Source organism: Inquilinus limosus (assembly GCF_051487185.1).
Classification (GTDB): domain Bacteria; phylum Pseudomonadota; class Alphaproteobacteria; order DSM-16000; family Inquilinaceae; genus Inquilinus; species Inquilinus limosus_F.
In genome coordinates this window covers 55,051-112,554 of record NZ_JAHVDK010000027.1, presented here as the reverse complement: position 1 = coordinate 112,554, position 57,504 = coordinate 55,051, and the positions used below count along the sequence as shown (strand labels likewise).

At 69.9% G+C, this 57,504-nt stretch carries 48 protein-coding genes (2 of these 48 cut by a window edge); 19 read left to right on the top strand and 29 right to left on the bottom strand.

Annotated features, from left to right (window positions below):
* Positions 1–534 carry the 3' portion of a GlxA family transcriptional regulator gene (locus tag KXR53_RS26895; protein WP_437378382.1) on the top strand. The gene continues 540 nt to the left of window position 1, outside the view, so the window shows 534 of its 1,074 coding nt (coding positions 541–1,074); the start codon falls outside the window, past its left edge; it ends in the stop codon at positions 532–534.
* 79 nt (positions 535–613) lie between these two features.
* Positions 614–2,620 carry a hypothetical protein gene (locus tag KXR53_RS26890; RefSeq protein WP_437378381.1) on the top strand — a complete coding sequence of 669 codons (2,007 nt, stop codon included), beginning with the start codon at positions 614–616 and terminating at the stop codon, positions 2,618–2,620.
* Here KXR53_RS26890 and KXR53_RS26885 read toward each other — a convergent pair whose 3' ends face one another.
* The gene (locus KXR53_RS26885) at positions 2,621–3,973 is read right to left on the bottom strand and encodes an SLC13 family permease (RefSeq protein WP_437378380.1); all 1,353 of its coding nucleotides are present in this window, start codon (positions 3,971–3,973) and stop codon (positions 2,621–2,623) included.
* Positions 3,974–4,029: 56 nt separating this feature from the next.
* Positions 4,030–4,713: a GntR family transcriptional regulator gene (locus KXR53_RS26880; RefSeq protein ID WP_437378379.1), complete on the bottom strand. Its 684-nt coding sequence runs from the start codon at positions 4,711–4,713 to the stop codon at positions 4,030–4,032.
* A gap of 150 nt (positions 4,714–4,863) precedes the next feature.
* Here KXR53_RS26880 and mdcA point away from each other — a divergent pair, with 150 nt between their 5' ends.
* From mdcA to mdcH, 7 genes are read left to right on the top strand one after another with little or no spacing between them, the layout of a single operon-like run.
* Positions 4,864–6,498, top strand: coding sequence for a malonate decarboxylase subunit alpha (gene mdcA, locus KXR53_RS26875; protein WP_437378378.1), 1,635 nt, complete (start codon positions 4,864–4,866; stop codon positions 6,496–6,498).
* A gap of 6 nt (positions 6,499–6,504) precedes the next feature.
* The gene (locus KXR53_RS26870; RefSeq protein WP_437378377.1) at positions 6,505–7,377 is read left to right on the top strand and encodes a triphosphoribosyl-dephospho-CoA synthase; all 873 of its coding nucleotides are present in this window, start codon (positions 6,505–6,507) and stop codon (positions 7,375–7,377) included.
* Complete coding sequence (locus tag KXR53_RS26865; protein ID WP_437365075.1) at positions 7,365–7,658, top strand: malonate decarboxylase subunit delta; 294 nt, start codon at positions 7,365–7,367, stop codon at positions 7,656–7,658. The genes KXR53_RS26870 and KXR53_RS26865 overlap by 13 nt, the downstream gene beginning before the upstream one ends.
* Positions 7,655–8,500: a biotin-independent malonate decarboxylase subunit beta gene (locus KXR53_RS26860; RefSeq protein WP_437378376.1), complete on the top strand. Its 846-nt coding sequence runs from the start codon at positions 7,655–7,657 to the stop codon at positions 8,498–8,500. The genes KXR53_RS26865 and KXR53_RS26860 overlap by 4 nt, the downstream gene beginning before the upstream one ends.
* A complete protein-coding gene (gene mdcE / locus KXR53_RS26855; RefSeq protein ID WP_437378375.1) occupies positions 8,497–9,318 on the top strand; it encodes a biotin-independent malonate decarboxylase subunit gamma in 822 nt (273 codons plus the stop codon). Before KXR53_RS26860 ends, mdcE begins: the two co-directional genes overlap by 4 nt.
* A gap of 1 nt (position 9,319) precedes the next feature.
* Entirely contained in the window at positions 9,320–10,105 is a 786-nt protein-coding gene (locus KXR53_RS26850; RefSeq protein WP_437378374.1) for a malonate decarboxylase holo-ACP synthase, read from the top strand.
* A complete protein-coding gene (gene mdcH / locus KXR53_RS26845) occupies positions 10,102–11,031 on the top strand; it encodes a malonate decarboxylase subunit epsilon (RefSeq protein ID WP_437378373.1) in 930 nt (309 codons plus the stop codon). Before KXR53_RS26850 ends, mdcH begins: the two co-directional genes overlap by 4 nt.
* A 3-nt stretch (positions 11,032–11,034) precedes the next feature.
* Here mdcH and KXR53_RS26840 read toward each other — a convergent pair whose 3' ends face one another.
* Positions 11,035–11,175: a hypothetical protein gene (locus tag KXR53_RS26840; RefSeq protein ID WP_437378372.1), complete on the bottom strand. Its 141-nt coding sequence runs from the start codon at positions 11,173–11,175 to the stop codon at positions 11,035–11,037.
* On the opposite strand from KXR53_RS26840, the gene KXR53_RS26835 reads away from it, so the two are divergent.
* A complete protein-coding gene (locus KXR53_RS26835; protein ID WP_437378371.1) occupies positions 11,174–11,572 on the top strand; it encodes a LysR substrate-binding domain-containing protein in 399 nt (132 codons plus the stop codon). The genes KXR53_RS26840 and KXR53_RS26835 overlap by 2 nt on opposite strands.
* Before the next feature lie 113 nt (positions 11,573–11,685).
* Positions 11,686–12,540: a (R)-mandelonitrile lyase gene (locus KXR53_RS26830; RefSeq protein ID WP_437378370.1), complete on the top strand. Its 855-nt coding sequence runs from the start codon at positions 11,686–11,688 to the stop codon at positions 12,538–12,540.
* A gap of 147 nt (positions 12,541–12,687) precedes the next feature.
* On the opposite strand, the gene KXR53_RS26825 is transcribed toward KXR53_RS26830, so the two are convergent.
* The 20 genes from KXR53_RS26825 to KXR53_RS26730 all read right to left on the bottom strand — a co-directional run bounded on the left by KXR53_RS26825 (position 12,688) and on the right by KXR53_RS26730 (position 36,241).
* Positions 12,688–13,545 (bottom strand): alpha/beta hydrolase, encoded by an 858-nt coding sequence (locus KXR53_RS26825; RefSeq protein WP_437378369.1) that lies wholly within the window; start codon positions 13,543–13,545, stop codon positions 12,688–12,690.
* On the bottom strand, positions 13,542–15,653 hold the full coding sequence (locus tag KXR53_RS26820) for a substrate-binding domain-containing protein (RefSeq protein ID WP_437378368.1): 2,112 nt from the start codon (positions 15,651–15,653) through the stop codon (positions 13,542–13,544). The genes KXR53_RS26825 and KXR53_RS26820 overlap by 4 nt, the downstream gene beginning before the upstream one ends.
* Positions 15,650–16,927, bottom strand: coding sequence for an amidohydrolase family protein (locus KXR53_RS26815; RefSeq protein WP_437378367.1), 1,278 nt, complete (start codon positions 16,925–16,927; stop codon positions 15,650–15,652). The genes KXR53_RS26820 and KXR53_RS26815 overlap by 4 nt, the downstream gene beginning before the upstream one ends.
* Before the next feature lie 54 nt (positions 16,928–16,981).
* Complete coding sequence (locus tag KXR53_RS26810) at positions 16,982–18,112, bottom strand: ABC transporter substrate-binding protein (protein ID WP_437378366.1); 1,131 nt, start codon at positions 18,110–18,112, stop codon at positions 16,982–16,984.
* Positions 18,113–18,157: 45 nt separating this feature from the next.
* Positions 18,158–19,165, bottom strand: coding sequence for an ABC transporter permease (locus tag KXR53_RS26805; protein WP_437378365.1), 1,008 nt, complete (start codon positions 19,163–19,165; stop codon positions 18,158–18,160).
* On the bottom strand, positions 19,162–20,142 hold the full coding sequence (locus KXR53_RS26800; RefSeq protein WP_437378364.1) for an ABC transporter permease: 981 nt from the start codon (positions 20,140–20,142) through the stop codon (positions 19,162–19,164). Before KXR53_RS26800 ends, KXR53_RS26805 begins: the two co-directional genes overlap by 4 nt.
* On the bottom strand, positions 20,139–21,668 hold the full coding sequence (locus tag KXR53_RS26795; protein WP_437378363.1) for a sugar ABC transporter ATP-binding protein: 1,530 nt from the start codon (positions 21,666–21,668) through the stop codon (positions 20,139–20,141). The genes KXR53_RS26800 and KXR53_RS26795 overlap by 4 nt, the downstream gene beginning before the upstream one ends.
* On the bottom strand, positions 21,665–22,516 hold the full coding sequence (locus tag KXR53_RS26790) for a sugar phosphate isomerase/epimerase family protein (RefSeq protein WP_437378362.1): 852 nt from the start codon (positions 22,514–22,516) through the stop codon (positions 21,665–21,667). Before KXR53_RS26790 ends, KXR53_RS26795 begins: the two co-directional genes overlap by 4 nt.
* A 151-nt stretch (positions 22,517–22,667) precedes the next feature.
* Positions 22,668–23,825: an iron-containing alcohol dehydrogenase gene (locus tag KXR53_RS26785; RefSeq protein WP_437378361.1), complete on the bottom strand. Its 1,158-nt coding sequence runs from the start codon at positions 23,823–23,825 to the stop codon at positions 22,668–22,670.
* A 43-nt stretch (positions 23,826–23,868) separates the two neighbouring features.
* Positions 23,869–24,204: a helix-turn-helix domain-containing protein gene (locus KXR53_RS26780; protein ID WP_437378360.1), complete on the bottom strand. Its 336-nt coding sequence runs from the start codon at positions 24,202–24,204 to the stop codon at positions 23,869–23,871.
* Positions 24,205–24,213: 9 nt separating this feature from the next.
* Positions 24,214–25,716, bottom strand: a complete 1,503-nt coding sequence (locus KXR53_RS26775) for an FGGY-family carbohydrate kinase (RefSeq protein ID WP_437378359.1) — start codon at positions 25,714–25,716, stop codon at positions 24,214–24,216.
* Positions 25,713–26,561: a class I fructose-bisphosphate aldolase gene (locus KXR53_RS26770; protein WP_437378358.1), complete on the bottom strand. Its 849-nt coding sequence runs from the start codon at positions 26,559–26,561 to the stop codon at positions 25,713–25,715. Before KXR53_RS26770 ends, KXR53_RS26775 begins: the two co-directional genes overlap by 4 nt.
* 11 nt (positions 26,562–26,572) lie before the next feature.
* Positions 26,573–28,255 (bottom strand): FAD-dependent oxidoreductase, encoded by a 1,683-nt coding sequence (locus KXR53_RS26765; RefSeq protein ID WP_437378357.1) that lies wholly within the window; start codon positions 28,253–28,255, stop codon positions 26,573–26,575.
* Between the two features lie 3 nt (positions 28,256–28,258).
* Positions 28,259–29,251 (bottom strand): aldo/keto reductase, encoded by a 993-nt coding sequence (locus KXR53_RS26760; RefSeq protein WP_437378356.1) that lies wholly within the window; start codon positions 29,249–29,251, stop codon positions 28,259–28,261.
* Positions 29,235–30,215, bottom strand: a complete 981-nt coding sequence (locus KXR53_RS26755; protein ID WP_437378355.1) for a sugar-binding transcriptional regulator — start codon at positions 30,213–30,215, stop codon at positions 29,235–29,237. The genes KXR53_RS26760 and KXR53_RS26755 overlap by 17 nt, the downstream gene beginning before the upstream one ends.
* A gap of 7 nt (positions 30,216–30,222) precedes the next feature.
* The gene (locus tag KXR53_RS26750; protein ID WP_437378354.1) at positions 30,223–31,200 is read right to left on the bottom strand and encodes an ABC transporter permease; all 978 of its coding nucleotides are present in this window, start codon (positions 31,198–31,200) and stop codon (positions 30,223–30,225) included.
* Positions 31,197–32,741: a sugar ABC transporter ATP-binding protein gene (locus KXR53_RS26745; protein WP_437378353.1), complete on the bottom strand. Its 1,545-nt coding sequence runs from the start codon at positions 32,739–32,741 to the stop codon at positions 31,197–31,199. Before KXR53_RS26745 ends, KXR53_RS26750 begins: the two co-directional genes overlap by 4 nt.
* Positions 32,742–32,818: 77 nt before the next feature.
* Positions 32,819–33,853 (bottom strand): substrate-binding domain-containing protein, encoded by a 1,035-nt coding sequence (locus KXR53_RS26740; RefSeq protein WP_437378352.1) that lies wholly within the window; start codon positions 33,851–33,853, stop codon positions 32,819–32,821.
* A 191-nt stretch (positions 33,854–34,044) separates the two neighbouring features.
* The gene (locus tag KXR53_RS26735; protein WP_437378351.1) at positions 34,045–34,443 is read right to left on the bottom strand and encodes a RidA family protein; all 399 of its coding nucleotides are present in this window, start codon (positions 34,441–34,443) and stop codon (positions 34,045–34,047) included.
* 298 nt (positions 34,444–34,741) lie between these two features.
* Positions 34,742–36,241, bottom strand: a complete 1,500-nt coding sequence (locus KXR53_RS26730; protein ID WP_437378350.1) for a CoA-acylating methylmalonate-semialdehyde dehydrogenase — start codon at positions 36,239–36,241, stop codon at positions 34,742–34,744.
* Positions 36,242–36,335: 94 nt separating this feature from the next.
* Between KXR53_RS26730 and KXR53_RS26725 the strand changes: the two genes are divergently transcribed.
* Complete coding sequence (locus KXR53_RS26725; protein WP_437378349.1) at positions 36,336–37,223, top strand: LysR family transcriptional regulator; 888 nt, start codon at positions 36,336–36,338, stop codon at positions 37,221–37,223.
* A 57-nt stretch (positions 37,224–37,280) separates the two neighbouring features.
* Here the strand turns inward: KXR53_RS26725 and KXR53_RS26720 are convergent, their stop codons facing one another.
* The 6 genes from KXR53_RS26720 to KXR53_RS26695 all read right to left on the bottom strand — a co-directional run bounded on the left by KXR53_RS26720 (position 37,281) and on the right by KXR53_RS26695 (position 49,622).
* Entirely contained in the window at positions 37,281–41,633 is a 4,353-nt protein-coding gene (locus tag KXR53_RS26720) for an Ig-like domain-containing protein (RefSeq protein ID WP_437378348.1), read from the bottom strand.
* Positions 41,634–41,890: 257 nt separating this feature from the next.
* Positions 41,891–42,658, bottom strand: a complete 768-nt coding sequence (locus KXR53_RS26715) for an SDR family NAD(P)-dependent oxidoreductase (protein ID WP_437378347.1) — start codon at positions 42,656–42,658, stop codon at positions 41,891–41,893.
* An 87-nt stretch (positions 42,659–42,745) separates the two neighbouring features.
* Positions 42,746–43,927, bottom strand: a complete 1,182-nt coding sequence (locus tag KXR53_RS26710; protein WP_437378346.1) for a Wadjet anti-phage system protein JetD domain-containing protein — start codon at positions 43,925–43,927, stop codon at positions 42,746–42,748.
* Entirely contained in the window at positions 43,920–47,444 is a 3,525-nt protein-coding gene (locus tag KXR53_RS26705) for an SbcC/MukB-like Walker B domain-containing protein (RefSeq protein ID WP_437378345.1), read from the bottom strand. Before KXR53_RS26705 ends, KXR53_RS26710 begins: the two co-directional genes overlap by 8 nt.
* On the bottom strand, positions 47,444–48,181 hold the full coding sequence (locus KXR53_RS26700; RefSeq protein ID WP_437378344.1) for a DUF4194 domain-containing protein: 738 nt from the start codon (positions 48,179–48,181) through the stop codon (positions 47,444–47,446). The genes KXR53_RS26705 and KXR53_RS26700 overlap by 1 nt, the downstream gene beginning before the upstream one ends.
* Positions 48,171–49,622, bottom strand: a complete 1,452-nt coding sequence (locus tag KXR53_RS26695; RefSeq protein WP_437378395.1) for a Wadjet anti-phage system protein JetA family protein — start codon at positions 49,620–49,622, stop codon at positions 48,171–48,173. Before KXR53_RS26695 ends, KXR53_RS26700 begins: the two co-directional genes overlap by 11 nt.
* Before the next feature lie 321 nt (positions 49,623–49,943).
* Between KXR53_RS26695 and KXR53_RS26690 the strand changes: the two genes are divergently transcribed.
* From KXR53_RS26690 to KXR53_RS26660, 7 genes are all read left to right on the top strand, one after another.
* On the top strand, positions 49,944–50,924 hold the full coding sequence (locus KXR53_RS26690; protein ID WP_437378343.1) for a sugar-binding transcriptional regulator: 981 nt from the start codon (positions 49,944–49,946) through the stop codon (positions 50,922–50,924).
* Between the two features lie 28 nt (positions 50,925–50,952).
* Entirely contained in the window at positions 50,953–52,392 is a 1,440-nt protein-coding gene (locus tag KXR53_RS26685) for an extracellular solute-binding protein (protein WP_437378342.1), read from the top strand.
* A gap of 119 nt (positions 52,393–52,511) precedes the next feature.
* Positions 52,512–53,435: a carbohydrate ABC transporter permease gene (locus KXR53_RS26680; protein WP_437378341.1), complete on the top strand. Its 924-nt coding sequence runs from the start codon at positions 52,512–52,514 to the stop codon at positions 53,433–53,435.
* A gap of 12 nt (positions 53,436–53,447) precedes the next feature.
* Entirely contained in the window at positions 53,448–54,293 is an 846-nt protein-coding gene (locus tag KXR53_RS26675; protein ID WP_437378340.1) for a carbohydrate ABC transporter permease, read from the top strand.
* Positions 54,294–54,298: 5 nt separating this feature from the next.
* Entirely contained in the window at positions 54,299–55,381 is a 1,083-nt protein-coding gene (locus KXR53_RS26670) for an ABC transporter ATP-binding protein (protein ID WP_437378339.1), read from the top strand.
* Positions 55,382–55,390: 9 nt separating this feature from the next.
* The gene (locus tag KXR53_RS26665; RefSeq protein WP_437378338.1) at positions 55,391–56,548 is read left to right on the top strand and encodes an ABC transporter ATP-binding protein; all 1,158 of its coding nucleotides are present in this window, start codon (positions 55,391–55,393) and stop codon (positions 56,546–56,548) included.
* A gap of 8 nt (positions 56,549–56,556) precedes the next feature.
* A protein-coding gene (locus KXR53_RS26660) for an FGGY-family carbohydrate kinase (protein WP_437378337.1) crosses the window boundary here: on the top strand, positions 56,557–57,504 show its 5' portion. 612 nt of this gene lie beyond the right edge of the window; 948 of the gene's 1,560 nt are visible here — the first part of the coding sequence; it begins with the start codon at positions 56,557–56,559; the stop codon falls past the right edge of the window.

Here is a 57,504-nt window from a genome sequence, read left to right as displayed (position 1 = left end):
GATCTGGTGCTCTACATCGTCGGCCGGTTCGCCGGCGCCGAAGAGGCCCGCCGCCTGGCCAAGATGTCGCTGTTCGACTGGCATCACGACGGCCAGAACCCCTATTCCCGGCTGACCACGCGGCTGCAGTCGAGCGACCGGCTGGTCCAGGATTGCCAGGAATGGCTGGCGTCCCACTATGCCGATGCGGACCCGGTCGCGGCGATGATCCGGCGGTCCGGCCTGTCCCGGCGCGGCTTCAACCGACGGTTCAAGCAGGCGACGGGCCATGCGCCGCTGGACTATGTGCAGCGGGTCCGGATCGAGGAGGCCAAGCAGATCCTGGAGACCACGGACCAGCCGGTGGATGCGGTCGCGGTCGAGGTCGGCTACGGCGATCCGGTCTCGTTCCGGCGTCTCTTCAAGCGCCTGGTCCACGACACCCCGGCGGCCTATCGGCGCCGCCAGCGCGTGCCGGAGGCGGTGCGCAGGCTCGGGCTGGACACGCCGTCCTGGACCTCCGAGGGACCGGCGCCCGGTCGGCCGCCGGTGTGACCCAGGTAACATCCGCTGGCCGGGCCGGTATGCCGTAAATTCGACACGCCAAGACCGCATGGTCCTGGAGGTCGTGCCGATGGCTGCATCCATGGATCTCCCCCGCCCGGCTGGGCCGGGCCTGCATATCCGGCTGCTCGGCCCTCTCGCCGTGCGCCGCGACGGTGCGGCCGTGGCGCTGCCCGCGTCGCGCAAGGCGCGGGCGCTGATCGCCTATCTGGCGCTGGCGCCGCGGGCGGTGTCGCGCAGCCACCTCTGCGGGCTGATGTGGGACGTCCCGAACGATCCGCGCGCCGAGCTGCGCTGGTGCCTGAGCAAGCTCAGAGGCGTCGTCGACGATCCCGACCACCGGCGGCTCGAGACCGACGGCAATGCCGTCGCGCTCGATCTCACGGACTGCTTCGTCGATGCGATCGAGGTCGCGCGGGCGACCCGGCAGGGCCTGGAGACGCTGCCGCCCGACCGGCTGCGCGTCCTGCACGCGCTGTTCCAGGGCGAGTTCCTCGACGGGCTGGAGATCGACCGCAATCCGGAGTTCAACGGCTGGCTCACGGCGCAGCGCCAGAGGTTCCGGAGCTGCCACATCGCCCTGCTGGAGCAGCTGGCCCGGACCGCAGGCGGCGACGAGGCGTTCGGCTATCTGGAGGCGTGGCTGGGCCTCGCTCCGTTCGACCTGCGCGCCCATGAGGGCTTCCTGCGCCACGTCTCCCACCGCGGCCTGATCCGCGAGGGCGAGAGGCATCTGGCGGCGGCGGCCCGGCTGTTCGAGGCCGAGGGCCTCGATTGCGGGCCGATCCGCGACATCTGGCGGGCGGTTCGCACGGAGGCCGCCCCCTCGCCCAGGCCGCAGGCCGCAGCCGCCCCCGCTGAACGCGATCCGGCCGGTGCCGCGGCCGCGACCCGCCGCGCCTCGGTCGCGGTGATACCGTTCGCCGACCGGTCGCCGGCGGCGGCGCCGCGCGGCGGGATCGCCGACGCCCTCGCCCATGACATCACCGGCCGCCTGGCCAGGCTGCGCAGCCTGTTCGTCATCGCCCAGGGCTCGGTCCTCGCCCTGCACGACCGGCAGATCGCCCCGGAGCAGGCCGGCCGGATACTGAATGTCGACTATGTCGTCAGCGGATCGCTGCAGCGCCGGGGAAAGCGCCTCGCGGTGGCGATCGAGCTGGTCGAGACGCGCACCGCCCGGCTGGTCTGGGCCGAGGTCTATACCCGGGCGCTGGACGACGCCTTCCTGGTGCTGGAGGAGATCGGCGACCGGATCGTCGCCTCAGTGGCCACCGAGATCGAGACGGTCGAGTGCAACCGCGCGGCGCTGAAGCCGCCCGGCTCGCTCGACGCCTGGGAGGCGCATCACCGCGGCGTGCTGCACATGTACCGCTTCACCCGGGCCGACAACAGGCGGGCCCGGCACTTCTTCGAGATGGCGGCGCAGCTGGACCGCAGCTTCGCGCCGGCCTATGCCGGCCTGTCCTTCACCCATTTCCAGAACGCCTTCCAGGGCTGGGGGCCGCGCGAGGCGGAGATCGGCCTGGCCTTCGACGCCGCCGGGCAGGGCCTGGCCGCTGACGACCGCGATCCCACCGCACATTGGGCGATGGGCCGGGCGCTGTGGCTGCGCGGCCGCCAGGACCAGTCGCTGGCCGAACTCGAGCAGGCGGTGGAGCTGAGCCCGAGCTTCGCGCTGGGCCACTATGCCCTGGGCTGCATGCATGCCCAGGGCGGCGATCCGGAGACCGCCATCTCGGCCTCCGACCACTCGCGCCGGCTGAGCCCGTTCGACCCGATGCTCGTCGGCATCCTGAGCTCCCGGGCCGTGGCGCTGGCACGGCTGGAACGCCTCGACGAGGCCGCCGACTGGAGCATCCGGGCCGCCGCCCTTCCGAACGCCCATGTCCACATCCAGGCGATCGCCGCCTGCTGCCTGGCGCTGGCCGGACGGCCGGACGAGGCGCGCCGACATGCGGCGATGGCGCATCGGACGCGGCCGGGCTATCGCTTCGCCGACTTCCTCGCCGCGCACCGCTTCGCCCCGGATGCCGTCCCGCTGTTCCGGGCCGGGGCGCAGCGGATCGGGCTCGACTGACTACAGGAGACCCGGCACCACCAGCGCCAGCCACGCCAGCAGCGGCCCGATCAGGACGATGATCGCGCTGTAGATCAGCATCTGCCGGAAGAAGGCGTCGCGGTCGACGTCATGGGCGTTGGCCACCACCAGCGCGCCATTGGTCGAGAACGGGCTGACATCGACGATGGTGGTCGAGATCGCGATCGCCGCCACCATGCCGGGCACGCCGAGATGGCCCTGCATCAGCAGCGGCACGGCGAGCGGGATGGTGGCGCCCAGCACCGCGACCGAGGAGGCGAAGGCCGAGACCACGCCGGCCACGTAGCACAGAAGCAGCGCGCCCAGCAGCGGCACCGCCATGGTCGAGACGCCGCCGCCGACATAGTCGACCGCGCCGGCCTTCTGCAGCACGCCGATATAGGTGATGACGCCGCCGATCAGCAGCACGGTCGACCAGCTGATCTTGTCGACCGCGCCCTTCTGCCCGCGCGGGCACAGCAGCGCCAGGACCACGGCGACGCTCATCGCCACCAGCCCGACATTCAGGTTGAAGGCCAGCGAGGCGACAGCCAGCACCACCAGGCCGGTCAGGGTCAGCGCCTGCTCGCGGTCGAGCGCGACGTGATCGTCCTCGCCCTCGCGATGCACCGCACCGGGCCGCGGCCCGGCCGGCCGCGCCGGGGTGCCGCCATGGCCGCGCACCGGGACCGAGGCGCCGGCGGGCACGGCGTCGACCAGCCCCTCGAAATCCTCGGCCGGGCGCCGTACCGGCAGGCGATGGCCGCCGAACAGGAAGAAGATCACCAGCGCCACCGCGGCGTTGAAGGCCAGGCTGGACAGGAACAGCACGATCTCGTCGCCCGGCAGCCCGGCGCGCTGCACCACCTGGTTGGTGATGCCGCCATAGATGCTGATCGGCGAGAAGCCGCCACCCTGGGCGCCGTGCACCACCATCAGGCCCATCAGCATCGGATGGATCTTGTACCGCGCGGCGAAGCGCAGCGCGATCGGCGCAATGATCGCGACCGCCCCCGGGCTGACCGCGCCGATGGCGGTCAGCACGGCGGAGACCGCGAACATCACCCAGGGGATGACGGAGATGCGGCCGCCGACAAGGCGCACCGCATAGTGCACCAGCCAGTCGACGGTGCCGTTGTTCTGGGCGATGGCGAAGAGATAGGTGATGCCGACCAGGGTGACGAACAGGTCGCCCGGGAAGCCGGCCAGGATGGACGTCGCGGACATGCCCATGACGGCGCCGCCGACCAGGAAGGCCATGGCGAAGCCGAGGGCGCCCATGTTGATCGGCAGGACGGTGGCGACGACGAACATCACCACCAGCCCGATGATGGATGCGATCTGCGCAGACACGCGTTTCCTCTCCTGTCGTTCTCGTTGTCCGGTGGCAGCGTCTCGTCGCCGCGGCGTCAGCCCGTCTGGTCGGGCTCCAATGTCAGGAAGCGCGCCAGGGCGCTGCCGGCGTTCAGCATGTGCTCGCGCATGGCGAAAGCGGCCTCGTCCGGGTCGCCGCGGGTCATCGCGCGCAGGATCCGGCCGTGCTCCTCGCGCGACTGGACCAGGCGGCCGGCATAGCGCAGCTGGGTGCGCCGGAACGGCAGCAGCCGGGCGCGCAGCTGCAGCGCGTGCTCGACCAGGAAGCCATTGTGGGTGGCGCGGTAGATGCCTTCGTGGAAGGCCAGATTGAAGGCGTCGTAGCCGGCAATGTCGCCGGACTGCAGCAGCGCCTGCGACTGCTCGTGCAGCTCGATCAGCCGGCCGCGCTCCAGCGCCGTCATCCGGTTGGTCGCCATGCGCGCGCACATCGCCTCGATCTCGGCCGTGACCTCGAACATCTCGGACAGGGTCTCGATCGTCATCGGCAGCACGACGATGCCGCGGCGCGGCCGGATCTCGACCAGACCCGCCGCCGCCAGCTGGCGCACCGCGTCGCGCACCGGCGTGCGGGAGGCGCCGTAGGTCTCGGCCAGCTGCGCCTCATCCAGCACCGTGCCGGGCGGGAGACGGCCGGTCGAGATCTCGTCGGTCAGCGCCAGGCGGATCCGCTCCGACAGCGAGGCGCGGTCATCGGCGGGCGTATCCAGAGGGGCCAAGGCGCGAGCTCCCTGTGCACGTTAATTGGTTTTAACGACGATAATGTATCCCAATGTCTTGCCAAGCGCAATCTCTGTATTCATATTCGGTGACACGAACGGCGTTCGTATACGCCGGCCTGTCGATCCGACACGCTGCGGAGACACACCATGGATCAGCCCTGGTCGACGCTGCCCGCCCGCAAGCGGAGGCGCCTGGAGCGGGCCGCTTCCTTTGCCGACGGCCCGGTGCTGAAGCCGGAGCGGATCGGCGACGCGCTGGCGGCGCTGATCGAGCCGGGCGACCGCGTAGCGTTGGAGGGCGACAACCAGAAGCAGGCGGATTTCCTGTCCCGTACCCTGGCCGGGCTGGATCCCGGCAAGGTCCACGACCTGCATCTGCTGATCTCGACGCTGAGCCGGCGCGAGCATCTCGACCTGTTCGAGCGCGGCATCGCCCGCAAGGTCGACTTCTCCTTCGCCGGGCCGCAGAGCCTGCGCGTGGCGCAGCTGCTGGAGGACGGCAGGCTCGAGATCGGCGCGATCTACACCTATGTCGAGCTCTATGCCCGGATGTTCGTCGACCTGACGCCGCAGGTGGCGCTGGTCTGCGCCGAGCAGGCGGACCGGCACGGCAACCTCTACACCGGCGCGAACACCGAGGACACGCCGACGATCGTCGAGGCCACGGCCTTCCGCCACGGCGTGGTGGTGGCCCAGGTCAACGAGATCGTGGACGAGCTGCCGCGGGTCGACATTCCCGCCTCCTGGGTCGATTTCGTGGTCGAGGCCGACCGCCCCTTCGCGGTGGAGCCGCTGTTCACCCGCGATCCGCGCCATGTCGGCGAGCTGCAGATCCTGATGGGGATGATGATCATCCGCGGGATCTATGAGCGGCACGGCGTCACCGCGCTGAACCACGGCATCGGCTTCGACACCGCGGCGGTGGAGCTGCTGCTGCCGACCTATGGCGAGCAGCTGGGGCTGAAGGGGAAGATCTGCCGCAACTGGACGCTGAACCCGCATCCGACGCTGATCCCGGCGATCGAGAGCGGCTGGGTCGAGAGCATCCACTGCTTCGGCAGCGAGGTCGGGATGGAGGAGTATATCCGCGCCCGGCCGGACATCTTCTTCGTCGGCCGCGACGGCAGCCTGCGGTCGAACCGCGTCTTCTGTCAGCTGGCCGGGCAGTACGGCGTCGACCTGTTCATCGGCTCCACCCTGCAGATGGATGCCGACGGCAACTCCTCCACCGTCACGCTGGGCCGGCTGGCCGGCTTCGGCGGCGCGCCGAACATGGGCCATGACCCGCGTGGCCGCCGCCACGCCAGCGACGCCTGGCTCAGCCTGATGACCTCGCGGGCGCCGGTCGCACGCGGCCGCAAGCTGGTGGTGCAAACGGTCGAGACCTTCAAGTCGGGCGGCGTTCCGGCCTTCGTCGAGACGCTCGACGCGGTCGAGGTCGGCCGCAAGAGCGGCATGCCGACGGCGCCGGTGATGATCTATGGCGACGACGTCTCCCATGTCGTGACCGAGGAGGGTATCGCCTATCTCTACAAGGCCGAGGGCGGCGAGGAGCGGCGCGCCGCCATCGCGGCGGTGGCCGGCGCCACCGAGATCGGCCGGCGGGCGGAGGCGAAGCGGACTGCCGATCTCAGGGCCCGCGGCATCGTCGCCTATCCCGAGGATCTCGGTGTTAGCCGGCTGCAGGCGCAGCGCTCGCTGCTGGCGGCGCGGTCGATCGACGACCTGGTGGACTGGTCCGGCGGGCTGTACCGGCCGCCGGCCCGCTTCCGCGGCTGGTGACGGGCGATGGGCGTCACCCTTCCCCTCGCTGTCGAACCCGCCGTCCCGGCCGATCCTGAGGCACTCGCCGACCTCGCCGTCTGGGCGCTGGTCGAGGAGGCGGAGCTGACCCCGAAGCCGGGCCTCGTCGACCGGCGCGGCCCCGGGGCGCATCGCGACCTGGACCTGGAGACGCTTCGCCGCAGCGCCCGGGCCCTGCGCCCGGCCTTCCGCGCCATGGCCGAGGCCGCCAAGGGCCGCGTGCCGGACCTGGCGCTGCGCGAGGAGCTGGCCGCGATCGGACGGGCCGGCGAGGCCCGGATGCTGGCGGCGACCGGCGGCAGCAATGCGCATCGCGGCGCGATCTGGGCGCTGGGGTTGCTGCTGGCCGGGACGGTGATCGCCGGCCCGACCGGTCCCCGCCGCATCGCCGCCGTGGCCGCCGCGATCGCACAATGGCCGGATCGTCTCGCGCCACAGCACCCGAGCAACGGCGAGCGGGTGCGGCAGGCGCATGGCGCTGCCGGCGCCCGCGGCGAGGCCCGGGCCGGTTTCCCGCATGCTATCGCCATCGCCCTCCCCGCCTTGCGCGCCAGCCGCGCCGCCGGCGCGGCCGAGGAGGAAGCCCGGCTGGATGCGCTGATGGCGATCATGGCGTCGCTCGACGATACCTGCCTGCTGCATCGCGGCGGCCGCCCGGCCCTGGAGGCGGCGCAGGCCGGCGCCCGCGCCGTGCTGGCCGGCGGCGGCACCGCCACCCCGGCCGGCCGGGCGGCGCTTCAGGCGCTCGACGCCGATCTCCTGGCCCGCTGGGTGTCGCCCGGCGGATCGGCGGACCTGCTGGCCGCCACCCTGTTCCTCGACCGCATCGACCGGAGCTTCGCCCGATGGAACGCCTGAGCTTCGACTACCCCGCGACCGAGACCGTGCCGAAGCGCGCCCATGTCGGCGTCGTCGGGTCCGGCAATCTCGAGGTGCTGATCGAACCCTCGCCGGACGGGCAGGCCCATATCCGCGTCACCACCAGCGTCGACGGCTATGGCGCGGTGTGGAAGGCGGTGCTGGACCGGTTCATCGCCCGCCACGGCGTCGCCGCATCGGTGGAGATCAACGATTTCGGGGCCACGCCCGGCATGGTGGCGCTGCGCCTGGAGCAGGCGGTGGAGGCCACACGGTCATGAACGCCATCACCCCACGGACGAGCTTCATCGAGCTGACCGCCCGCGACCGTGCCCGCGTCCTGTTGGACGAGGGCAGCTTCCGCGAGATCCTCGGCCCCTTCGACCGGCTGACCTCGCCCTGGCTGCCGCTGCAGGGCATCCCCACCCAGTCCGACGACGGGGTGGTGCTGGCCCGCGGCACCATCGACGGCCAGCCGGCGGTGGTGGCCGCGATCGAGAGCGCCTTTCAGGGCGGCAGCATGGGCGAGGTCGCCGGCGCCAAGATCGCCGGCGCGCTGGAGCGGGCGCTGGCCGACCATGAGCGCGGCATCCCGACCCGGCCGGTGATCCTGTTCGAGACCGGCGGCGTGCGGCTGCAGGAGGCCAATCTGGGCCTCGCCGTCATCGCCGAGATCCAGGCCGCCATCCTGGCGCTGCGGCAACGCGTGCCGGTGGTCGGGGTGATCGCCGGCATGGTCGGCTGCTTCGGCGGCATGTCGCTGGCCGCGGCGCTGTGCAGCACGCTGATCGTCACCCGGCAGGCGCGGCTGGGCATGAACGGGCCGGAGGTGATCGAGCAGGAGGCCGGGATAGAGGAACTGGACGCCTCCGACCGCCGGCTGATCTGGAGCCTGATCGGCGGCGAGCAGCGCCGGGCCACCGGCTTCGCCGATGCGCTGGTCGCGGACGATGCCGAAGCGATCGCCGCGGCGGTGCGCGCCGCCTTCGCCGCCGGAGTGCCGCGGCGGCACCGGAGCGAGGCGGTCGAGCTGTACCGGGCGCGGCTGGCGGCGATCGACCCGGCCGCGCCGCCGACGCCGGAGCGGCTGAGGGAATTGTGGGGCGAGGAGAGCGCGTCATGAGCGAGATCGCACCCCGGGGCCGGATCTGGCTCTCGGCCCTGGCGGGGCCGGGAAGCGCCGTCGACGGCGTTCCGACCGTGCTGGCCGCCGACGCGCCGCTGGGCGGCGAGACGGCGCGCTTCATCGCCGTGGTGCCGGACCCGGCCAACCGCTTCCCGCGGGCGCGGCATGGCGAGGTCGGGCTGGACGAGGGCTGGGGCCTGGCCGCGGCGGTGCGGCAGGTGATCGAGGCCGACCGCGACGGGGCGCGCCGCCCGATCGTCGCGGTGGTCGACGTGACCAGCCAGGCCTATGGAAGGCAGGAGGAGATGCTGGGCATCCACCTGGCCTGCGCCGCGGCGGCCGACGCCTATGGCAGCGCCCGGCTGGCCGGCCATCCGGTGGTGGCGCTGCTGGTCGGCAAGGCGATGTCCGGCGCCTTCCTGGCGCATGGCTACCAGGCCAACCGGATCCTGGCGCTGGCCGATGACGGCGTGCTGGTCCACGCGATGGGCCGCCAGGCGGCGGCGCGCGTCACCCGCCGCACCGTCGCCGAGATCGACCGGCTGGGCGAGCAGGTGCCGCCGATGGCCTACGGCATCCGCGCCTATGCCGGGCTCGGCCTGCTGCACCGGCTGATCGAGGGTGTTTCGGCCGAGGCGCCGGGCGCCGCGGATGTCGAGCGGGTGCGGGATGAGCTGGTTCAGGCGGTGGCCGACATTCGCGCCTCCGGCCGCCGCGACCTGTCCTGCCGCTTGGCCTCTCCCGAGGCGCAGCGGACCCGCGCCGCCTCGATCGAGGTGCGTCGGCGGATCGCAGAGCAATGGGATGCGGCGTGAGATGAGCGACGGTCGCGTGAGCGCGTCGCCTCTCCCGCTTCCGCCGTCATTGCGAGGAGGCGAAGCCGACGAAGCAATCCAGGAGCCGGTGCGCGGTGCCTCTGGATTGCTTCGCTACGCTCGCAATGACGGTGTTGAAAGCCCTGAAAGGATCCCGCTTGCAGTGCCGTTTCAACCGCACGACCTGCTGAGGATCGCCCCTGCGGCCGTCGCGGACCTGACCAGAAACCTACCCGGCTGGGCGGCGGAATCGCTGGTGGCGGTGCCCTGGGTGGTGGTGCGCCGGACGGTGGCTCACGACCGCTTGCTGCCGGTCGGCATCCGCGGGCGTCATCGGAGCGAACGCCGGGCTGCCTGGTTGCCGCCGGCCGCGGTCGTCGAGCAACGCACGCCGGAGGCTCTGGCCGCCGCTCGCGGCTGGCAGGCGCATCCACGCCGGACCGAGATCCCTGCCCTGGCTGCGCTCGATATCGTCGCCGACCTGCTCGCCGGATCGGCCTGGGGCCTGGCGGGCAGCGTCGGATTCGAGCTCGCCACCGGACGCCTCACGGCAAACTCGGACAGCGACCTCGACATCGTCCTGCGCGCGCCGGGCCGGATCGGCCGCGGCGAGGCCGGACGCCTTCTGGCCGGCTTGGCGGAGCTGCCGGTCCGCGTCGATGTGGCGCTGGAGACGCCGCTTGGCGCCTGCAGCCTGGCCGAGATCGCCGCGGGCGGTCCCGCCGTGGTCAAGACGCCCGTCGGGCCGCGGCTGGTCCGCGATCCCTGGGCCGAGCAAGCGGCATGAGCCTCGCCTTCCTGTTCCCCGGCCAAGGGGCGCAGAGCCCCGGCTTCCTGCACCGTCTGCCGGATCATCCGGCGGTCGCGGCGACGCTAGACGAAGCGCGGGCCGTGCTCGGGCGGGAGATCCTGGATCTCGACGGGGAAACGGCGCTGCAATCGACGGTGGCTGTGCAGCTCGGCCTGCTCGTCGCCGGCGTTGCCGCCGCCCGGGCCCTGGCTGTGGAGGGCGTCGCCCCGGCCATGGTCGCGGGGCTGTCGATCGGGTCCTTCGCCGCCGCGGTCACGGCCGGGGCGATCGGTTTCGCCGACGCGCTGCGGCTGGTCGACCGCCGGGCCCGGCTGATGGAGCAGGCCTGCCCGGAAGGCTACGGCATGGCGGCGGTGACCGGGCTGCCGCAGCGCCGGGTCGAGGCGATCGCCGGCGCGGTGCACAGCGAGGCCACGCCGCTCTACCTCGCCAATCTCAACGGCCCGGCGGAGTTCGTGCTGAGCGGCGCCGATACCGCGCTGGACCGGGCGATTGAGGCGGCGCGGCAGGCCGGCTCGCGACGAGCCGAGTGGCTGGCGGTGGCCGTGCCGTCGCATTGTCCGCTGATGGACGGGGCCGCAGCGGCGCTTGTGAAGGCGGCCGAAGCGGTGCCGATCACGGCGCCGCGCATCGCCCTTGTCGGCAACCGGCGCGCCCGGGTGCTGCGCGACGCCGCCGCGGTGCGGGAGGAGCTGGCGACCAACCTGGCCCACTCCGTCCGCTGGTCCGACGGCGTCGCCCTGCTGGTCGAGCTCGGCGCCACGGCCTTCCTGGAGATGCCGCCGGGCGACGTCCTGACCCGGCTCGCCACGGCGGCGTTCCCCGAACTGACCGCCCGGGACATGGCGAGCCTTTCCTTGCCGGGCGCGGCGGCCCTCGCCGCCCGCTTCCGGGAGCAGTGAGCCTCAGCGGTTGACCAGCCGCTGCAGCTGCTCCGGATACCGCGCCCCCTGCACCGGGATCTGGGAAACGGCGTCGCGGATGTCGCGGAGCTCCTCCGCCGTCAGTTCGATGATCGCGGTGCGCATCGGCCCGGACATGAGCATGGCGGTCGTCGGGACGCCGGCCTATTTCGCCAGACGGCCGCCGCCGCGGACGCCGCAGGACCTGACCGCCCACAACTGCATCAACCTGCGCCTGCCCACCTATGGCGGGCTGTACGCCTGGGAGTTCGAGCGCGACGGGCGCGAGCTGAAGGTGCGGGTCGAAGGGCAGCTGGTGTTCAACACCCTCGCGCTGCGGCTGGAGGCGGCGCTGAACGGGCTCGGCCTGGCGTACATGCCGGAGGATCAGGTGCGGGACCACATCGCGGCGGGGCCGCTGGTCCGCGTGCTGGCCGACTGGTGCCCGCCCTTCCCCGGCTACCACCTGTACTACCCGAGCCGCCGGCAATGCTCACCGGCCCTGTTCCTGCTGATCGATGCACTGCGGTATCGGGGCTAAGGGTCTGCCCGCATTCATGAGCCCGGCCGATAGCGCCATGCGGCTTCAAGCGTCTAATCGCAGGGCCTCCACCGACCCATCTCCGGACTTCCTGTGATGACGGAGAGTGATCGATGAAGCTGTTTGCCGCCATGCTCGCGATGGTCTCGCTGGCCGCGTCCGCCCAGGCGGAGCAGCCGAAATCGGCCGCCCCGCGCGTGGCCCCGGCCGATGTCAGGGCGACCGCGCCGGCCCTCGCGGACTACACCGACGAGGTGCTCTTCGCGGATGTCTGGGCCAGGCCCGACCTGTCACCGCGCGAGCGCAGCCTGGTGACGGTCGCGGCCCTGATCGCGACAGGCCAGACAGCCCAGCTGACGGGCCATCTGAACCGGGGGATCGACAACAGCTTGACCCGGGCGCAGTTGTCTGAGGTCATCACCCATCTCGCCTTCTATGCCGGCTGGCCCAGGGCGATGTCCGCGCTCCCGGTCGCCAAATCGGTGTTCGAGGCGCGTGGGCTGCCGCCAGGCGAGACCTCAAGCCCCGAGACGCAAGGGAGCACGACATTGGACATCGTTCGCCACGGTTCGACGCCCGCCCAGCCCGGCCCGGCGGAGTATTTCACCGGCACCGTCCGGATCGCCTCGCGCTTCCAGCGCAGCGATCCCGCGCGCGTCGGCGGCGCCATCGTCAGCTTTGAGCCCGGCGCCCGCACCGCCTGGCACACCCACCCGCTGGGGCAGACGCTGATCGTCACTTCCGGCCAGGGCTGGGTGCAGCGCGATGGCGGGCCGGTCGAGGAGATCCGCCCCGGCGACGTGGTCTGGATCCCGCCCGGGGAGAAGCACTGGCACGGCGCCACCGCGATCTCGGCGATGACCCATGTCGCCGTCGCCGAAGCGCTCGACGGCCGGAGCGTCGACTGGCTGGAGCATGTGACCGACGAGCAGTACGGGCTCGGGTCCCGGACCCAGGGCGGGGGCTGAGCGTTCGCCGGGATCCGGGACGAGACCGTAACTTTTCTCGTCATTGCGCCCCGAAGGGCGTGGCAATCCAGGGGGCAGTGCCGCTGGATCGCCACGTCGCTTCGCTCCTCGCGATGACGAATAGGTCAATCCTCAGAGCCGTCGGGCCTACGGCTGCGAACCTGGCCGGGATGCGGCGATGGTCCGTCCGAGGCGGTCGGCCAGCGCGGTCCCCGGGGTCCCCAGTGCCATGGCGATGCTCATGTGATCTTCGCCCGGCAGCGTCGCGAAGCTTGTCGTCACGCCGGCGCCCCGCAAGCGATCGGCGAAGGCCCGGCCCTGGACCAGGAAGGGCGGCGTCTCCTCGGCGCCGACCACGACATCGACCTCCGGCCCCGGCACTGGCGTCGCCGTCAGGGGCGACCAGGCCGCCACCTCCTCCGCCGTCAGCCCGATCTCCGGCTGCAGGAAGCTGCGTGTGATCGGGTCGAGGTCGTAGATGCCGCTGACCAGCAGCAGCGACCGCACCGGCGCGGCCGGCGCCGCCGCCTCTCCCGCCCCCCGGCAGGCCAGGAAGCTGGCGAGGTGGGCGCCGGCGGAGGCGCCGCTGGCGCTGATCGCCGTCGGGTCGCCGCCCCAGCGTCCGGCACGGGCGGCCAACCAGGCCACCGCCCGCCGCACCTGGCCGACCAGCGTCGCCATGCGCGCCTTCGGCATCAGCGAATAGTCGATGACCGCGGCGATCGCGCCCTGCGCGGTGACGGCATCGGCGACGAAGGCGTAGTCGAGCTTCGAGAAGGCGCGCCAGTAGCCGCCATGGACGAAGACATGGACCGGGAACGGCTCCTCCCCGCCCGGCGGCAGGTACAGGTCCAGCTTCTCGTCCGGATGGTCGCCGTAGGCGAGGTCACGCACGCCGCGCAGGGTCTGGCGGGTGCGCTCGCTGGCCCGGCGATAGGCGGCGAGATGGGCTTCGAACTCCGGCACATGGGCGCGGATCATGAAGGGGTCGATGGTCTCGTTCATGGTGCGGCGATCTGGTGGACGAGAGGGGATCGGGTCGGGATGACGAAGGGCGCCTCCGGGAGATCCAAGTTCTCCAGCGCCGCCCGGGCCGCCGGCAGGTCGCCGGCCGGCACGCGCAGCAGGAGCACGGCACGGACCTGGCCGTCGGCGCCGCGGATCGGCCGCGCCGCCTCGCCGAGATCCGGTCCGGGCTCGCCGGGCAGCGCGACGACGCCCTGCCCGCCCTCGGCGCGGATCGCCGCCACCAGCTGGGGCAGGGTCAGCGGCCTGCAGCCGTCGCGCCGGGGCCGGGCATGGGCGGCCAGCAGCCAGCGCAGACGACGCTCCGGCAGCTCGGCGACCAGCAGGCGCCCGGCCAGGGTCCAGTTCACCGGCGTGCGGCTGCCGACCGCGATCGGCGCCACCCCGGCCGCGGCACGGCTGAGGGCGATGGTGCAGCGCTCGCCATGCAGCACGGCCAGGGCCGCGGCGCCGCCGAGCGATTGCGCCAATCCTTCGAGAACGGGCTCGATCGTGGCGGCGAGGTCGGCGATGCCGGTCGCGGCGAAGCCGGCGGCCCGTGCCCGCGGCCCGGCGCGGATCCGGCCGCGGCCGCCGCGCTGCAGCAGCCCGTGCCCGACCAGCGGCCCCAGCAGGTCGTGCAGCGAGGAGCGCGGCATCGCCACCGCCTCCAGCAGGTCGGCGATGCCGGCCTCGCCGCCATGGGCCTTGAGCCAGACCAGGATGTCGAGTGTGCGCAGGATCGAGCGGGCGCCGCCATCGGCCGCCGCCCCCTTCCCCACCGCGAAGGTGGTGGGGTCGTAGTCGTCGCCCATGCCGTGGCCCAGGATCAGGCTGGGCGGCCGGTCCCAGCGCACATGGTCCTCGACGAAGACGTCGGCGCGGACCGAGGCGGTCTCCCAGCCGCGGCTGATCACCAGCGGCGTGTGCACCTCGAGCCGCCGCGGCAGGGTGCGGCCGGCCAGGATGTCGAGCCCGACCTCGACCGCGCGGATGCCCATCGCCGGCGGGAAGTCCATCGCCGCCAGCGGCACGCCGTGCAGGATGGCGAGCTGATAGACCGCGTTCTGGTCGCCGCCGGTGTGCGGCGGCACGCGGCCGTCATAGCCGGCATCGACCCAGGCCTGGATCGACCCGGCGCCGTGCAGGCCGCTGTCGCACCAGACGCCGCCGATGGCGTCGCCCCAGCGCTCGATCAGCCCGGCCATGGCGCGGCGGCCGGCCGCGACCGTCATCTCGGAGTGAACCGTCTCGAGGATGCGGATGCCGGGCGCCAGGGCGAACACCTCGCGCGCCGCCCGTGCCCGGCGCAGCAGCGGCCCGATCTCCGGGTCGCCCACCATCATCACCACGCCGCCGCGGCCGCCCAGAGTCTCCACCAGCCATTGCGCCGGCAGCCGGCCGATGGCGGTGTCCGGCCCCGCGACCTGGACCAGCGAATGCGACGCGTCGCCCAGCAGGCGGTCGACCATCACCACGGGCAGCCCAGCGGCGCGGGCGCGGGCCAGGGCCGGCAGCAGCGCCTCGGTCTCCAGCGGGCTGACGATCAGCGCGTCGACGCCCATGGCCAGGAAGGCATCGATGTCGCGCGCCTGCGCCGCCGCGTCGTCATCGGCATGGGCGATGCGCAGCGTGGCGATGCGGTCGGCATGCTCGGCCGCGGCGAACTGCACGCCATGGATCAGCCCCTGGCGCCAGAGATTGGCGCGGGAGCCGTTGGAGAAGCCGAAGACATAGGGCGGCGGCCGGGCGAAGGGGGCGGCGTCGACCAGCTCGGTGAAGCCCGGGTTCCACAGGAACGACCGGGCCGGGCCGGTCATGCCCTGCAGCCGCGGCCGGGCCGGCGCGGCCGGCTGCGCCGCCTCGGCCTCCAGCGCCACCGCCAGGTCGAACCAGGCGGCGCCGAGCCGGACGATGCCGCGCCGCGGCGCCTCCAGCCAACCCGAAGCCAGCATCGGCCGCAGCACGGCGTAGAGGCTGGAGCGCGGCACGGCAAGGCCGCCGGCCAGGGCGGCGACGGACACCCCGCCCGGGGTCTCGGTCAGGCGGTCGACGACCCCGAGCAGGATGTCGATGCCCGACTGCCGGTGGGCGGAGGGCAGCGTCACTCGGCGGCGGCCGCAGCCCGCATCGCCCGGGGCGGCGGCAGGCGGTGCATGGCGCCGTCCTTCATCACCATGCGGATCGCGGCGTGGTTGTGGATCAGGCTGACATCCTGCAGCGGGTCGCCATCGACCAGGATCAGGTCGGCCAGGAAGCCCTCGCGCACCTGGCCCAGCCGGTCGCCCATCCCCATCAGCTCGCCGCCGATCCTTGTGGCGCATTGCAGCGCCTCGGACGGGGTGTAGCCGAACAGCTTGACGAAGTGCTCGACATCGCGGGCGTTGGTGCCTTGCGGCGTCCAGGCAAAGCCGTAATCGCCGCCGATCACGACGCGGATGCCACGGCGGCGCATCTCGGCATAGGTACGCTGGCTGGCCTCCATGCACAGATGCATGCCGAGTTTGCGCGCCTTGGCCTCGTCGATGCCCCAGGGCCCGGCCTCGTGGATGGTGTTGTAGATCAGGCCAATGGCGGGGCCGACGAAGATCCGGTCCTTCGCCGCCTCCAGCATGTCCAGCGCCTCGGCGTCGGCATGCTCGCAATGGTAGATCACGTCGACCCCGGCGCGGATGGCGCGCTTCACCGCCTCGCTGGCGCGGGCGTGGCAGTTCACCCGGCGGCCGAAATCATGCGCGGTCTCGACCGCGGCCGAGACCTCGGCCTGGGACATCACCGTCATGCCGCCCTTGGCCGGGTCGACGAAGTCGTCGCCGGAGATGTTGATCTTGATGTTGTCGACATCCTCGCGGATGCAGATGCGGACGGCGCGGCGCACCTCCTCCGGCCCGTCGCAGACCATACCGAAGCTGGCGCGGGCCAGGTGCAGCCGGGTCTCGTCGCCGAGGCCGCCCGTGACCGTGATCTCCGGGCTCGCCGCCTTGATCCGGGGGCCCTTCAGCCGGCCCTGATTGACCTTGTCGCGGATCACGACGTCGAGCCGGGTCTTGGCGCTGGCGGCCGAATAGGCGCTGGTGAAGCCGTGGTCCAGCAGCGTCTCGGCGTTCCACATCGTCTCCAGCACATGCTCCTCGGTCGGGATGTCGCCGAGATCGGTGTTCCGCGCCGCGCCACAGAAGGACAGATGGGCGTGGCCCTCGACCAGCCCGGGCAGCAGCGTGGCGCCGCCGCCGTCGACCGCCTCGCAGCCGCCGGCGTCCAGCCGCTCCGCCGCCGGGGCCACCGCCTGGATGCGATCGCCGCGGACCACGACCTGGCCGGGATACGGATCGCGGCCGCTGCCGTCCCAGATCATCGCGCCGGTGATGTGATAGTCGCCCATGGGGATCCTCCGCTTTCAGCGGGGGCGAGCGCCGGGCCCGCCCCATGCGTGGTGCTACTTGCCGATCCACCGCTGCGGGTAGTCCGGCATCCCTTCGCAGCCGCACATGGCGTAGTGCAGCGGCGGCATCTTCTCGTTGACGTACTTGTCCAGGTTTTCGGCCGTGATCGTCGGCTGCGGCAGCGACCAGGCCGGGCCCGGCACCTTCTCGCCCTTCAGGATGCGCAGCGCCGCGATCACCGGGGTGCGCCACTGATAGGTCGGATAGGTCGGCGCCAGCGCCTTCATCCCCGACTGCTTCCACTTCTGCAGGAAGTCCTGCTGGTCCTCGCCGGTGACGATCGGCACGTCCATGCCCTGGTCCTCGAACGCCTCGATCGCGGCGACGCTGGTGGCGCCGGCGTCCATCCACACGGCGTCGAGCTTGCCAACGCGGGTCAGGTAGTCCTCGACGATCGACTTGGTCTTGGCCCGGTCGCCGTCGGTGAACTCGGCGCCGACCACCTCGATGCCCTTCTCGTCGAAGATCCGCTTGGCCGCGGCCCAGCGGTTCTCCAGCACGTCGACGCCGGGCAGGATGCGCAGCGCCAGCACCTTGGCGCCCTTCGGCACATTGGCGGCGATGTATTCGGCCGCGGCGATGCCGAAGGCATAGCCGCCGATCGGCTTGATCACGGTCACCGGGCAATTGGTCAGCACGCCGCGGTCGAAGACGATGACCGGCACCTGCTTGCAGGCCTCCTCCACCGCCGGGGTCAGCGCCGCGGTGGTGTTGGGTGAGACGATCAGCGCGTCGCAGTTGCCGCTGGCCAGCATCGCCTTGATGTCGGAGATCTGCTTGTCGTCCTTGCCCTCGGCGTCGGCCACGGTGAAGGAGGCGATCTCATCCTTGTGCAGGTCGACCTCGGCCTGCATCGTCGTCCAGCCGACCACGCGCCACGGATTGCCGACCCCAGCGTTGGAGAAGCACAGCTTGTACGGGCCCTGCTTCTTGTATTTGGACGTGTCGACCATCTGGGTGCCGTAGTACTGCTCCCACGGCTTGTCGGCCGGGCCTTCCGCCTTGGCCGACATCTGCGCCCGCTGGGCCTCGAACTCCTTCGGGTCGTCGAAGCTCTGCGCCTGTGCCGCGCCGGCCGCCAGGGCCAGCAAGGTGGCAGCGCCGATCATCATCCCGATTTTCATGGCGTTCCTCCCCTATCGTTCTGGTTCTTGGAATGGTCGATGGTGCTAGGCCCCTCCCCTGCGCCGACGCCAGACGCTCCAGCCGACGGCGGCGATCAGGATCAGGCCCTGGGCCGCGTCGCGCAGCGGCTTGGGCAGGCCGATCAGGTTGAGCAGGGTAAACAGGGCGGCGAGGCTGAGCGCCCCGGCGACGGCGCCCGGCACGGTGCCGCGGCCGCCGAGCAGCTGGGCGCCGCCGATCACGATCGCGGCGATCGCCTGCAGCTCGTAGCCGTCGCCGACATTGGTCGAGACCCCGGCGAAGCCGCCCAGCAGGATGCCGGCGGTGACGGCCGAGAGGGCGGAGACGACGAAGGCGATGGTTCGCACCAGCCGCACCCGCGCCCCCGCCAGCTCCGCCGCCCGCGGATTGTCGCCGATAGCGTGCAGCAGGCGACCCAGCACGGTGCCATGCATCAGCCACCACAGGAGGGCAACCGCGACCACCATGACCACGACCGCCAGCGGCAGCAGGTCGATGACCGGCAGGCCGCGCCAGGTCAGCCGACCGAAATCGCGGAAATTGTCGGGCAGGTAGCCTTGCGGCGACCCGCCGGACCAGGCGAGGGCAATGCCCTTCAGCGACAGCAGCATGCCGAGAGTGGTGATGATCGACGGCACCTTGAGCCAGGAGACGACGAGCCCATTGAACAGGCCGACGACGAGGCCGATGCCGTAGACGAGGGCGATCACCCACCAGGTCTGCGCCGGGTCGCCCTGGATCAGCAGCGCCGAGGCCATCACCACCAGGGTGATCAGCGACCCGACCGAGAGGTCGAAGCCGCCGGCGATGATGACGAAGAGCTGCCCGGCGGCCAGGATCACCAGCGGCGCCGCCCGGCGCAGGAAGTTCATATAGCCCTGCGGCTCCAGGAAGGCCGGGCTGGTCACAGCTATCGCGACCAGCAGCACGATCAGCACCCAATAGGCGGGGCGGATGGCGGCCAGGCGGCGCAGCGGCGACGGGGCGCCGCGGGGCTGGTCGATCGGGCGCGGCTCGGTGGTCTCGATCATGCCACATGCCCCCGGGTGCGGAAGGCATAGACCGCGACCGCGGCGACGACGATGCCGCCGCGCAGCACCTGCTTCACGAAAGCGTCGATGCCGATCATGGTGAAGATCGCGTCGAGCGTGCCGAACAGGATGACGCCGGCCAGCGTGCCCCAGACGCCGCCGCGGCCGCCGGCCAGCACCGTGCCGCCGATCACCACCACGGCGATGGATTCGAGGTCGTAGATGCCGTCGCGCCCGACCCAAGGGGCGCCGGAGCGCAGGCGGCTGGCGAGGTAGAGGCCGGTCAGCCCGGCGGCGAGGCTGCAGATCACATGCGCCGCCAGCGTCACCCGATGGGTGTGGATCCCGGCCAGCCGGGCGCCGTCCGGGTTGCCGCCGGTGGCGTAGAGATGGGCGCCGAAGCGGGTGGAGCGCAGCACGAAGGCGGCGCAGCCGGTGAGCACGAACAGACCGATCACCGGATAGGGCACCGGCCCGACCTGGCCGTAGGCGAGCACCTGGAAGCTCTCCGGCACCGCCCCGGCGAAGTTCTGGAACGAGGCGCTGAGCAGCCCCTGCAGCACCAGCCCGACGCCGAGCGTGGCGATCAACGGGTTGATCTCGAGCCGCGTGACCAGCAGCCCGTTCACCGCCCCGACCACGGCCGAGACGGCGAGCACCGCCGCCACGGCCGGCAGCATCATCGCCGGGTCGCCCTGCATCAGCCAGGACGCCATCACCGCGCCGACGCTGACCAGATTGGCGACCGACAGGTCGATCGAGCGGGCGAGGATGACGAAGGTCTGGCCCAGCGCCACCAGGCCGAGCGCCACCACCCGCTCCAGCACCGCGATCACGCCGCCGGCCGAAAGCTGCGCCGACTGGCCGGTGGCGAGCGCGGTGGCCGCGAAGCCGATGGCCGAGGCCGCGATCAGGATCGGCGGCACCGGCAGATCGGCGCGGCGGCGCGGCCGCCCGGCGGTGGCGATCGCGCTCATGCCGCCCCCATCCGGGCCACGGCGTCGAACCGGTGGCCGGTGGCCAGCGCCATGACCTCCTCCTCGGTCGCGCCGCCCGGCCGTTCGCCGACGATGCGGCCGGCCCGCATCACCAGGATGCGGTCGGCCAGGCCCAGCGCCTCCGGCAGGTCCGAGGTCGCGACCAGGATGCCCTTGCCACGACCGGTGAAGTCGCGCATCAGCCGGTAGATCGCGGCCTTGGCGGCGACGTCGACGCCGCGGGTCGGCTCGGCGAAGACCAGCAGTTCCGGGTCGCAGGCCAGCCAGCGCGCCAGGATCGCCTTCTGCTGGTTGCCGCCGGAGAGGAGCCGCGTCTCCTGCTCCCAGCTCACGGCGCGGACATCGACCGCCGCGAGGATGCCGTCGATCGTCTCCGCCCCCACCGCCCTGCCCTTCGGCCGCGCCAGCAGCGAGGCGAGACCGCGGCGAGCGAGCAGGCCGTTGTCGCGCACCGACTGCATCAGCGCCAGCCCGTCGCGCTTGCGGTCCTCCGGCACGAGGCCGAGTCCGCGCGTGACCCCCGCCCGCGCCGAACCCGGCCTCGCCTCCCGCGCCCCGATCCACATCCTTCCGCGGAGGAAGGGATCGGCCCCAACCACGGCGCGGGCCAGGGCTGTCTTGCCGGAGCCTTCCAACCCGGCGATCGCGACGATTTCGCCGCGACGCACGACCAGGTCGATGTCGGCCAGTGCTGCGTTGCCGCCGCCCTCGATCCGCAGCACGGGATCGCCGGGCGGGCCCGCCAGTCTCGGCGGGAAATAGTCGCTGAGCGGCCGGCCGACCATCAGCCGGACCACCTCGTCCGCTCCGGTCTCCGACCGCGGTCGGGTGGCGACGTGCCGCCCATCCTTCAGCACGGTGACGGTGTCGGCGATGGCGAACACCTCCGGCATGCGGTGCGAGATGTAGACCACGGCGACGCCGGCGGCTTTCAGTCCGCGCACCAGCTGCAGCAGCCGCGCCGCCTCGACGTCGTCCAGTGCCGCGGTCGGCTCGTCCATCACCAGGATGCGGGCGTCGATCGCCAGTGCCTTGGCGATCTCCACCGTCTGCTGCTCGGCGATCGTCAGGTCGCGCGCCGGGGTGTCCGGGTCGATGTCGGAGGCCAGGCGCGACAGCAGCGATCGGGCGCCGGCGCGCATCGCCGTGCGGTCCAGCCGGAAGCGCCGCACCGGCTCGATGCCGAGATGGATGTTCTCCGCCACCGTGCGGTCGGGCAGCAGGCTCAGCTCCTGATGGATGATGCTGATGCCGGCGGCGCGGGCGGCGGCGGGGTGGGAAAAGCGCACCGGCGCGCCGTCGATCAGGATCTCGCCGGCATCGGGGGCGTAGACGCCGCCCAGCACCTTCATCAGGGTCGATTTGCCGGCGCCGTTCTCGCCGCACAGCGCATGGATCTCGCCGGCCCGGCAGGCGAAGGACACGGCGTCGAGCGCGACCACGCCCGGGAAGGCCTTGCGGATGCCGCGCATCTCGAAGCGCGGGGCGGCGCCGGCGTCGGTCATGCCGCCGCCTCCCATTCCCGCCGGATCAGGGCGATGGATTCGGCGAAGAGCGTGTCGAGGTCCGGGAACAGGTCGCGCCAGACCCTCGTGGCGGCGGCGAGGTCCGGCAGCGCGCGGCCGAAGGTCTCGACCGTCAGCCAGCCTTCGTAGCCGGAGGCGTAGAGGGTCCGCAGCACCGCCCGGAACGGGACATGACCCCGCCCCGGAATGCCGCGGTCGTTCTCCGAAAGATGGACATGGGTGATGCCGTCGGCATGGGCGGCAATGACGCCGACCGGGTCACGCTCCTCGATGTTGGCGTGGAAGGTGTCGTACATGAAGCCGAAATTCGGGTGGCCGACCCGGATGCGCAGCCGCTCCGCCTGCTCCATCGTGTTCAGCGCGTAGCATTCGAAGCGGTTGACCGCCTCGATCGACAGATGGATCCCGGCGTCCTGCGCCCGGGCGGCGGCCCAATGCAGCGCCTCGGCCAGGTTGGCCAGCTCGTCCTCGGTCGGCCCCGAGCCGGAGAACACGCCGAGCGGCGAGTGGTAGGGTCCGCCCATCACCGTGGCGCCCAGGGCGTGGCCGCAGTCGATCGCCCAGGCCAGCCGGTCGCGAGCGCGGCGGCGGATCGCGGGGTCCGAGCTCAGCGGGCTGTGGTCGGGGTCCGGGATGATCGTGGTGTAGGTGCGGGCCAGGCCGAGATCGTCGAGCACGCGGCCCAGGGCGGCGCAGTCGGCCTCGGTGCCGCCCATGACCGGCACCTCGACGCCGTCATAGCCGTGGCGTTTCAGGGACTCGAGCACCGGGCGGTCGGCGGGCGTGACAGCCCCTCCGATCACCAGGAGGTTGAAGCCGATTTGCACGCGTTCCTCCCAGCTCCGGGCCCGTGGCCGCCACCCGCGCCCTGGATGTGTTTTCCCGGAAGGATGAGGTTCGCGTCAGGCCGGCGTCAACGCAGCGACGCAGCCCGATGTCCGACATTCTGGACAATCCGCCCGACCTCTCGCGCCAGGCTCAGCCCCAGGCTCGCCGGTACAGCCCCTGGATCGCAGCGGCGTCGGGGATCCGCGGGTTGTTGGCGGGCGAGCCCGAGGCCAGGGCCTGTTCGGCCATCAGCGGCAGCAGCCGGTCCCATGTCCCGGCGTTGAGGCCGTAGGCCCGCGGCGTCGGCACGTCGAGCTCGGCATTGATCCGGTGCAGGGCCTCGACCAGGCGGCCGACCGCCGCCTCGTCCTCCTCTCCCGCCTGCGCCAGGCCCATCGCCACGGCGCAGGCGGCGTAGCGCGGCATCGCCGCCGGCGCCGACCATTCGGTCACCACCGGCAGCAGCATGGCGTTGGACAGGCCGTGCGCGACATGGAAATGCGCCCCGATCGGCCGGCTCATCCCGTGCACCAGCGCGACCGAGGCATTGGAGAAGGCGATGCCGGCCTGCAGCGATCCCAGCATCATGCCTTCGCGCGACGCGCGGTTGCCGGGGTCGTCGCAGGCGGTGCGCAGATGCGTCCAGATCGATCGCATGGCGGCCAGCGCCATCCCGTCCGTGAAGGGCGAGGCCCGGCGCGAGACATAGGCCTCGATCGCATGGGTCAGGGCGTCGATGCCGGTATCGGCGGTGAGGCGGCGCGGCTTGCTGAGGGTCAGCTCGTAATCGACGACGGCGATGCTGGGCAGGTAGGCGAGGCCTGCGCAGAGCATCTTCTCCTCGGTCTCCTCGTCGGTGACGATGGTGAAGCGCGTGGCCTCGGAGCCGGTGCCGGCCGTGGTCGGGATGGCGACGATCGGCAGGCCCGGCGCGTCCTCCTGGTGCGGGGCCTTCAGCGCCCGCATCGTGCCGCCCCGAACGCTGAGCACCGCGGCCGCCTTGGCGGTGTCGATCGGGCTGCCGCCGCCGAAGCCGATGACGCAGTCGTGGTCGCCCTCGCGGATGAAGGCCGCGGCCGCGTCGACGACCTCCGAAGTCGGGTCGGGGACGGTGTCGCAGAAGGCCCGCACCGGGACGCCGGCGGCTGCCAGCACGGTACGGAGACGGTCGAGGGCGCCGTTCCCGGCCAGGAAGCGGTCCGTGACCACCGCCGGCCGTTTCAGCCCGAGCTGGGCCAGGGCCAGCGGAAGCTCATCGAGGGCTCCGGCGCCGATCCGCATCAGGCGCGGCAAGGCGATCGCGGACATGGGTCCTCCTGGTCGGCGAATGGTGATGGATCTGGGCAGCCGGTCAGGCGTCGTGGACGTCCGGCCGGGCGCCACGGAGACGCCGCTCGATCTGGTCGAGCCGGGCGTTGAGCACGGTGTAGAGCAGGGCGACGTCCGAGCGCAGGGAGCGCAGCAGCATCTCGGCGTCGTCGCCGGCCTCTCCGTCCCGGCCGGACTCCGGCCCCCGGCCGTTCTCCAGCGCGCTGCTGATCCGGGCCAGGGTCGAGGCCCGCGGGTTGGCGACGCCGGCCTCGATGTTGTGCAGGCCGGTGACGGAGAGCCGGGCCCGGCGCGCCAGCTCAGCCTGGGTCCAGTTCAGCATCCGCCGCGCCGTGCGGATCTCTTCCGGTGCGATCATGTCTCCGCCTCACGCATGACCGATCTCCCGCAGGGCCGCCCAGTGCGGCGCGAGGCTGCGGCCGACCGCCTGCCACAGGGCGAAGCGGCGGCGATAGAAGCCGGCCAGGCAGGGATCGGGCACGACCTCCCGCGGCGGCGCGACCATCGCGGCCGCGGCCTCGTCCAGGCCGGCGAAGCGGCCGGCGCCGACGGCGGCGGCCATGGCAGCGCCGAGGGCCCCGGTCTCCGCCTGCGCGGCGACCCGGACCGGGACGCCGAGCACATCGGCGATCATCTGCGGCCAGACCGGGCTGCGGGCGCCGCCGCCGGAAACGGTGATCCCCCGCAGCCGCGCCCCGGCGGCGAGCAGCTTCTCGACATGGGCGAGATGGGCGAAGGCCACGCCCTCGAACACCGCCCGCACCAGGTCGCCGCCCTCATGCCAGCCGGCCAGACCGAAGAAGCCGGCCCGCGCCGAGGGGTCGCCCGCCGCGCCGTAGAGATAGGGGTGGTACATCGGCCCGTCCGCCTTGGGCGGCGCGGCCGCCGCGAGCGCATCGGCCAGCGCGAAGACGCTGCCGGTGCGCCTGTCGTCATGCGCCAGGACGTGATGCGCGAGCCATTCGAGATTGGTCGCGGAGGTGGCGGAGTTCTCCATCGACAGGAAGCGGCCGGGCGCCATGCCGGTCGACATGAACACCCCGTCCAGCGGCGCGTCGACCACCACTTGGTTGATGCTCCAGGTGCCGAGGATGATCGAGGCCTGGCCCGGGCGGGTGACGCCGGCACCGACGGCGCTGGCCACCACGTCGAAGAACCCCGCGACCACCGGCGTGCCCGCGGCGAGGCCGGTGCGGGCCGCGACCTCCGCCGTCACCGTGCCGACCGGCTCGGTCGGCCAGTGCAGCGGCGGCAGCTTCGCCGCGACGTCACCCTGCCCGTAAATCTCGAGCAGGCCGCCGTCATAGCGGTTCTCGGGCAGCCGCAGCAGCCCGGCCCCGCCCATATCGGTGACGTCGGTCGCCACCCGTCCGGTCAAGGCATGGACCACCACGTCCTTGCACATCAGCACATGGGCGGCGCGCGACAGGATCTGCGGCCGATGGCGCGCCATCCACGCCAGCAGCGCCGGCGTCTGCGACGGCCAGGGCCGCTGCAGGCAGATCGCCGCCGCCGCTTCCGCCACCCCGCCGGCCTGCCACTCCTCGACCAGCCCAGCGGTGCGGGAGTCGAGCGACTGGATCGCCGCCAGAGCCTGCCCCTCGGCGTCGAGAAGGTAGAGGCCGTTGCCGTGGCCCGAGGTGCCGATGCCGGCAATATCCCGGCCCTGCAGTCCGCTCTTGTCCAGCAGCTCGCGGATCAGATCCTCGAGATCGGTCCGCAGGCGGCCGAGGTCGCGCTCGACCATGCCGGGCGCCGGGCTGTGGCCGCCGGTGTCGCGATGGGCGCAGGCCAGCTCCCGCCCCGCATCGTCGAACAGCAGCGCCTTGACCCCGGTGTTGCCGGCGTCAATGCCGAGCCAGGCGGTCATCGGCCGCCGCCGTTGCGGTAGATGGCCCAGGCGGCGTCGGCATCCGCGCCGTCATGGATCATCGCCATCAGCGCCGCCACCACCGCCGCCGGATTGTCGTGCTGGTAGATGTTGCGGCCATAGACCATGCCGTGCGCGCCCTGGGCCATCAGCGCCGCCGAGGTGTCGAACACGCGGCGGAGATCCGCCTTGCCGCCGCCCCGGACCAGCACCGGGCAGCGCGCGGCCTGGACGACGTGGCGGAAATCCGCCGGGTCGTCGGTCGGGTCGGCCTTGACGATATCGGCGCCGAGCTCGCGCGCCAGGCGGACCAGGGTCACGACCTTCTCGGTGTCGCCGTCGACGAGATAGCCGCCGCGCTCGTTCGGCTGCATCACCAGCGGCTCGATCATCAGCGGCATGCCGTATTTCTCGCAGTCGTTGCCGAGCCGGCTGATGTTCTGCACGCATTGGCGGAACAGGCCCGGCTCGTCGGGCAGCATGAACAGGTTCACCACCACGCAGGCCGCGTCCATGCGCAGGGCCGGCAGGATCGGGTCGGCCTCGTTCTGCAGCACCGCCCACATCTCGCGATGGCGCTGGCGGTTGTAGGGGTTACCCATGTCGACGCGCATCACCAGCGCCGGGCGGTTCTGCCCCGGCATCGACTGCAGCAGGTCGGCCTGGCCGTAATTCATCTGGATCGCGTCCGGCCCGGCTTCGGCCAGCATCCGGACCACGCCGGCCATGTCCTCCAGCCCGGCCATGAAGGACGGCTCGTTGCAGACGCCGTGGTCGATCGCGACGTCGAGGCAGCGGCCGTTCCGCATCAGCCGGTTCAGGCGGACCTTCTTTGTGACATACATTGCAATCCCCGTCAGTGAACGGCCTGCACGCGGTGGCGGCGGGCCATGATGTCCTCGAAGCGCGCGGCGGCGGCCGCGGCCTCGGCCTCGGTCCAGCCCAGGACGGACGCGATCAGGCCACCGGCCTCCGCGACCAGGGCGGCGGTGATCCGCCCTTCCATCCCCAGCAGGGTGCGGCGCAGCAGCAGGTCGCCGATGTCGCGCACCCGTTCGGTCTCGATCAGGTATTGCAGCTCGCGCCGCGAATAGTCGGGCGCGGCGGCGAGCGGCGCGTCCGGCCCCTCGCCGAGGAAGCGGGCGATGGCGACGGCGCGGCTGCCATAGCGATCGCTCAGCGCCTGGAAGCGCGCCAGCGGCAGCCCCGTCGCCTGCGCCTGGTCCCGCTGCCAGCGGGCCAAGGTGTCGGGGTCGCGCGGGAAGCCCCGCCCGCCGCCGATCGGCAGGTCGCGGGTGTCGACCTTGCGCGCCCGCCCGAGCTGGGCCAGGGTCACGTCGGCGACCTCCTCGCCGAAAGCGCGGAAGGTGGTCCATTTGCCGCCGATCAGGGTCAGGACGGCGAAGGGCAGCGCGCCCGGCGGGTCGACCTCGACCGAGTGGTCGCGGCTGATCCGCCCGGTCGCCTCGTCGTCGCTGACCGGCAGCGGCCGGACGCCGGTGAACACATGGACGATCTCGTCGTCGCGGATGTCGAGGTCCGGGAAGATCCCGGCCAGCGCGGCCAGCATGTAGCGCTTCTCGTCGTCCAGGCACACCGCGTCGTCGGGGTCGTCGATCCGGATGTCGGTTGACCCGACCAGGGCGGCGCCGGCATGGTTAAAGGCAATGCAGATGCGGCCGTCGTCGTTCTCGAAATAGATCATCCGGCCGTCCAGCGCTTCCTGCAGCCGCGGGTTCCGGATCATCAGATGCGACCCCTTGGTGCCCTGGACGCGGCGCCGGTTGGTGGCCGGGCCGATCGTGCCACCAACGAGGTCGACCCAGGCGCCGGTGGCGTTGACAACCACGCGCGGCGCGATCGTCCCGCTGGCGCCGGTCATCCGGTCCCGCCAGGCCAGGCCGTCGCCGTCGCGGCCCGTGATCTCGGTGTAGGAGAAGGCCCGAGCGCCGGTCTCGGCCTCGGTGTCCAGCAGCAGCTCGATGCCCAGCCGCTCAGGATGGGTGACGCGGGCGTCGTAGTACAGCACCCCGGCCACCGCCCGCTCGGTGATCCCCTTCGCCAGCCGGCGCAGCTTGGCGCGGCCGACGCCGCGGTGCCGCGGCATGGTCCGGCTGCGCCAGGACAGGAGGTCGTAGAGCGCGAGGCCAGTGCGGATCATCAGCGCGGGCCGGGCCTGCGGCCGGTCGCAGATGCCGAGGAAGGCGCCGATCGTCGCCAGCGTGCCGCGGACCCGTGCCGTCACCGGCACCAGGGTCGGCAGCGGGAAGACGTAGTGCGGCGCGTTGCGCAGCAGCCGGTCGCGCTCCTGCAGCGACTGCCGGACCAGCCGGAACTCGCCGTTCTCTAGATAGCGCAGGCCGCCATGCACCATGCGGGACAGGGCGGCGCTGGCGCCGGAGCAGAAATCGTCGCGCTCGACCAGCACCACGTCGACGCCCTGCAGCGCCAGCTCGCGGAAGGTGCTGACACCGTTGATCCCGCCGCCGATCACCAGAACCTCGGCCCGCTCGGGAACGGCCGAGCCATTGCGTGCCATGATTCAGGCAGCCGCAGCGACCGGGCCGAGATGGGCGGCGATGGCGCGGTCGATCGCGGCTAGCTCCTGCCCTGTCAGGCGCAGCTCGCCGGCCCGCGCGTTCTGCCGTGCCTGCTCCGCGTTGCGCGCGCCGCAGAGGGCGAAGGTGATGCCGGGCTGCGCCAGGGTCCAGGCGATCACCACATCGGCGATCTCCACGCCATGGTCGCGGGCGATACCGGCGATGTCGGCGGCGAAGGCCGCCACCCGGCGACGGTTCTCGACCGAGAAGCGCGGATTGGTGCGGCGCAGGTCGTCGCCTTCGAAGACCCGGTCCGGCCCGATCCGGCCGGTGAGGAGGCCGAGCGCCAGGCTGGAATAGCTGATCACGGCGATGCCGGCCTGCCGGCAGGGCGGGATCAGCGTCTGCTCCAGCCCGCGGTCGAGCATGTTGTATGCTTCCTGCACGCAGTCGACTTGCCCGGCCGCCCGGTAGGCGGCGAGGTCCTCGACGCTGGCGTTGCTGATGCCGATCGCCCGGGTCTTGCCCTCGGTCTTGAGCGCCAGCAGTGCCTCCATGGTTTCGGCGATCGGGGTCGTCGGGTCCTGCCAATGGGTGATCAGCACGTCGACATGGTCGGTGCGCAGGCGGCGCAGGCTGGCCTCCAGCTCCTGCCGCACCGATTCCGCGCCGAGATAGCGATGGATGGTCTTGTCGTCCTGGGCGACGAAGGGGCGGCCCTTGTCGGTGTCCCAGACCAGGCCGCATTTGGTGACCAGCACCACCTCGTCCCGGCGGCCCTCGACCGCCCGGCCGACCAGCTCCTCCGCCCGGCCGAGACCATAGGCCGGCGCGGTGTCGATCAGGGTGACGCCGGAATCCAGCGCGGCCCGGATCGCCGCGATCGAGGCGTCGTCATTCCCGCCGCCCCACATCCAGCCGCCCATCGCCCAGGTGCCGAGCCCCACCGCGCTCGCGGTGATCCCGCTCGCGCCGATTTCACGCCGCAGCTGCATCCTTGCCCTCCAGTCGTTCGACGACCGCGCGGGCCGTCCGGTCATCGGTGATCAAATGGCCCAGCGCGCCGCCGCGCAGCACCGCGGCGATCGGTGCGACCTTGCGTTCGCCCGAGGCAACCGCGATCCGCCGCGGGATCCCCGCCAGCTCGTCCAGCGTCAGCGCCACCAGCCGGCGGTTCGACGGGTGGTCGCAGGGCCGGCCGTCATGGTCGAGCAGATGGGCCAGCAGCTCCGCCTCGGCCCCGGCGCTCTCGATCGCGCCGCGATCGGCCGTATCCGTCAGGGTCAGATAGGTCGCATGCTCGTCACGCACCGAGCCGATGCCGAACAGGGCGACATCCGCCGACCGGGCCATGTCGAGCACGGTGCGGATCGTCGAGACCGACAGCAGGGCCGCCCGTTCCGCCTCGTTCGCCGCGAAGATCGGGGCGTGCAGCTGATAGGCCGTGCCGCCCAGCTTCTCGGCCAGGGCGACGGCGACATGGTTCACGTCGGTGCGGAACTTGCCCTGGACGCCGCCGGTCGCCGGCACCACGCGGACGTCGTAGCGCCGCGGCGGCGCCAGCGCCTCGATCGTGGCGCAGAGGGCGACGCCGCCGGAGACGGCGATGGTCATGCCGTCGGCCAGGCCTTCCAGCAGCGTGGTCGCCGCCGCCTCGGCCACCGATTTCAGCACGATGGCCGGGTCGGTCGAGACCGAGGGGATAGCGACGGCCGAGTCGAGGCCGCCCAGGCGCTTCAGCGCCGCCGACAGCCCCTCCTCCACATCGAAGGGCGAGCGGATGCGGATCTCGACCAGCCCCCGCTCATGCCCCTCGCGGATCATGCGGTTGACGGTGGCCGGCGAGATCCCGATCTCCGCCGCGATCTCGGCCTGGGAGCGCTGCTCCTGGTAGAACATGACGAGGACGCGATGGATGTTTCGCAGTCGTTCGGATTCGCTGTAGAGCGGGCGCGGCATCGGTGTCTCAGCCTCGGGCCTTGTGCGTGTTGAGGAGGTGATCGATCGTCACCGCCGCCAGCAGGATCGCGCCGCGGATGATGTCCTGCCAGTACACAGGCACGTTCAGCAGGATCAGCGAGGAGGTGACCAGCGACAGCAGGGCCGCCCCGAGCACCGCTCCGGCGATGGTGCCGGACCCGCCGTTCAGGCTGGCGCCGCCGATCACCGCCGCGGCGATCACGCTGAGCTCCATGCCGATGCCGAATTGCGGGGTGGCCGCGCCGAAACGGGCCATGTAGATCACGCCCGCGATCCCGGCCAGCGTACTGCACAGCGTGGCGCAGATGATCTTGGTGCGCTTGGTGTCGATGCCGGAGAAGCGGGCCGCCTTCTCGTTGCTGCCGGTGTAGTAGACCCGCCGGAACAGCACCGACCGGCGCAGCAGCACGTCGAACAGGGCGATCAGCACCAGGAAGATCAGGATCACGAAGGGCAGGCCGCCGATGCTGCCCTGGCCGACGAACTTGAACGCCTTCGGCAGCGAGAACAGCGACTGCGGCGTGCCCTGGGTCAGCAGCAGGCTGAGGCCGCGGGCCACCACCATGAAGGCCAGCGACACGATGAAGAAGTGCAGCCCGATCCGGGTGACGCAGAGCCCCATCAGGAAGCCGATCGCCCCGCAGGCCGCGATCGCGATCAGGCTGGCCGACCAGGGGTCGAGCCCGGCCAGGAACAGCGTGCCGCCGATCACCATCGACAGGCAGACCACCGACCCGACCGACAGGTCGATGCCGCCGACGATCAGGAGGATGGTCATGCCGATGACCACGATCCCCTCGATCGAGAAGGACAGCAGCACCGCCCGCATGTTCGACCAGGTCAGGAAATAGGGCGAAGCGAAGCTCATCGCCACGAACAGCAGCGCGATGATGGCCAGAAGGCCGAATTCGCGGACCCGGACGACGCGCATCATCGGCGCCGCGGCGGCCGTGCTCATGCTCATCTGATGTCTCCCATGGCGGTGCGGCGCATCGCGCCCTGGCTGGGCTGCAGATACCCGAGGCCCGAGGCCAGCTGCATGATCGCCTCCTCCGACATCTCGTCCGGCCCGAGCTCGCCGGCCAGGCGGCCCTCGTGCAGGACCAGGATTCGGTCGCTGATGCCGATCAGCTCCGGCAGCTCGGACGAGATCGCAACGATCCCGGCGCCCTGATCGGCGAGCTCGCGGAGGATGGCGTAGATCTGCGCCTTGGCGCCGATATCGACGCCGCGCGTCGGCTCATCGACGAAGAGGATGCGCGGCTTGACCGCCAGCAGCCGGGCCAGCGCCACCTTCTGCTGGTTGCCGCCGCTGAGCGTCGCTACCGGCTGCTGGACATTGGCGCAGCGAATGCCCAGCCGTTGCCGCATCGCCTCGGCCAGCGCCGCCTCGCGCCGGCGGCTGACCATGACCGGGCCGGACACAAGCCGCAGGTCGAGCGACGAGATGTTCTGGGCGATCGGCAGGTCGAGGAAGATGCCGTTGCCCTTGCGATCCTCGCTCAGATAGACGAGCCCCTGCCGGATCGCCGCAGGATAATCATCCGGCGGCACCTCGGCCCCGTCGCAGGTGATCCGTCCGGAGGCGCGCCGGGCCAGGCCGCAGATCGCCTGCACGGTCTCGGTGCGGCCGGAGCCGATCAGCCCGCCGAGGCCGACGATCTCGCCGGGCCGGACCTCGAAGCCGATGTCGCGGACGATGCCGCCGTCCGACAGCCCCTCGACTCGCAGCAGCGGGCCGCCGGCCGCCGGACCGCGGCGCGGCGGATAGAGGTCCAGCAGCGGCCGGCCGACCATCTTCGCCGCCACCTGCTCCGGCGTCGTCGCCGCGGTCTGCAGTGTGTCGACATAGGCGCCGTCGCGGAATACGGTGATGCGGTCGGCGATGGCGAAGATCTCCGCCATGCGGTGGCTGATATAGACGATGCCGATGCCGCGGGCCCTGAGGTCCCGGATGATGGCGAACAACGCTTCCGCCTCGGCCTCGGTCAGGGCCGCCGTGGGCTCGTCGAAGATCAGTACCCGGCAGTTCAGGGTCAGGGCCTTGGCGATCTCGACGATCTGCTGGCTGGCGATCGGCAGCTCGCCGGCCCGGACGTCCACGGGGACCGGATGCAGGCCGGCCAGCACCGCCTCGGCCCGCCGCCGCAGGTCGCGGGTGTCCATCCACAGGCCGCGCCGGCTGTTGGTCTCGGCCATGAAGATGTTCTCGGCCACGGTCGCGTCCGGGCACAGCGCGATCTCCTGATGCACCAGCCCGATGCCCAGCGCCTGCGCCGCGGCCGGGCTGGGGATCCGCACCGGCCTGCCGTCCAGGCTGACCGTGCCGCGGTCGGGCTGGTGCACGCCGCCCAGGATGTTCATCAGCGTCGACTTGCCGGCGCCGTTCTCGCCCATCAGCGCGTGCACCTCGCCCGCGCGCAGCTCGAACCGCACGCCGGCCAGGGCGCGGACCGGGCCGAAGCTCTTGGCGATGTCGCGGACGGAGAGCAGGGGTTCGGACATAGGGCTTCCCTGGTCGCCGACGGGGCCGGCGATGGCGGGCCGGCCGGGCGGTCCCGGCCGGCGGATGGACGGCGAGGTTATTCTTCGATGCCCTTGGTGCCGCGGCGCTTCAGATACGCATCCCAGTAGAAGTCGTCGGCATTGGCGGCCGTCACCACGGCGTAGCCGTTGTCGATATAGGGGATGGCCATCGGGTTCTTGCCGTTGCGCTTGGCGTCGTTCATCGGGTCGATCAGCTCGGGATGCGCGGCCAAGTAGAGCGCCATGAATCCCATATAGCCCTGCATGCCCTGGTTCGGGTTGACCGAGCCGAAGACCTGGCCGGCCTTGATCATGTCGAGGATCTTGGCGTTCACGTCGGCGGTCATGACCTTGATCTTGCCGCCGAGCTCGACGCTGGCCTGGGCCGCGCCGAGAGCCGAGTTCGCCTCCGGCATGAAGATCGCGCCGAGATTGGGGTTGGCCTGGGCCATGGACAGGACCGCCTGATAGGCCTTGTTCGGGTCCTGGTTCGACGCGGCGCGGGCCACCAGCTTCATGTCCGGCCACTTCTCCTCCATCCGGGCGATGAAGGCGGCGATGCGGCGGTCGTGGTTGTCCTGGCCCGGATTCTCGAGCACGGCGTATTCGCCCTTCCCGCCCATGGCCTCGGCCACCGCGTCGGCGGCGCCCCGGCCCTCGAGATCGTTGTTCGAGGTGATGTGGGCGGTGCGGTTGGAGTGCGGCGAGTCCGCGGCGAAGGTCACGATCGCCGTGCCCTGCTCGATGGCGCGGTTGATCGGCTCGATGAACGGGTCGGCGTTCATCGGATGCACCAGGATGCCCTTGGGCTGGCGGGCCAGGATCTGGTCGAAGCTGGCGATCTGCTTGGTGACGTCGTAGTCGGGCGTGCCGGTGTAGATCGTCTCGCAGCCCATCTGCTGGCCGGCCTGCTTGAACATCTCATAGACCGGGAACCAGTACTCGACGCCCGACACCATGACGTTCATGGCGTAGAGCTCGCCCGGCTCGCAGCGGAACGGCTCCGCCGCGGCAGCGGGGGCGATCGACGCGCCGGACAGGGCCATCGCCAGGGCGGCACCCGCCAGGAAGCGTGCACGTAAGGTCTTCATCTCTCATCCTCCCCTGATTCCGGCGGCGTCCTGCGCGACCGGTTGTTGATGTATATTTCAATGACTGAAATTTATTGCATAGAGAAAAGCGGGGTTTGCCGGCGGCGTCAAGCGGTTTGTCGGAAGGCCGGAAAGAAAAGGGCGCGCCGGCGGAACCGGCGCGCCCCTTGGGGTCGATAGAGAATGGGCGATCAGGCGGGCTGAGGCAGGCGCGCGATGACCTTGATCTCGAAGTCGAAGCCCGCCAGCCAGTTCACGCCCACCGCGGTCCAGTTCGGGTAGGGCGGCTCACCGATCGCCTTCAGCCGGATCGGGGCGATCGTCTCCCACTGCCTGGCCGGGTCGGTGTGGAAGGTGGTCACGTCGACGATGTCGTCGAAGGTGCAGCCGGCGGCCTTCAGCACGGCGGCGAGATTGTCGAAGGCGAGCTGGACCTGCTTGGCGAAGTCCGGCTCGGGCGACCCGTCCTCGCGGCTGCCGACCTGACCCGAGACGAACAGAAGGTCGCCCGAGCGGATCGCCGCCGAATAGCGGTTGATCTCGTACAGCGCCTGCCGGCCGGCAGGGAAGATCGCATCGCGTCTGGCCATCGCTTCACTCCTGTGCAGACAAGGCAGGACCGCCCGGCCGTCGCGACGATCGCCCGGCATCAAAGGTTAGGTCCGCTGACCGGGACGAGCATTCACATACGTCCCGTATGCCGGCATATCGGGACATACGCGCCGTATGTCAATACGCATACGCGCCGTATGTTGTTTGCTGCCAACCGAAGGACGACCGGCCCGACGGCATCAGCCGATTTGCCGGATGCCAGAACGAAAAGAGGGGCGCGCCGGATGGCACGCCCCTCGGTCTCCCGGCCCGCGCGAAGTGCGCGCCGGCGGAACGCTACTTCATCGTCGGCATCACGAAATCGGCGCCGGCGCGGATGCCGGTCGGCCAGCGGGTGGTGATGGTCTTCAGCCGCGTGTAGAAGCGCACGCCCTCCGGCCCGTGCATGTGGTGGTCACCGAACAGCGACGACTTCCAGCCGCCGAAGGAGTGGAAGGCCATCGGCACCGGGATCGGCACGTTGATGCCGATCATGCCGACCTGGATCTGGTGCGCGAACTCACGCGCGGCGTCGCCGTCGCGGGTGAAGATCGCCGTGCCGTTGGCGAATTCGTGCCGGTTGATCCAGCCGGCCGCGGTCTCATAGTCCGGCGCGCGGGCGATCGACAGGACCGGGCCGAAGATCTCCTCGCGGTAGATCTTCATGTCGGTGGTCACGTGGTCGAACAGCGTGCCGCCGATGAAATAGCCATCCTCATAGCCCTGGCGGCGGAAGTCGCGCCCGTCGACCACCAGCTTGGCCCCTTCGGCGACACCGGAGTCGATGTAACCGCGCACGCGGTCGAGATGCTGGCGGGTGACCAGCGGCCCCATCTCGGCTTCCGGATCGGTGCCGGGGCCGATGGCGAGCGCCCGGACCCGCGGCTCCAGCCGCGCGACCAGGGCCTCGGCGGTCTTCTCGCCGATCGGCACGGCGACCGAGATCGCCATGCAGCGCTCGCCGGCCGAACCGTAGGCGGCGCCCATCAGCGCGTCGACCGCCTGGTCGAGATCGGCGTCCGGCATCACGATCATGTGGTTCTTGGCGCCGCCCAGCGCCTGGCAGCGCTTACCGGTGCGCGCCGCGGTCTCGTAGATGTAGCGCGCGATCGGGGTGGAGCCGACGAAGCTGACCGCCGAGATGTCGGGGTCGAACAGCAGCGCGTCCACCGCCTCCTTGTCGCCGTGCACGACGTTGAACACACCGTCGGGCAGGCCGGCCTCCTTCAGCCATTCGGCGAGCAGCAGCGAGGCCGAGGGGTCGCGCTCCGACGGCTTCAGGATGAAGCAGTTGCCGCAGGCCAGCGCCACCGGGAACATCCACATCGGCACCATGGCCGGGAAGTTGAACGGGGTGATGCCGGCGACGATGCCGAGCGGCTGGCGCAGCGAATGGCTGTCGACGCGGGTGCCGACATTCTCCGTCACCTCGCCCTTCAGCAGCTGCGGCGCGGCGGTCGCGAACTCCACCACCTCGATGCCGCGCTGGACCTCGCCGCGGGCGTCGCTCAGCACCTTGCCGTGCTCGGCGGTGATGGCGGCGGCCAGCTCGTCCGTCCGCTCCTCCACGATGCGCAGGAACCGGTTCAGGATGCGGGCGCGGCGCAGCGGCGTAGTGCCGGCCCAGCCGGGAAACGCCTCGCGGGCGGCGGCGACCGCGGCGCGGACGTCGTCGGCCGAGGCCAGGGCGACGCTGCCGCTCTGCTGGCCGGTGGCCGGGTTGAAGACGGGGGCGGTGCGCCCGCTGCCGCCCGGGAACCGGCGGCCGCCGATGAAATGATGGATCTCGGTGGGCATGCGTCTCCTCCTCTGCTGCCGGATCCTTCTTCCCGCTTTACCCGGCGCGCATCAACGCACAGGATCGAGCAACCGTTGTGCGAGAATTCAAGTCATGGACTGGGACCATCTGCGCGTCTTCCTGGCGGTCGCCCGGCACGGCCAGCTGCTGGCCGCGTCGCGCAAGCTGGGCCTGAACCACGCCACCGTGGCGCGCCGGCTGGACGCGCTGGAGGCCGATCTGGGCACGGTGCTGTTCGACCGGCGGCCGGCCGGGTCGGTGCTGACCCAGGCCGGCGAGCGGCTGCTGCCGGTGGCCGAGGGCATCGAGACGGCGCTGCTGGGCGCGGCGGAAGGGCTGCGCAGCGACGAGGCGGAGGTTGCGGGCACGGTGCGCATCGGCGCACCGGACGGCCTGGGCAACCATTTCCTGGCGCGGGAGCTGGGCGGGTTCGCCCGGCAATACCCGAACCTGACAATCGAGTTGGTGCCCCTGCCCCGCAGCTTCTCCCTGTCCCGGCGCGAGGCCGACCTGGCGATCGGGCTGGACCGGCCGGTGGAAGGCCGGTTGATCGTATCGCGCCTGACCGACTACAGCCTCGGCGTCTACGCCGCGGCCGATTATCTCGCGGTGGCGGGCACGCCGGCGGATCTGGACGCGCTGGCGGGCCATGTCGTGGTGACCGGGGTGGAGGACTACGCCTACGCCCCGGCCCTCGACTACGCCAAGGCGCTGGAGGACCGGTCGTCCCGGCGCTTCCGCTGCGCCAGCGTCACCGGGCAGATGGAGGCGGTGCGGGCCGGGATCGGCATCGGCATCCTGCACGACTTCGCCGCCGCCGGCGTGGCCGGACTGGTCCGGATCCTGCCGGAGGTGGGGTTCCGCCGCAGCTACTTCATGCTGTCGCATCCGGACACGGCCGGGCTGCGGCGGGTGGCGCTGTGCCGCCAGTTCATCGCCCGCCGCTTCGAGGAGGAGCGGCGGCGTTTCCTGCCGGCCTGATCAAAACAGATCCGGACAGGCTGCCCCACCGCAGCCTGCCCGGAGGAGTGGCGCGGCCTAGCGGCTGGCCACCCCGGTGCACACGTTCTGCCCGTCCAGCGACCGCAGATAGGCGGTCAGGGCCCCGACATTGCCGGCGCCGACCTTGCCGCCATGCACGGCGCTGAGGTTGGGGCGGAACACATCCGCCAGCGTCGCCGCCTGGCCATTGTGGAGGTACGAGGACGACTGCCACAGGCCGTGCAGGGTCGGCGTGTCGAAGCCGATGCCGGCCAGCGGCTGGCCCGACCCGGTGCCGGAGGACGCCTGGACGGTCCCAACATCGTGCCGCAGGTTGTCCTGCACCGTGGGCATGCTGCCGTGGCAGCTGGTGCAGTTGCCCTGGTTGAAGACCTGCTGGCCCCTCCTGGCCTCTGCGGTCAGGCACCCCTGCGCGTCCCGGTACGGGCTGCGCGGGAAGGTCGCGAGCGACGACACATAGGCCGCCAGGTTGTCGAGATCGGCGCTGAGCCCGGCCTTCTTCGGCCCCAGCGTGTTCGCGGTCCGCTGGAAGTCGGCGTCGGTCATGAAGCCGCCTCCCTCGAACTCGTTGCGGATGTCGTTCTCGAAATCCTGGACCTCGTCGAAATTCGCGGTCCAGTGCAGCTTGCCCCCGGTCGACCCGATCCCCTGCCGGCCCTGCAGCGAGATCGTCCGGCGCAGCCCTTCGCCCCGCTGGGTGAAGTCCCAGACCATGGCGTCGCTGTCGCCGTCGACATGGCAGCTGGCGCAGGAGATGTAGCTTTCGTTGCTCATCCGCGGATCGGCCGCGTTGTAGAAGATCCGCTTGCCGGCCAGCACGTTGGCGGTCAGCGGCTCCTGCGCCACCGTGGCGATGGTCCGGGGCGCGGGCGTCTGGAAGTCCTCTCCGGTCAGCACCTTGCTGACGTCGTGGACCGTCACGCTGCGGTCGAGGAAGTTGTTGACGAAGAGCAGCTTGCGCGACGCGTCCAGATACAGCCCGTGCGGCGTCCGGCCGACGCCGGAGACCGACCCGACCACCGCCCGCCGATAGGGATCGATGATCTCCACGGCGTTGGATTCGATCTCTGCCACGAAGATGTAGTTGCCGGATGGGGCGAAGAGCGCGGCGCGGGCCGCCGACCGGTTGTTGAAGTCGATCTGCTCGGCGAAGACCTCCGCCCCCCGCGCCAGATCGACCTGGGAGAGGATCGAGCGCACGGTGGAGTCGGCCTTCAGGTCGATGCCGTTCCGGTACCGCCCGTCGACGATGTTGTCCTTCTTCGACGGCAGGACGGCGCGCAGCCCGTCGGGCGAGATCACCACCTGGTTCAGATAGTTGGGGATGCCGGGCGCCGAGGCCTCGGTCGCCGTCGTCGTCCGGTCGACCTGGAGCGCGACCACGGTCGCGGCGCCCATGGTGGCGAGATTCACCTTGTACAGCTCGCCCTGCGTCATCCGCGACCGGAAGCGGGTGACATAGGCCGTCTTCGAATCCGCGCTGACGGCGATGCCGCGGGCGTCACTGCCCTCGGGCAGCGCGACCCGGCCGGTGATCGCGCCGGTGGACGGGTTGAAGGCCACCAGCGCCGACCGGCCTGCCAGGGTCAGCAGGCCCTTGGTGCCGTCGGGCGTGAACACCACGCCGTACGGCGCGCTGGCATAGTCCAGCGGGAAGGACGTCACGGCCCGCGTCGAGGGGTCGATCCGCACCAGCTTGTCATCGCCCTGCACCGCGACCCAGAGCTTGCCGTCGGGCCCGAGGGCGAGCGTCTTCGGCTCCTTCCCCACCGCCACCTGCCAACTCTTGGTCAGGGTCGCGGCGTCGATCGCCGCCACGGTCCCGGCGTCGGGATCGAGGGCGTAGACCGCGTTGCCCCTGCCGACGATGTTGCTGGTGGCCGTGGGCGCCACCGCCGAGACCGGGTTGATCACGCTCTGGACGAAGGAATACTGGGACTGCGTGCCGTCGGCCGCGACCACCGTCACCGAGACGGTGTAGTTGCCCGGCGTCTGATAGGTGTACTGCACGATCGGGCTGGCCGACGTGGTCGTGATCGGCGGGCTGCCATCCCCGAAGTTCCAGATGTATCTCTCCCCGCTCAGCCCGATCGCCCTCGGGTCGATCCGCACGACCGTGTTGACGTTCTGCTGCGGCAGGACCTTCGGCCGGAGATCGAAGATGTCCAGCACCTCGCCTTCGGACAGGACGCGGCTGAAGACCCGGACGTCCGACAGGATGCCCTTGAAGGCCACGGGATTCCCCTGGATCTGGCCCAGCATCTGCAGCCTGTCGGTCAGCCCGACCACGCCCGCCGTCCCGGTCGACGTGGCCCTGTCGAGATCCACATAGACCGCCTGCGCCCCCGTCACGGCATTCCGGGTCATGGCCACCTGATGCCACTGCCCGTCATTGATCGGCGCCGGGGATCGGGTGCCGGGATTGGCGGTGGTCTTGTTGCCCACCGACAGGTTCAGGTGCCCCTGGGTGTCGATCCAGCCCCAGAAGATGTCGCTGGTGCCGCCGGCCTGGTCACGCCCGAAGATGCCCGGGGCCTGCCACGGGTTGTTGCTGGTCCCGGTCTGGGTGGTCTTGATGCGGAAGATGACGGTGGCCGACCCGCCCAGGGTGTCGGCGATGCTGTCGCTCTCGAGCTGCACGCCGGTGGTCCTGGCCGAGAAATCCAGGCCGCCTTCGGCATAGCTGTCGGCAGCGGAGGCGACGCCGTCATTGCCGCCCGTCACGTCCTGCAGCGAGCCGTCCAGCGGCCACCGGTTGACATAGGAGTTCGGGACCGGCCGGTTGCCGGTGGTGAAGGTCGAGACGACGTCTGCGGCCAGGGCGTTGCCGGCGTAGTCCTTCACCCCGCCCGCCTTCAGGACCACCTCGTATTCGGTGTCGAGCGCCAGCGGCGCGGCGGGGGAGAAGTTGATGACGCCCAGCTGCACGCTGTAGGTGCCCGCCAGCGGCTGCCCGCCCTTGGGCCGGACGATGAAGGTCGCGCTGTTGACCGTCTCGGGCAGGATGCTGTCGCTCAGCCCGAAGCCGACGCGCGACGTCACCCGCTGGAACTGCGCCCCATTGGCCGGCGAGACCGCCCGGACCGTCGGCGGCGTCGTGTCCGGCGCCTTCTGGTGAGGCCGGAAGGCCGTGTTCGTGCCGTGATCGCCGCCGACGAAGATCAGGTTGCCGAAGGGCGCCACCTGCCCCAGATCCGGATCAGTGTTCCCGTTCGGCGGATTCGAGACGTAGCCTTGCTCCTGCGGGTTGTTCAGGGCGTCGGGGGATCTGCCGATCTGCACATATTGCGCAGGGTTGGTCACGTCCAGCTTGGTGATGTTGCGCTGTTCGCCCATGATCAGGAAATTGTCCTGGAGGGCGCAATAGAGGCCCTCGTCGATCGCCGTGGCCTCGTTCTCGATCTTGATCTGGCGCGGATCGGAGAGGTCGTAGCCGCCCATCCTGCCATTGGCGTTCCGCCCCGACGTATAGAGCTTCCGGCCATCGAAACACGTGGCGTAGTACGTCGGCAGGGTCGCCTTGCCGCCGACCAGGGTCGGGTTGAGCGGGTCCGAGATGTCCAGCGTGGCGAAGCCCGACGTGGTCTCCATCGAGGACAGCACCATCTGGTTGCCCATCGCGAAGACCGGGCCGATCCGGAACCCGCCCAGCTCGCCCAGCGGCACCGGGTTGGGCCGGCCGTTCCCGCGATCCGCCAGCCTGGGGTTGGCCGGGTCCCTCGCATCGACGATGAACATGCCCTGGCTCGCCGACGCCACATAGAGATAGGGCGCCTGCCACCACAGCTGCCAGGCGACGTTCTCGTAGTCGCCGAAGTTCACATTGGCCAGCCGCAGCTTGCCGACCTGCTGGATGTTGTTGATATCGGTGAAGTCCCAGAACTCCACGCCGTAGCCGCTCTGGACGGCGATGTAGTCCTTGCCGCCGATGGTCGAGACGCCGAAGGCGTGGGCCTCCCGGAACTCGCTCGTCCGCCCCGCCGGCTCGTAGATCTCCTTCACCTTTCTGATGTTCCGGGGATCGCTGACGTCGTACAGCAGGAAGCCGCCGGGTCCCCCGCCGCTGTCCGGCGCGAACTGGGTGAGGAAATAGCCCTTGTGCATGATCCCGACATTGATGCCGAAGGGCTTCGACGTCCTGCCATCGGGAAAGGTGTAATTGACGGCGGGTATGCCGTTCGTGTTGACGATGTTGGGCCCGCTGTAGGGATTGGGAGCGTTCCAGTCGATCGCGGAGATCTCCTTGAACAGCTCGGCGTCGGTGTAGGTAAGATTACCCAGGCCCGGCCCCGTGAGCGGAAGCGGGTCGGCGGGCTGCGCGGATGCGGTCTGACACAAGGCCCCGGCCATCAGGCTCAGGGCCAGCAGAGCCGATCGATAGGCGTTCATGGCTTCCCCCCTCCATCTTCTCGTCCGGCCCTGCCTTCGCAGGTGCCGCCAGCCCTTCTGGGCGCCCACCCCGGCGCCAGCTGCTGCCGAGATCCGATTCCCAATGGATGGTGAGGTGTCCCGAGAACGGTGTCAATAAATCTCAATCATTGAAATATATTTCATAAATCAAATGCTTTGGGATGGCAGTGAAGCGCAAGCCCATGCGGCCATGAGAGCGTCGTCGCTCGCCGCGGCCGCATGGGCTATCGCCGTGCTTATGAGATCACGACGCCCGAGATCTCCCGGCAGATGTCGAGCAGCCCGTCCTGAAGAACGGCATCCTGGACCTGCGGGTTTGGTCGGCGCGGCTTGAGATGATAGAAGTAGCCGCCGGTCGTCCGCGCGGCCGGGTCGTCGCTCGCCGCGAGCCAGGCCTGGGTCAGATGCGCCTGCTCGATGTCGTCGGGCGCGCCGGGCCCGCCCATATTCGTCGGCACCCAGCCGGGCTCCACCGCATTCGACAGCACCTCGGGCCACAGGCGGGCGACGGCGAAGGCCAGCAGGACGTCGTGCAGCTTGCTTTCAGCATAGGCCTCCGCCCCGTTCCAGCGCCGCTTCCGCCAGAGGATATCGTCCAGATGGGCGTCGGCGTGCTGGTGCATGCCTGAGCTCAGATAGACCAGCCGCTTCGGCCGTTCGATCAGCGCGGTCAGGACATAGGCGGCGAGCGTGTTGATCGCGAAGACGTGCGGCAGCCCATCGGCGGTAACGCGGTGGCCCTCGCGATAGCCGACGGCGGCGTTGTGGATGACCGCGTCGAAACGGCCGAGCGCGTTGACCTGCGCCGCCACGTTCCTGGCGCCGGCGATCGCCTCCAGGTCGCCGATGACGACCGCTTCGGCTTTCGGCAGCTCCCGTCTGGCGTCCTCCGCCCGCGCTTCGCTGCGCGCGTGCAGCACGACCCGATGCCCCTGCTCGGCCAGAAGCTGCCCGGCCATCAGGCCGAGCCCGGTCGACGAGCCGGAGATGAAGATGCGCGCCATTTGAGGTCTCCTGCGCTGGGTTGCCGGGACATATGGATCGCATGCGCGCCGTGCGCGCCGGCGGCCGTCGTGGCCGGCCCGGGAGCATCATTGAGCCTTCGGCAAAGGGCTTACCGGATCCAATTCCTCCTGCTCGAGGTGGTGAGCATCTGGACCGGCGAGAAACTCTGCGAGCGGCATGATGATGCTATTGGCCGGAATATGCCTGAACGGAGCCGCCGGCTCACATTTCACGCCGCGGCTGCGGGCGATCTCAGGACTCATGAGGTGCAGTGCCAATCGGCGACCAACCCGCGCCAGGGCGGTTTCCAGCCAATAGGCGATCTTGATCCCGCCCCCGTCGATGTCGCCCCAGTGAAAGATCGGACAATCGGCCGTCTCAGCGACCTTCAGGATAAATCGCAAGACTGCGTCGCTCGGAAACCCGCCAGTGTAGACGACCACCCCTCTGTCGGCTGCCTCGCGGACCTGTCGATTGAAGCTCGCCAGGTTCTCGATCGTCAGGATCCAACTCGGCTGCGAGGCGACACCTACTCCATCGACCATCTCCGGTGCGATTCCGAGAAACGGCTCTGCCGGCAACTTCGTCCCCCGGTACGTCAGAGCTCCTGCCAGCAGGCAGGGTTGCGGATATTTCAAGATGCCGTGGACGGCCAGAACCTCGTCGGCATCGAGATAGTCGGGGACGACCTCGGCCTGTCGCAGCACGTCGACAATCTTGGCCTTGTTCCTCTCCAGGAACTTGCTGTCTCCCGTCGCCCGGCGCGAGAACGTCCGGAGATCCATTCCCTCCATGGATCGTAAGAGCAACACGGCTGCGGACTTGAAGACCTTCACCGCGGTATCCGGATCATTGGAGCCCAAGTCACGGACGAGATTCCGACCCACCCGCCAGTTCTCGACGAGCCTGTCGAGCACCACGGTCAATTGCTGCGGCTGGCCCGCGAGCCGGTCCTGGAGCGCGGCGGCCACTGTCTCCACACGAAGCGCCAGCGGAATACGATCGAGGAATCGATAGAGACGGTCCGGGTCTTTGAGAACCACGGCGTCGATATTATGACGGTTCGCCCCATGGCCCCACTCGAGGTTTATCGCGGCCTCCGCCTCGGCGGCCAGGAGGCGTGCATGCAGATCGTCCCGGTCCTCCGACAGCCAGGATCGGGCAGGCAGCCGCTCGATCACGCGCTGCTTGCGCTCCGGCCGAAGCTCGACCCGGTTGAGCAGGCGATGCAGCAGATGATCGGCGAAAGCGAGCCCCTCACTAGGCATCCACGCCCTCGGTCAGCCGGCGACGATAGCCCTCGATTCCGATGTGCTCGGGATTGATAGCGCCCATCTGTTCCCGCGCATAGGGGGTCGGGAACTCTGAATCGAGGTGCACGACCCGATGCACCGGATCCTTGTTCACGGCCACAATGCAATCCAGCACTTCGGTGAAGGTCGGGCGCTTGTCCTCGGGTGCGGCGAGAACGATCTGCAGGCCGAGATCCTTGAAGAAGCGGATCAGGGATTGGGTGTTCGGGATGTCGAGCTTCTTGAACGCTTCGTCGAACAGCACCAGCCCCATCCCGCTGGGCGTGGCGCCCGGGTGGCCGCCAGGGTAGTAGGCGAGCGCCAGGGATGCGGCGATGGCGACATAGAACGGGGCCTCCCCTTCCCCGCCGGACGCCACCGTGGCGCGCGCGCTGAGCGAAATCAGCCCTTTCCTCTTGAAGTCCTCATCCTGGATTTCTGGAGAATCATCGTCCTGCGCCTCGGGCGGGAACATCACCAGATCGTAGGTGAAATAGTTTCGATAGTCCTCCAGGCCGCTGCCGCCGGTGTGCTCCAGGTATTCGTTCAACGCGCTCATCGCAGCCTGCAATGCCAGATCGGCCGTGCGCCCCTCGACAATCGCCTGGGCCTGCTCCGGATTGCTGCCGACCTCCATCGCCAGGCGCCGGATCCGGTCATAGGCCGGGTCGGGCTTCTTCCGGAACTTGTAGAACTGGCCGGTGAAGCGATGGCGCTTCAGCTGCTGATTGAGCGTCCGGAGCTGGATGTCGAGCTTCTGGAATTTCGAGTTCAGCTTGGCGAGAAGATCTTCCTTCAGGGTGAAATACATTTCCTTCTCGGCGCGCTCCGCCTGTTCGCGGTACTCCCTGAGCTCGTTCCGCTCGAGCCGGATCTGATAGCGCACCACCCAGGCGTAGTCGGCCGTGAACGGCTGCTGATCGGTGATCGGCCGCTCGATCCCGTAGTCCTTGAGGTACTCATCAAATCCACTGCGCGCCGAGGTGGCCAGCCGGGCAATCCTGGCGTCGATACTGTGAAGGGCGGCGTCGCAGATCCGGTGCTGCTCCTCGAAGAACGCGATCGCCTTCCGGCCGTCATCGGCGGACTGCAGGCGCTGCGCCAGATAGGGATTGATGGCACCTCGAAAGCCGCTCCGGGTCTCAGCGTCGGCCCATTCGAGAACGACCTCGAGCTCGGAATCCGCGAAGTTCGCTGCTGCCTGCCGCTTGGCCCTGACGGAGGATTTCAGCGCCCGGCGGGCTGAGCCGTACTCGCTCTCGGCGCGGCCGACCTCCTGGATCGCCGTCTTCAGGGCACCATCGATCTGCTCGAGCTCGGCCTTGCGATCCGAGATGTCTACTTTGAGGGCTTCGATCTCGGCGACGAGCCGTGCCTCGTCCTCCGACAGCGCGCTCTGCTTGCGCCTGTCCAGCTCCTCGAGCTTTCGCCGGATCTCGCCATAGCGATCGACGATCTCGTCGACATCGATATTGAAGCTTGCCAACCGTACGGCGATCCCGCGTGCCCCTTGTAGCAGCTTGAGGTCTCGCGTCAGATCGGCGACCTGCCTGGCGAGTTCGTCGAAGCTGCGCTGCAGCGCCTCGGCTGACTCCGCCCGCGCCCGGCGACCGATGATCAGCGTGTGGTCCCGCTGGACGGAATAGGCCAGGCCGGAGCTGGTCTTGCCGTTGCGCATCACCGCCCGGTCGGCGCGCTCCAGCTCGACCTCGTTTTCCACCATTTTGAAGCCGCCGAGATGGGTCACGACATAGGCGAGCGCGTGCGGATTGTCGCTTCTGATAATGGCGGCCAAGCTATCACGCTCCACCTGGGTGCGCACGGTATGCGTTCGAGTGGTCTTCACCAGTCGGCAATTGTGCAGCCCGGCCTGATTGCGATTCCGGTACAGCAGCTCGTTCGCCTCGCCCACTCGCGCCGGATCCACGATCAGAGCCTCCCGGCCCAGCCCCAGCAACGCCTCGACGGCGAATTGCCAGGACTCATCCGTGATCTCGACCACATCGCAGAGCGGCGTCGCCTCGATCCCGGCCTCGCCGAGCAACCGGAGGAAGGCCTGGGTGTGCCGGGACAACGGCGTGGCCCCCGAGGCCAGGCGAGCCAGGTTGTCCTGCGCAGCGTCGCGCTGCTCCCGGACACGCCCGAGCTCCGCGAGATGATGCGCGATCTGGGGATCCAGCGTCTCGGGCAGCAAGGCCAACGTGACGACCTTCGAGAGGCACGCGGCAACGTCACGGCCATAACGCGGCAGCCACTCCAGCCCCGGCTTCTCCTGGAGCCAAGCCAATGCCTCGCCCGCTGATTGGACGATCGACCACGCCGACGCGGAGATGAAGGGCCGCACCTCACGGAGATTGGCCACAAGCTGCAGAGCCTCTCGCACCGAGGCCGCCTCGGTCTTGAGCGGTACCAGATCCTTCAGGGCCAGCTCCCGCTCGAGGTCAATCCGGCCGAGCCTTTCCTGAAGGCCGGCCGCGGCGAGTGTCGCCTCCTTCTGCTTCAACTCCAGCTCAGCCTCCTCCAGGGCACGCCGCTGCGACTTCTGCAGCGCTTCCTCCTGGTCTCGACGGCTCCTGGCGGCATCCAAGGCCCGGCCGGCCTTCCGCAAGCCGAGGCGGTCGATCTCGACCCGGGCGCAGCCGCGCCCCCACAGATCGACGGCCCGGCCGATGAGGGCATCGCCCCATTGGGCGTAGCGCTGCCGCACCGATCTGAGCCGCTTCAGCTTCTCCTCAATCTTCTGAATCGTCTCCACCATGTCGCGCCAGCGGGCGATCGACTCCCGGACGCGGTCGACCTCCAGCGGATCCGGCTCGAGAATGTAGGCGCGACAGAACTGCGTCGGATCGAAAATCGGCTTGAAGGTGACCGCATTCGAGAAAGCCTGCAGGACATGCCTGGCGTCGGGCTGCTTGCCGCGTGGTCTCATTACGGCGAGCATGTCCGCAACGAAGCGTTCCGCACCATGGCGATAGGGGCGCATCCCGGGGCAGATCCGCTTGAGCTCGCGCTCGATCTCCTCCCAGGGACGGATGAAGCTGCCCTCCTCGTCAACATCCTTCCAGTGTTCGACCGAGAAGGCGTGCCCAGGCGCGATGAAGCGGGTGAGGACGACTTCGCGCGACTCCTCCTGACGCGCCGTCATAGCCAGCCCGACAGCGAGGTCGTGACGCGTGCCATCGGGCCGCTCCTCGCTGAATGTCAGAGCGAGAATGGTCTCGCAGTCGGTTCGCTGCGGCTCGCCGCCATCCGCCTTGGGGACCAGGTAGCCGAGACAATAGTCGATGATCTTCCGGTCCGACTTGCCGCTCGCCGAGGCGTTCGGGTGCACGTGACGATGGCTGCCGCCGCAGATCACCGTCTGGATTGCATCCAGGATCGAGGTCTTGCCCGCCCCGGTGGGGCCGATGAACGCCGTGGCGTCGCGAATCTCGACGTCCCGCGCCGAGACCAGATACCAGTTGATCAGGCTGATGCGCGTGAGTTGATACATCAGTCGACAGCCCCGGGGTTCACAGGATCGCTCTCCTCGTCGTCGGTTGGTTCCTTGCCATCGCCGGGCTCCAAGTGATCGGGCGCCGCCGCCGGCAGTTGATCGACCCAATCGCTGATCTGCTGGACGTAGGATTCCGGTACGGCGACCTCGATGCCCGACAGGATGGTCAGTGGACAGACGCGCTCCACCGGATCGCGCTCTCCCAATTCGAGAACGCCCTTGCGCTTGAGGAGACCGAGAATGTCGTTCAGGCGGGTTTCCTCGAGCGTCACACGGGCGATCATCTCAAGCTTGTCGACCAGGTCGTTGGTCGTGATCTCGACCTCACCCCGAGCGCCCATGATGTTGGCCCGGAAGCCCTCCTCATAGGCGAGCTTGAGGGCGAGCAAGACCAGGGTTTCGTCCCGCTTCAGCCGGCTCGCCTGCCAGTCGTACCGGCGCCTCTCCACCCCGGGAAACCGCAAGGCCACCATGCGGGACCGTGTGTCGAAATAGAATTCGAGCCCCATGACAGCAAAATACTTCTGGAAGAAACCCTGGTACTCCGTGGTTGCCATAATATTGTAGGGCCGGGCCAAATGATGCTGATGCGGGTAGATGCACTGCCGCGACATCAGAATCTGGATGCAGCGCGTCACTTCCTCTTCGGTCGGCGGCTCCGGCATGCCCCGTCCGGGCCGATAGTCGTCCCGCCGCTCGACGAGGTCGCGGAATTCCTTCAGTTCACCCAGCATGGCGTGCTTCTCTGCGGTCAAGACGCTTGATCTCGAAATCGGGAAAATCCAGCCACGCGTTGGCGGCGCGCCGCTCCAGCAGCGTCACTTGGAACTCGCGGGCCAGGAGCCCGTCGAACATGAACGGGACGTCGCGCAGCCGCTGGAACACTACGAAATCGTCGACTCCCTCCACGGGGATCTCGCTGCCACGGATGGCCGTGCGCCCCTCCAAGACTCGGACCAGGAAATCGTGGATCCTCTTGGGTGAGACCGCCACCCGCTTGGCGTAGTCGAGCTTGGCCCGGTGGAAGGCCTGCAGGGCCGGGTCGATCGGCACCTCGCGAAGGCGGGAGCGGCCGATGGCCCGTTTCGGAGCGCGTTGCGTGTAGAGGATGTCGCCCCCCAGCAACGGCTCCAGGATGAAAAGGTGCGGATCGATCGGGATCTCGGTTGCCGAATCGATGCCGGCGCCGCCGAGCTTCTGCAGGGCCTGGGTGGCCCGCTCGATCGCGCCCCCGTCATGCCGATCCATATAGCGGACAATCGTCTGGATCTTGCGCTCGATCCGGAGCTGCGTTTCGGTGATGACGTCGAGCTGCCGGTCGATGCTGTCGAAGACGCGGTAGATCTCCTGCAGCTCGTGCAAAATCGTCTGCTCGGCGACGGCTTCGACTGAGCCCCGTCCCTCCCGGACATAGGCCCGCGCCAGCCGGGTCAGCAGCAGCGGATCGCCTTCAATCAGGCGAACCCGCTCAAGGATGTTATAGCGAAAGCGAAACGGGTTGTTCTTGGTATAGAGGGTCTTGTAATCCTCGATCAGGTACTTCGAGACGAAGTCTTCGAAGAAGGCCCGGAACAGGCTGCGCAGGCCATCTTGCGACAGAACGTGCTCCTCGACGCGCCGCATCTGGGCCGCGAGCGTCCGCAGGTGGTGGGAGAAATCGAGGGAAAATTGCCAAGCGTTCCGAATTCCTTCGGAGCGGTCCTCGGGATTGGCAACGGCGGTCTCCAGGCTGCCCAGGACGTTCAGGACGGCCCCGCCGTAGGAGCGCGTATCGCCGGAAACGATCTTCTGGAATTCCCGCAGCAGAAGCCGGCCTTCCGGAGCGAGGTCGACCAGCTTGCGAAACCGGTCGCGCATCTCGACCAGCCAGCCGGAGTCGACCAGATACGCAAAGGCGAAGTACCGGCGCAGGTCCTGTCCCTTCGCCTCGCGCGAGGCAGCGCGCCGCTGCTCGGCCGTAATCTCGGGATCCTCCTCCAGAGGACCGTTCGTCACGCTATAGCGCTCGATGAAGTCGCCAATCTCGGCAATGACATCCACTCGGCGCGGAGTATCTCCGACTGCACCGAACGTATGTTCATAGAGATGAAGCAGAAGCGCCGCGTAAAATCGGCGATTCGAAGCAGCTACCGGCCGAAATATCCTGTCCGGAACACGATCAAATAAATTTACCATATCCATCAATTCGCTCAAGCCGTCATGTCTTTTATTTGACGTTATAAGGATTGCAGCAATTGGCACAAGCCGGAACGACCAATCGAAACATGTATGGATCTATGATCGATCCTCGGAGAAATCGGAGAATACCAAGTCCGATGGGAAGAAATAGATCAAAAAAATGCCTAAAAGCCTCAACGTCGTCATCTGGATGAAATTGCCTGGCTATGCGCCACGTCGCGCACGCCGCATCTGCCCCAGGGTTGACGTCGGCCTGGATCCGCGCCACGATGAAATTCTGTTCAGCCGGTGTAAAAAATTACAGGCCGGACCAACGGGATGGACGAACAAGTCAGCCTCGCCACGCGCGCCGCGTGGCTGTCCTATGTGCGCCGCCTGACCCAGGGCGAGATTGCCGACCGGCTGGGCGTGTCGCGGGTCAAGGCGCATCGCCTGATCTCGTTGGCCGAGGAGCTGGGCCTCGTCAGCGTCCACATCGCCGGCCGCCCGGCCGAATGCCTGAAGCTGGAGGATGGGCTGATCGACCGCTACGGCCTCGGCTTCTGCCGCGTCGTGCCGGCGATCGATGAGCAGGACCAGCCTTTCGAGGCCCTCGGCGCCGAGGGCGCCGCCTATCTCTCCCGTTATCTGGAGACGCCGGGCGAGAAGGTGATCGGCGTCAGCCACGGCCGCACCCTGGCGGCGCTGGCCAACCGGCTGCCGCGGATCGCCGCTCCCGACGCCAAGTTCGTCTCGCTGCTGGGCAGCCTGACCCGAAAATCCTCCGCCAATCCCTTCGATGTGGTCCACCGCCTGGCCGACAAGACCGGCGGCGAGGGCTATTTCATGCCCGTGCCGATGGCGGCCGACAGCCTGGCCGACAAGGCGGTGATGCTGTCGCAGAAGAGCGTCCAGGCGGTGCTGTCCCTGGCCCACCGCGCCACGCTGTGCCTGGTCGGCATCGGCGAGCTGGGGCCCGAGGCGCATATGCTGCAGACCGGCATCCTGACCCGGGCGGAGTACGAAGACCTGCGCGCCAAGGGCGCGGTCGGCGACCTGGTCGGCCAGTTCCTCGACGCGGAGGGCCGCCGCGTCGCCTCCGAGGTCAATGACCGGGCGCTGAGCGTCGGGCTCGCCGACCTCAAGGGCCGCCGCGTCGTCGCCATCGCCGGCGGCGCGGTCAAGGCCGAGGCCATCACCGCGGCGCTGCTGAGCGGCATGGTGACCGACCTGATCATCGACGAATCCGCGGCGGTGGCCATGGCCAGGCTCCGCGGTTCACGGCCGCCGCAACGGCAGGGTCTGCGCAAGGCCGGCTGACAACCAGAACACCATGGGAGGAAACGAAATGGAGAAGCGCACCACCGACCTGTTCGACCTTCATGCCGCCGGCCGGATCTCGCGGCGGGAGCTGATGACCGGCGCCGCCAAGCTGGGCCTCGGCGCCGCCGCGGCCGGATTCCTCTTGAACCAGGCCGGCACCAGGGCGCTGGCCGCGACCGGCCCCGACTTCAAGAAGTTCGCCGGCAAGAAGATCAGCCTGCTGCTGAACAAGCATCCCTATACGGATGCGATGATCGCCAATCTCGACAACTTCAAGGCCCTGACCGGCCTCGACGTCGGCTACGACGTGTTCCCGGAGGACGTCTATTTCGACAAGGTCACCGCCACCCTGTCGAGCAAGTCGCCGCAATATGACGTGTTCATGACCGGCGCCTACCAGACCTGGCAATACGGCCCGGCCGGCTGGCTGGTCGACATGAACGAGTACATCAAGAATCCCGATCTGACGGCGGCAGCCTACAACTGGGACGACCTGCTGCCCGGCCTGCGCGCCTCCACCGCCTGGTCGGGCGTGCCGGGCGAGCCCTTGGGCGGCAGCGGCGCCAAGCAATGGGCCGTGCCCTGGGGCTTCGAGCTGAACAGCGTCGCCTACAACAAGCGGATCTTCGACGCCGCCGGGATGAAGCCGCCCAAGGATCTGCCGGAGATGGTGGATCAGGCGGCGAAGCTGAGCGCCATGAACAAGGGCTTCTACGGTGTCGGCGTCCGCGGCAGCCGCAGCTGGGCGACGATCCACCCCGGCTATCTCTCCGGCCTGACCAATTACGGCGGCAAGGACTTCGAGGTCACCGACGGCAAGCTGAAGGCGGCGATGAACAGCGCCGAGGCCAAGGAGTTCACCAGGCTCTGGATCGAGATGATCCAGAAGGGCGGGCCGAAGAACTGGACCACCTACACCTGGTATGAGGTCGGCAACGATCTGGGCGCCGGCGCCTCGGCCATGATCTTCGACGCCGACATCCTGGGCTATTTCCAGAACAAGGGCACCAAGGAGGCCGGCAACCTGGCTTACCACGCCTTCAGCGCCAAGCCGGGCGCCCCGGCGCCGACGCCGAATGTCTGGATCTGGTCGTTGGCGATGAGCGCCTTCTCGCAGCAGCCCGAGGCCGGCTGGTACTTCGTGCAATGGGCCAGCGGCACGGAGCACACCACCTTCGGCGCCACCAAGGCCGATCTGGTCAATCCGGTGCGCCAGTCGGTCTGGGACAATGCCGATTTCCAGAAGCGGCTCAACGACTATCCGGGATATCTCGACCAGTACAAGGCCTCGGCCGCCGGATCGAAGATCTACTTCACCCCGCAGCCGCTGTTCTTCAACCTGACCACGGAATGGGCGGCGAGCCTGCAGAAGATGTACGCCAAGGAGATCCCGGTCGACGAGGGCCTGGACCAGCTGGCCGAGTTCATCGACCAGCAGCTGCAGGACGCCGGCTTGGCCGACTGACGCCTCGCCCGCCGGGCCGGCCTTCGCCCCGCCGGCCCGCGCGGCAGCCCCGCCACCGCCGTTTCTCCCCCCGGCGGTGGCGGGGCCTCAGCGAAGGTTCCGACAGAGGATTCCGAACCGTGGCAACGATCACCGCCGACACCGCGCACCGAACGCGCCGACGCGCCGGGCCCGGCCTCCTGCCCTATCTGCTCAGCCTGCCCGCGCTGCTGGTCACGATCGGGATCCTGATCCCCTTCGCGACCGCCGTGTTCTATTCGCTGCAGCGCTACAACCTGGCCTTCCCGGCCGGGCGCCGGATGGTCTGGCTCGACAATTTCGTGGCGCTGTTCGGCGACGGCCGGTTCTGGAACACGATCCAGGTGTCGCTGACCTACACCGTGCTGACCGTGGGCCTGCAGCTGCTGCTCGGCCTCGGCATCGCCCTCCTCCTGGTGCGGCGCACCCTGGTCAACGACCTGATGAGCGTGCTCCTGATTCTGCCGCTGATGGTGGCGCCGGCGATCGCCAGCCTGATGTGGAAGCTGATGACCAACCCGAATTTCGGGATTCTCAGCTATCTGGTCAGCAGCCTCGGCTTCCCCGACTTCCGCTGGGCGTCGGACCCGTCGACGGCGATGTTCACCGTGGTCCTGGTCGACACCTGGGTCTACACGCCCTTTATCGCCATCCTGCTGCTGGCGGGCCTGCGCGCCCTGCCCCGCCAGCCCTTCGAGGCGGCGGAGCTGGACGGCGTGCCGCGCAGCTTCGTGTTCTTCCGCATCACCCTGCCGATGCTGCTGCCCTACATCCTCACGGCCAGCCTGTTCCGGATGCTGGACAGCATTCAGCAGTTCGACATCGTCTACGCCATGACCCAGGGCGGCCCGGGCGACCGGCTGATGCTGTTCCAGATCCGCGCCTATCTCGAGGCCTTCACCTTCACCAATATCGGCCGGTCGGCCGCGATCCTGATGGTGCTGTGGGCGATCACCTTCGCGCTCAGCAACCTGTTCATCAAGCAGTGGCTCCGCCTGCGCGCCCGCGCGCATGGCCGGGCCTGACGGAGGGACCCCATGACCTTCCGCCGGATCCTCCGTGGCGTGCTTCTGACCCTGGTGGCGCTGTTCTTTTTGTTCCCGCTGGTCTGGGTGGCGCTGATGTCGTTCATGACCAACGCCGACATCCTGCGCAGCCCGCCCAGCCTGGCCTTCACCCCGACGCTCGAGAACTACGCCGCCCTGGTGTCGGGCGAACTGTCGACCAATGTCGGCGCGCTGAAGATCGACTACATGCAGAACCTGCTGAACAGCCTGATCCTCAGCGCCTGCTCGGTGCTGCTGTCGCTGCTGCTCGGCGTGCCGGCCGCCTATGCCTTCGCCCGGTTCAAGTTCCGGCTGGGCGAGAACATGGCTTTCACCATGCTGTCCTTCCGCTTCGCCCCGCCGCTGCTGGTGCTGCTGCCGCTGCAGCTCTACTTCCAGGATCTCGGCCTCAGCGACACCTATGTCGGCCTGATCTGGGTGTACCAGCTGATCACCCTGCCGCTGATCCTGTGGATCGTGCGCGGCTATTTCGAGGACATCAGCGAGGACATCGAGAACGCCTATCGCCTGGACGGCCATTCCTGGCTGCGCACCTTCCTCAAGGTGGCGGTGCCGCTGGCCCGGCCGGGCATAGCCGCCGCCGCCCTGCTGGCCTTCATCTTCGCCTGGAACAACTTCATCTTCGCGCTGATCCTGGGGTCGAGCGCGATCCAGCCCGTCACGGTCGGGGCGCTGGCCTTCATCACCGCCTCCGGCATCAATTACGGCCAGATCGCCGCGGCGCTGGTGCTGTCGATCCTGCCGACCCTGGCCCTCGCCCTCTACGCCCAGCGCTACCTGGTCGAGGGCTTGAGCCTCGGCGCCGTGAAGGGGTGACCGCCATGGCCTTCCTCGACATCGCCGGCATCGGCAAGAGCTTCGGCAAGGCACAGATCCTCGACGGCCTCGACCTCGCGGTCGAGAAGGGCGAGTTCGTGGTGGTGTTCGGCCCGTCCGGCGCCGGCAAGACGGTGCTGCTGCGCCTGATCGCCGGCATCCTGCAGCCGGAGGCGGGCGACATCCGCATCGGCGGCGCCTCGATCCTCGGCCAGGGGCCCGAGGCGCGGGACGTCGGCATGGCGTTCCAGAACTTCGCCCTCTATCCGCACCTGCCCGCCTTCGAGAACATCGCCAGCCCGCTGCGGGCGCGGCGGACGGCGGAGGCCGAGATCAGGCGGCGGGTGCGGGAGGTCGCGGAGCTGCTGCGCATCGGCCATGTGCTGGACCACCTGCCGCGCCAGCTCTCGAACGGGCAGAAGCAGCGCACCGCCCTTGCCCGCAGCCTGGTCTCCTCGCCCTCGGTCCTGCTGCTCGACGACCCGCTGCGCAACGTCGACGCCAAGATCCGCTACGAGATGCGGCAGGAGCTGCCGCGCCTGCTGCGCGCCGTCGGCGCCACCGTCCTCTACGTCACCCAGGACTACAAGGAGGCGATGGCGCTGGGCGACCGGGTCGGCGTGCTGCTGGACGGCCGCTTCCGCCAGATCGACAGCCCGGCTGGCATCTACGGCACGCCGGCGGACACGCGGATCGCCCGGCTGTTCGGCGATCCACCGATCAACCTGATCGAGACCGCGGCGCAGGACGGTCGCATCAGCATCGCCGGCACCGAGCTGCGAGTCCCGGGCGGCGCCCCGGCCGCCAAACCCTGCCTGGTCGGGCTGCGGCCGGAGGATGTCGAGGTGCGGTTCGAGCCGGCCGAGGATTCGGTGCCGGTGGACCTCGAGGCGGTGACGCCGCTGAACGTCCGCACCGTGATGCTGCTGCGGGCCGACGACGGCACCGAGATCCTGGCCAGCCGGCCGGAGGACCAGGGCGACGATCTGGGCCGCGGCCGGCGCCGCGCCTGGGCCCGACCGGACCTCGCCCGCGCGCTCTATTTCGACCGCGAGACCGGCGCCCGGCTGCCGGCCGTGACGGTCTGAGGACGACAGATGGCTACTCTGACGCTCGACGCCGTCTCCAAGATCTACGGGCCGCGCCTGGCCCATCCGATCCGCGCGGTCGATGCGGTGTCACTTTCCATCCGCGACGGCGAGCTGGTCGGCCTGCTCGGCTCCTCCGGCTGCGGCAAGACCTCGACCTTGCGCATGATCGCGGGGTTCGAGACCGTGTCGGAAGGCACCATCCGGGTCGGCGACCGCGTGGTCAACGATCTGCGCCCGGCCGAGCGCAACGTCGCCATGGCCTTCGAGGGCTATGCCCTGTATCCGCCGCTGACGGTGCGCGACAACATCGCCTTCAGCCTGCTGCGCGACCGCATCCCGAAGGCCGAGGTGCAGCAGCGCGTGGCGCATGTCGCGGCCCTCTTGGAGATCGGCGACATCCTCGACCGCTATCCGCAGGCGATCTCCGGCGGTCAGCAGCAGCGGGTCAGCCTGGCCCGCGCTTTGGTGCGGCGGGCGCCGCTGTCCCTGCTCGACGAGCCGATGTCGCAGCTGGAGCCGCAGCTGCGCGCCGTGCTACGGGCGCGCATCAAGGACTATTTGATCGAGCACGGCATGACGACGGTCTTCGTGACCCATGACCAGACCGAGGCTTTGGCGCTGGCCGACCGCATCGCGGTGATGGAGGGCGGCCGGCTGCAGCAATTCGCCTCGCCGGCCGAGCTGAAGCGGCGCCCGGCCAATCTGTTCGTCGCCGGCTTCATCGGCGAGCCGCCGATGAACCTGTTCCCGGCCCGGGTGGTGCGGGAGAACGGCGGCCTCGCGGTCGAGGTGCAGGGCGAGGACGGCGCGCCCGCCTTCCGCCTGCCGCAGGCCGGGCGCGGCCTGGCCGAGGGCCGGAAGGTCCATCTTGGCATCCGCGGCCACGAGATCCGCGCCTATGGGATTGGTGGGGGCGCGGCGCGGCCCGGCGAGACGGCGCTGCAGGGCACGGTCATCGCCAACCAGTGGCTGGGCGACCAGAGCCACATCGCGCTCGACGTCAACGGGGTCAGGCTGACCATCGTCACCGACCGGGCGCTGGCGGCCCCGGCCGACACCAGGCTGGCGCTGGCCCTGCCGGAATCGGCGCTGCACCTGTTCGACGGCGACAGCGAGATGGCGATCGCCCATGGCGGCCGCCCCGCGGTGGCGGTGGCGGCGTGAGCGGTGCGATGACGAAAGACGTCCTGATCGGCCTCGATTCCGGCACCTCGGTGGTCAAGGCCGTGGCCTTCGACCTGGAGGGCGCGCCGATCGAGCATGTAGCGCGGCCGAACACGACCATCCCGGTCGACGGCAGCGGCATGGAGCAGGAATTCGGCCGCACCTGGGACGATGCCGCCCTGGTGCTGCGCGAGATGGCGGCGAAGCTGGACGCACGCGGCCTGCGCGTGGCCGGCATCGCCGTGACCGGCCAGGGCGACGGCACCTGGCTGATCGACCGCGACGGTGAGCCGGTCGGCCGCGCCATGCTGTGGCATGACGGCCGGTCGGGCCCGATCGTGGCCGAACTGCACCGGAGCGGCACGGCCAAGGCGGTGCAGCGCTTCACCGGCACCATGCTGAACATGTCGAACCAGTCCGGGCAGATCCTGTGGCTGAAGCGGCATCGGCCGGGGGCGGTGGCCCGCGCCGCCACCGCCTTCCACTGCAAGGACTGGCTCTACTTCCGGATGACCGGCGAGCGGGCGACCGACGTCTCGGAAGGCACCTTCACCTATGGCGACTACCGCACCCGGCAATACGCGCCGGAGGTGCTGGAGCTGTTCGGCCTCAAGGACGAGGCCCGGCTGCTGCCGCCGATGGTCGACGGCACCCGGCAGCACGCGGCGCTGACGCCGGTCGCTGCAGCGGCGACCGGCCTGCCCGCGGGCACGCCGGTGGTGCTGGCCCCGGTTGACCTGCTGTGCGGCGCGCTCGGCGCCGGGCTCTACGATCCCGAGGGCCGCGCCGGCTTCACCGTGATCGGCTCGACCGGCGCCCATATGCGCCTCGTCTTCGGGGCCGACCGGGTGACCCTGGGCGAGGAGGTCGGCTACACCATGCCCTTCGTCGCCCCGGGCAGCTACGTCTCCATGGTCTCGAACATGGCGGCGACGCTAAACATCGATTGGCTGTGC

Bases quoted from the DNA above. Each gene is read 5' to 3' on its own strand.
- KXR53_RS26745 (WP_437378353.1), bottom strand. From the start codon at position 32,741: ATGTCCGAACCCCTGCTCTCCGTCCGCGACATCGCCAAGAGCTTCGGC.
- KXR53_RS26665 (WP_437378338.1), top strand. From the start codon at position 55,391: ATGGCTACTCTGACGCTCGACGCCGTCTCCAAGATCTACGGGCCGCGC.
- mdcH (WP_437378373.1), top strand. From the start codon at position 10,102: ATGAGCCTCGCCTTCCTGTTCCCCGGCCAAGGGGCGCAGAGCCCCGGC.
- KXR53_RS26695 (WP_437378395.1), bottom strand. From the start codon at position 49,622: ATGGTAAATTTATTTGATCGTGTTCCGGACAGGATATTTCGGCCGGTA.
- KXR53_RS26685 (WP_437378342.1), top strand. From the start codon at position 50,953: ATGGAGAAGCGCACCACCGACCTGTTCGACCTTCATGCCGCCGGCCGG.
- KXR53_RS26750 (WP_437378354.1), bottom strand. From the start codon at position 31,200: ATGAGCATGAGCACGGCCGCCGCGGCGCCGATGATGCGCGTCGTCCGG.
- KXR53_RS26840 (WP_437378372.1), bottom strand. From the start codon at position 11,175: ATGCTCATGTCCGGGCCGATGCGCACCGCGATCATCGAACTGACGGCG.
- KXR53_RS26825 (WP_437378369.1), bottom strand. From the start codon at position 13,545: ATGAACGAGACCATCGACCCCTTCATGATCCGCGCCCATGTGCCGGAG.
- KXR53_RS26725 (WP_437378349.1), top strand. From the start codon at position 36,336: ATGGACTGGGACCATCTGCGCGTCTTCCTGGCGGTCGCCCGGCACGGC.
- KXR53_RS26710 (WP_437378346.1), bottom strand. From the start codon at position 43,927: ATGCCTAGTGAGGGGCTCGCTTTCGCCGATCATCTGCTGCATCGCCTG.
- KXR53_RS26720 (WP_437378348.1), bottom strand. From the start codon at position 41,633: ATGAACGCCTATCGATCGGCTCTGCTGGCCCTGAGCCTGATGGCCGGG.
- KXR53_RS26730 (WP_437378350.1), bottom strand. From the start codon at position 36,241: ATGCCCACCGAGATCCATCATTTCATCGGCGGCCGCCGGTTCCCGGGC.
- KXR53_RS26800 (WP_437378364.1), bottom strand. From the start codon at position 20,142: ATGAGCGCGATCGCCACCGCCGGGCGGCCGCGCCGCCGCGCCGATCTG.
- KXR53_RS26740 (WP_437378352.1), bottom strand. From the start codon at position 33,853: ATGAAGACCTTACGTGCACGCTTCCTGGCGGGTGCCGCCCTGGCGATG.
- KXR53_RS26675 (WP_437378340.1), top strand. From the start codon at position 53,448: ATGACCTTCCGCCGGATCCTCCGTGGCGTGCTTCTGACCCTGGTGGCG.
- KXR53_RS26765 (WP_437378357.1), bottom strand. From the start codon at position 28,255: ATGGCACGCAATGGCTCGGCCGTTCCCGAGCGGGCCGAGGTTCTGGTG.
- KXR53_RS26865 (WP_437365075.1), top strand. From the start codon at position 7,365: ATGGAACGCCTGAGCTTCGACTACCCCGCGACCGAGACCGTGCCGAAG.
- KXR53_RS26770 (WP_437378358.1), bottom strand. From the start codon at position 26,561: ATGTATGTCACAAAGAAGGTCCGCCTGAACCGGCTGATGCGGAACGGC.
- KXR53_RS26785 (WP_437378361.1), bottom strand. From the start codon at position 23,825: ATGTCCGCGATCGCCTTGCCGCGCCTGATGCGGATCGGCGCCGGAGCC.
- KXR53_RS26815 (WP_437378367.1), bottom strand. From the start codon at position 16,927: ATGGGCGACTATCACATCACCGGCGCGATGATCTGGGACGGCAGCGGC.
- KXR53_RS26775 (WP_437378359.1), bottom strand. From the start codon at position 25,716: ATGACCGCCTGGCTCGGCATTGACGCCGGCAACACCGGGGTCAAGGCG.
- KXR53_RS26705 (WP_437378345.1), bottom strand. From the start codon at position 47,444: ATGTATCAACTCACGCGCATCAGCCTGATCAACTGGTATCTGGTCTCG.
- KXR53_RS26870 (WP_437378377.1), top strand. From the start codon at position 6,505: ATGGGCGTCACCCTTCCCCTCGCTGTCGAACCCGCCGTCCCGGCCGAT.
- KXR53_RS26755 (WP_437378355.1), bottom strand. From the start codon at position 30,215: ATGCCGCGCCCGCTCTACAGCGAATCCGAACGACTGCGAAACATCCAT.
- KXR53_RS26805 (WP_437378365.1), bottom strand. From the start codon at position 19,165: ATGATCGAGACCACCGAGCCGCGCCCGATCGACCAGCCCCGCGGCGCC.
- KXR53_RS26890 (WP_437378381.1), top strand. From the start codon at position 614: ATGGCTGCATCCATGGATCTCCCCCGCCCGGCTGGGCCGGGCCTGCAT.
- KXR53_RS26735 (WP_437378351.1), bottom strand. From the start codon at position 34,443: ATGGCCAGACGCGATGCGATCTTCCCTGCCGGCCGGCAGGCGCTGTAC.
- mdcE (WP_437378375.1), top strand. From the start codon at position 8,497: ATGAGCGAGATCGCACCCCGGGGCCGGATCTGGCTCTCGGCCCTGGCG.
- KXR53_RS26760 (WP_437378356.1), bottom strand. From the start codon at position 29,251: ATGCAGCTGCGGCGTGAAATCGGCGCGAGCGGGATCACCGCGAGCGCG.
- KXR53_RS26830 (WP_437378370.1), top strand. From the start codon at position 11,686: ATGAAGCTGTTTGCCGCCATGCTCGCGATGGTCTCGCTGGCCGCGTCC.
- KXR53_RS26690 (WP_437378343.1), top strand. From the start codon at position 49,944: ATGGACGAACAAGTCAGCCTCGCCACGCGCGCCGCGTGGCTGTCCTAT.
- KXR53_RS26835 (WP_437378371.1), top strand. From the start codon at position 11,174: ATGGCGGTCGTCGGGACGCCGGCCTATTTCGCCAGACGGCCGCCGCCG.
- KXR53_RS26780 (WP_437378360.1), bottom strand. From the start codon at position 24,204: ATGATCGCACCGGAAGAGATCCGCACGGCGCGGCGGATGCTGAACTGG.
- KXR53_RS26700 (WP_437378344.1), bottom strand. From the start codon at position 48,181: ATGCTGGGTGAACTGAAGGAATTCCGCGACCTCGTCGAGCGGCGGGAC.
- mdcA (WP_437378378.1), top strand. From the start codon at position 4,864: ATGGATCAGCCCTGGTCGACGCTGCCCGCCCGCAAGCGGAGGCGCCTG.
- KXR53_RS26715 (WP_437378347.1), bottom strand. From the start codon at position 42,658: ATGGCGCGCATCTTCATCTCCGGCTCGTCGACCGGGCTCGGCCTGATG.
- KXR53_RS26860 (WP_437378376.1), top strand. From the start codon at position 7,655: ATGAACGCCATCACCCCACGGACGAGCTTCATCGAGCTGACCGCCCGC.
- KXR53_RS26810 (WP_437378366.1), bottom strand. From the start codon at position 18,112: ATGAAAATCGGGATGATGATCGGCGCTGCCACCTTGCTGGCCCTGGCG.
- KXR53_RS26670 (WP_437378339.1), top strand. From the start codon at position 54,299: ATGGCCTTCCTCGACATCGCCGGCATCGGCAAGAGCTTCGGCAAGGCA.
- KXR53_RS26850 (WP_437378374.1), top strand. From the start codon at position 9,320: ATGAGCGACGGTCGCGTGAGCGCGTCGCCTCTCCCGCTTCCGCCGTCA.
- KXR53_RS26795 (WP_437378363.1), bottom strand. From the start codon at position 21,668: ATGACCGACGCCGGCGCCGCCCCGCGCTTCGAGATGCGCGGCATCCGC.